The organism is Streptomyces sp. NPDC031466, assembly GCF_055581265.1.
The window spans coordinates 1-57671 of record NZ_JBVIJT010000004.1 but is presented as its reverse complement, the minus strand read 5'-3'; the positions used below and the strand labels follow the sequence as shown (position 1 = coordinate 57671).

At 69.5% G+C, this 57671-nt stretch carries 51 protein-coding genes and 4 pseudogenes (1 of these 55 running past the window's edge); 31 read left to right on the top strand and 24 right to left on the bottom strand.

What is annotated here, in order from left to right; all coding sequences use genetic code 11:
• Both ACZ5GP_RS09190 and ACZ5GP_RS09185 read right to left on the bottom strand, forming a co-directional pair.
• Positions 1-906, bottom strand: the 5' portion of a protein-coding gene (locus ACZ5GP_RS09190) for a ricin-type beta-trefoil lectin domain protein (protein WP_468750216.1). It extends 201 nt beyond the left edge of the window; 906 of the gene's 1107 nt are visible here — the first part of the coding sequence; it begins with the start codon at positions 904-906; its stop codon lies beyond the left edge, outside the window.
• A gap of 107 nt (positions 907-1013) precedes the next feature.
• On the bottom strand, positions 1014-3227 hold the full coding sequence (locus ACZ5GP_RS09185; protein WP_468750215.1) for a 1,4-beta-glucanase: 2214 nt from the start codon (positions 3225-3227) through the stop codon (positions 1014-1016).
• Between the two features lie 280 nt (positions 3228-3507).
• Between ACZ5GP_RS09185 and ACZ5GP_RS09180 the strand changes: the two are divergent.
• Positions 3508-3837, top strand: a pseudogene (locus ACZ5GP_RS09180) (helix-turn-helix transcriptional regulator); the annotation flags it as partial.
• 648 nt (positions 3838-4485) lie between these two features.
• Entirely contained in the window at positions 4486-5373 is an 888-nt protein-coding gene (locus tag ACZ5GP_RS09175; protein WP_468750214.1) for an extracellular catalytic domain type 1 short-chain-length polyhydroxyalkanoate depolymerase, read from the top strand.
• A gap of 555 nt (positions 5374-5928) precedes the next feature.
• On the opposite strand, the gene ACZ5GP_RS09170 is transcribed toward ACZ5GP_RS09175, so the two are convergent.
• Together ACZ5GP_RS09170 and ACZ5GP_RS09165 are read right to left on the bottom strand one after the other, a co-directional pair.
• Positions 5929-6582 carry a maltokinase N-terminal cap-like domain-containing protein gene (locus ACZ5GP_RS09170; protein WP_468750213.1) on the bottom strand — a complete coding sequence of 218 codons (654 nt, stop codon included), beginning with the start codon at positions 6580-6582 and terminating at the stop codon, positions 5929-5931.
• A 69-nt stretch (positions 6583-6651) separates the two neighbouring features.
• The gene (locus ACZ5GP_RS09165; protein ID WP_468750212.1) at positions 6652-7464 is read right to left on the bottom strand and encodes an SAM-dependent methyltransferase; all 813 of its coding nucleotides are present in this window, start codon (positions 7462-7464) and stop codon (positions 6652-6654) included.
• Positions 7465-7665: 201 nt separating this feature from the next.
• On the opposite strand from ACZ5GP_RS09165, the gene ACZ5GP_RS09160 reads away from it, so the two are divergent.
• A complete protein-coding gene (locus ACZ5GP_RS09160) occupies positions 7666-10290 on the top strand; it encodes a DUF6185 family protein (protein ID WP_468750211.1) in 2625 nt (874 codons plus the stop codon).
• Between the two features lie 21 nt (positions 10291-10311).
• On the opposite strand, the pseudogene ACZ5GP_RS09155 reads toward ACZ5GP_RS09160, so the two are convergent.
• From ACZ5GP_RS09155 to ACZ5GP_RS09130, 6 genes and pseudogenes are all read right to left on the bottom strand, one after another.
• Positions 10312-10422 (bottom strand): annotated as a pseudogene (locus ACZ5GP_RS09155) (ribonuclease); the annotation flags it as partial.
• 147 nt (positions 10423-10569) lie between these two features.
• Positions 10570-10938: a hypothetical protein gene (locus tag ACZ5GP_RS09150; protein WP_468750210.1), complete on the bottom strand. Its 369-nt coding sequence runs from the start codon at positions 10936-10938 to the stop codon at positions 10570-10572.
• A gap of 367 nt (positions 10939-11305) precedes the next feature.
• On the bottom strand, positions 11306-11458 hold the full coding sequence (locus ACZ5GP_RS09145) for a hypothetical protein (RefSeq protein ID WP_468750209.1): 153 nt from the start codon (positions 11456-11458) through the stop codon (positions 11306-11308).
• Positions 11455-12057 carry a hypothetical protein gene (locus tag ACZ5GP_RS09140; protein ID WP_468750208.1) on the bottom strand — a complete coding sequence of 201 codons (603 nt, stop codon included), beginning with the start codon at positions 12055-12057 and terminating at the stop codon, positions 11455-11457. The genes ACZ5GP_RS09145 and ACZ5GP_RS09140 overlap by 4 nt, the downstream gene beginning before the upstream one ends.
• 53 nt (positions 12058-12110) lie before the next feature.
• Complete coding sequence (locus ACZ5GP_RS09135; RefSeq protein WP_468750207.1) at positions 12111-12680, bottom strand: ATP-grasp domain-containing protein; 570 nt, start codon at positions 12678-12680, stop codon at positions 12111-12113.
• 24 nt (positions 12681-12704) lie between these two features.
• A complete protein-coding gene (locus tag ACZ5GP_RS09130) occupies positions 12705-13124 on the bottom strand; it encodes a hypothetical protein (RefSeq protein ID WP_468750206.1) in 420 nt (139 codons plus the stop codon).
• A gap of 115 nt (positions 13125-13239) precedes the next feature.
• Here ACZ5GP_RS09130 and ACZ5GP_RS09125 point away from each other — a divergent pair, with 115 nt between their 5' ends.
• From ACZ5GP_RS09125 to ACZ5GP_RS09115, 3 genes are all read left to right on the top strand, one after another.
• Positions 13240-13938: a nucleotidyltransferase domain-containing protein gene (locus ACZ5GP_RS09125; RefSeq protein ID WP_468750205.1), complete on the top strand. Its 699-nt coding sequence runs from the start codon at positions 13240-13242 to the stop codon at positions 13936-13938.
• A gap of 14 nt (positions 13939-13952) precedes the next feature.
• Positions 13953-14186 (top strand): hypothetical protein, encoded by a 234-nt coding sequence (locus tag ACZ5GP_RS09120; protein ID WP_468750204.1) that lies wholly within the window; start codon positions 13953-13955, stop codon positions 14184-14186.
• 203 nt (positions 14187-14389) lie between these two features.
• Complete coding sequence (locus tag ACZ5GP_RS09115; RefSeq protein ID WP_468750203.1) at positions 14390-15073, top strand: GNAT family N-acetyltransferase; 684 nt, start codon at positions 14390-14392, stop codon at positions 15071-15073.
• Between the two features lie 318 nt (positions 15074-15391).
• Here the strand turns inward: ACZ5GP_RS09115 and ACZ5GP_RS09110 are convergent, their stop codons facing one another.
• Positions 15392-16522 (bottom strand): alanine racemase, encoded by a 1131-nt coding sequence (locus ACZ5GP_RS09110; RefSeq protein WP_468750714.1) that lies wholly within the window; start codon positions 16520-16522, stop codon positions 15392-15394.
• 269 nt (positions 16523-16791) lie between these two features.
• Positions 16792-17115, bottom strand: coding sequence for a helix-turn-helix domain-containing protein (locus tag ACZ5GP_RS09105; RefSeq protein ID WP_468750202.1), 324 nt, complete (start codon positions 17113-17115; stop codon positions 16792-16794).
• A 511-nt stretch (positions 17116-17626) separates the two neighbouring features.
• On the opposite strand from ACZ5GP_RS09105, the gene ACZ5GP_RS09100 reads away from it, so the two are divergent.
• The 4 genes from ACZ5GP_RS09100 to ACZ5GP_RS09085 all read left to right on the top strand — a co-directional run bounded on the left by ACZ5GP_RS09100 (position 17627) and on the right by ACZ5GP_RS09085 (position 20854).
• Positions 17627-17968, top strand: coding sequence for a hypothetical protein (locus tag ACZ5GP_RS09100; RefSeq protein ID WP_468750201.1), 342 nt, complete (start codon positions 17627-17629; stop codon positions 17966-17968).
• Positions 17969-18556: 588 nt separating this feature from the next.
• Entirely contained in the window at positions 18557-18898 is a 342-nt protein-coding gene (locus tag ACZ5GP_RS09095; protein WP_468750200.1) for a PadR family transcriptional regulator, read from the top strand.
• Positions 18895-19851 carry a hypothetical protein gene (locus tag ACZ5GP_RS09090; protein WP_468750199.1) on the top strand — a complete coding sequence of 319 codons (957 nt, stop codon included), beginning with the start codon at positions 18895-18897 and terminating at the stop codon, positions 19849-19851. Before ACZ5GP_RS09095 ends, ACZ5GP_RS09090 begins: the two co-directional genes overlap by 4 nt.
• A 91-nt stretch (positions 19852-19942) precedes the next feature.
• Complete coding sequence (locus ACZ5GP_RS09085; protein ID WP_468750198.1) at positions 19943-20854, top strand: phosphatase PAP2 family protein; 912 nt, start codon at positions 19943-19945, stop codon at positions 20852-20854.
• Here the strand turns inward: ACZ5GP_RS09085 and ACZ5GP_RS09080 are convergent.
• Together ACZ5GP_RS09080 and ACZ5GP_RS09075 are read right to left on the bottom strand one after the other, a co-directional pair.
• Positions 20739-21179: a hypothetical protein gene (locus ACZ5GP_RS09080; protein WP_468750713.1), complete on the bottom strand. Its 441-nt coding sequence runs from the start codon at positions 21177-21179 to the stop codon at positions 20739-20741. The two genes, ACZ5GP_RS09085 and ACZ5GP_RS09080, sit on opposite strands and share 116 nt — an antisense overlap.
• Before the next feature lie 21 nt (positions 21180-21200).
• Positions 21201-21449 (bottom strand): hypothetical protein, encoded by a 249-nt coding sequence (locus tag ACZ5GP_RS09075; RefSeq protein ID WP_468750738.1) that lies wholly within the window; start codon positions 21447-21449, stop codon positions 21201-21203.
• A 249-nt stretch (positions 21450-21698) separates the two neighbouring features.
• On the opposite strand from ACZ5GP_RS09075, the pseudogene ACZ5GP_RS09070 reads away from it, so the two are divergent.
• The 5 genes and pseudogenes from ACZ5GP_RS09070 to ACZ5GP_RS09050 all read left to right on the top strand — a co-directional run.
• Positions 21699-22389, top strand: a pseudogene (locus tag ACZ5GP_RS09070) (IS5 family transposase); the annotation flags it as partial.
• A gap of 193 nt (positions 22390-22582) precedes the next feature.
• The gene (locus ACZ5GP_RS09065; RefSeq protein WP_468750197.1) at positions 22583-23335 is read left to right on the top strand and encodes a DUF6585 family protein; all 753 of its coding nucleotides are present in this window, start codon (positions 22583-22585) and stop codon (positions 23333-23335) included.
• A 357-nt stretch (positions 23336-23692) separates the two neighbouring features.
• Positions 23693-23950 (top strand): hypothetical protein, encoded by a 258-nt coding sequence (locus ACZ5GP_RS09060; RefSeq protein WP_468750196.1) that lies wholly within the window; start codon positions 23693-23695, stop codon positions 23948-23950.
• An 8-nt stretch (positions 23951-23958) separates the two neighbouring features.
• Positions 23959-24327 carry a PIN domain-containing protein gene (locus ACZ5GP_RS09055; protein WP_468750195.1) on the top strand — a complete coding sequence of 123 codons (369 nt, stop codon included), beginning with the start codon at positions 23959-23961 and terminating at the stop codon, positions 24325-24327.
• 994 nt (positions 24328-25321) lie between these two features.
• Positions 25322-26803, top strand: coding sequence for an aminotransferase class V-fold PLP-dependent enzyme (locus ACZ5GP_RS09050; RefSeq protein WP_468750712.1), 1482 nt, complete (start codon positions 25322-25324; stop codon positions 26801-26803).
• Positions 26804-26905: 102 nt separating this feature from the next.
• Here the strand turns inward: ACZ5GP_RS09050 and ACZ5GP_RS09045 are convergent, their stop codons facing one another.
• Together ACZ5GP_RS09045 and ACZ5GP_RS09040 are read right to left on the bottom strand one after the other, a co-directional pair.
• A complete protein-coding gene (locus ACZ5GP_RS09045; RefSeq protein WP_468750194.1) occupies positions 26906-27904 on the bottom strand; it encodes a helix-turn-helix transcriptional regulator in 999 nt (332 codons plus the stop codon).
• Between the two features lie 661 nt (positions 27905-28565).
• Entirely contained in the window at positions 28566-29900 is a 1335-nt protein-coding gene (locus tag ACZ5GP_RS09040; protein WP_468750193.1) for an MFS transporter, read from the bottom strand.
• A gap of 1219 nt (positions 29901-31119) precedes the next feature.
• Here ACZ5GP_RS09040 and ACZ5GP_RS09035 point away from each other — a divergent pair.
• From ACZ5GP_RS09035 to ACZ5GP_RS08975, 13 genes are all read left to right on the top strand, one after another.
• On the top strand, positions 31120-31329 hold the full coding sequence (locus tag ACZ5GP_RS09035; RefSeq protein ID WP_468750192.1) for a hypothetical protein: 210 nt from the start codon (positions 31120-31122) through the stop codon (positions 31327-31329).
• Positions 31330-31697: 368 nt separating this feature from the next.
• Positions 31698-32423 (top strand): TauD/TfdA family dioxygenase, encoded by a 726-nt coding sequence (locus tag ACZ5GP_RS09030; RefSeq protein WP_468750191.1) that lies wholly within the window; start codon positions 31698-31700, stop codon positions 32421-32423.
• Positions 32424-32510: 87 nt separating this feature from the next.
• Positions 32511-33548, top strand: coding sequence for an AurF N-oxygenase family protein (locus tag ACZ5GP_RS09025; RefSeq protein ID WP_358696120.1), 1038 nt, complete (start codon positions 32511-32513; stop codon positions 33546-33548).
• A gap of 62 nt (positions 33549-33610) precedes the next feature.
• Positions 33611-34921, top strand: coding sequence for a KamA family radical SAM protein (locus ACZ5GP_RS09020; protein ID WP_468750190.1), 1311 nt, complete (start codon positions 33611-33613; stop codon positions 34919-34921).
• Complete coding sequence (locus ACZ5GP_RS09015; RefSeq protein WP_468750189.1) at positions 34918-36420, top strand: GNAT family N-acetyltransferase; 1503 nt, start codon at positions 34918-34920, stop codon at positions 36418-36420. Before ACZ5GP_RS09020 ends, ACZ5GP_RS09015 begins: the two co-directional genes overlap by 4 nt.
• Entirely contained in the window at positions 36417-37520 is a 1104-nt protein-coding gene (locus tag ACZ5GP_RS09010) for an Ldh family oxidoreductase (RefSeq protein WP_468750188.1), read from the top strand. Before ACZ5GP_RS09015 ends, ACZ5GP_RS09010 begins: the two co-directional genes overlap by 4 nt.
• A complete protein-coding gene (locus ACZ5GP_RS09005; protein WP_468750187.1) occupies positions 37517-38779 on the top strand; it encodes an ATP-grasp domain-containing protein in 1263 nt (420 codons plus the stop codon). The genes ACZ5GP_RS09010 and ACZ5GP_RS09005 overlap by 4 nt, the downstream gene beginning before the upstream one ends.
• On the top strand, positions 38776-40053 hold the full coding sequence (locus tag ACZ5GP_RS09000) for a GNAT family N-acetyltransferase (protein ID WP_468750186.1): 1278 nt from the start codon (positions 38776-38778) through the stop codon (positions 40051-40053). Before ACZ5GP_RS09005 ends, ACZ5GP_RS09000 begins: the two co-directional genes overlap by 4 nt.
• Entirely contained in the window at positions 40050-40970 is a 921-nt protein-coding gene (locus ACZ5GP_RS08995; RefSeq protein ID WP_358697577.1) for a branched-chain amino acid transaminase, read from the top strand. Before ACZ5GP_RS09000 ends, ACZ5GP_RS08995 begins: the two co-directional genes overlap by 4 nt.
• 38 nt (positions 40971-41008) lie before the next feature.
• Complete coding sequence (locus ACZ5GP_RS08990; RefSeq protein ID WP_468750185.1) at positions 41009-42265, top strand: ATP-grasp domain-containing protein; 1257 nt, start codon at positions 41009-41011, stop codon at positions 42263-42265.
• Complete coding sequence (locus ACZ5GP_RS08985; protein WP_358914165.1) at positions 42262-43374, top strand: alpha-hydroxy acid oxidase; 1113 nt, start codon at positions 42262-42264, stop codon at positions 43372-43374. The genes ACZ5GP_RS08990 and ACZ5GP_RS08985 overlap by 4 nt, the downstream gene beginning before the upstream one ends.
• A 142-nt stretch (positions 43375-43516) precedes the next feature.
• Positions 43517-44257 carry a class I SAM-dependent DNA methyltransferase gene (locus ACZ5GP_RS08980; RefSeq protein ID WP_468750184.1) on the top strand — a complete coding sequence of 247 codons (741 nt, stop codon included), beginning with the start codon at positions 43517-43519 and terminating at the stop codon, positions 44255-44257.
• 323 nt (positions 44258-44580) lie between these two features.
• On the top strand, positions 44581-46230 hold the full coding sequence (locus ACZ5GP_RS08975; RefSeq protein WP_468750183.1) for a glycoside hydrolase family 5 protein: 1650 nt from the start codon (positions 44581-44583) through the stop codon (positions 46228-46230).
• A gap of 515 nt (positions 46231-46745) precedes the next feature.
• Here ACZ5GP_RS08975 and ACZ5GP_RS08970 read toward each other — a convergent pair.
• From ACZ5GP_RS08970 to ACZ5GP_RS08955, 4 genes are all read right to left on the bottom strand, one after another.
• Entirely contained in the window at positions 46746-47258 is a 513-nt protein-coding gene (locus ACZ5GP_RS08970) for a hypothetical protein (protein ID WP_468750182.1), read from the bottom strand.
• 89 nt (positions 47259-47347) lie between these two features.
• Positions 47348-48016, bottom strand: a complete 669-nt coding sequence (locus ACZ5GP_RS08965; RefSeq protein ID WP_468750181.1) for a hypothetical protein — start codon at positions 48014-48016, stop codon at positions 47348-47350.
• A complete protein-coding gene (locus tag ACZ5GP_RS08960; protein WP_468750180.1) occupies positions 48013-49014 on the bottom strand; it encodes an ATP-binding protein in 1002 nt (333 codons plus the stop codon). Before ACZ5GP_RS08960 ends, ACZ5GP_RS08965 begins: the two co-directional genes overlap by 4 nt.
• Positions 49015-49034: 20 nt before the next feature.
• Entirely contained in the window at positions 49035-50297 is a 1263-nt protein-coding gene (locus ACZ5GP_RS08955) for a Mu transposase C-terminal domain-containing protein (protein WP_468750179.1), read from the bottom strand.
• A gap of 377 nt (positions 50298-50674) precedes the next feature.
• On the opposite strand from ACZ5GP_RS08955, the gene ACZ5GP_RS08950 reads away from it, so the two are divergent.
• Positions 50675-51376, top strand: coding sequence for a class I SAM-dependent methyltransferase (locus ACZ5GP_RS08950; protein WP_468750178.1), 702 nt, complete (start codon positions 50675-50677; stop codon positions 51374-51376).
• Positions 51377-52025: 649 nt separating this feature from the next.
• On the opposite strand, the gene ACZ5GP_RS08945 is transcribed toward ACZ5GP_RS08950, so the two are convergent.
• Positions 52026-52694, bottom strand: coding sequence for a hypothetical protein (locus ACZ5GP_RS08945; RefSeq protein ID WP_468750177.1), 669 nt, complete (start codon positions 52692-52694; stop codon positions 52026-52028).
• A gap of 307 nt (positions 52695-53001) precedes the next feature.
• On the opposite strand from ACZ5GP_RS08945, the gene ACZ5GP_RS08940 reads away from it, so the two are divergent.
• Both ACZ5GP_RS08940 and ACZ5GP_RS08935 read left to right on the top strand, forming a co-directional pair.
• Positions 53002-53262: a hypothetical protein gene (locus ACZ5GP_RS08940; RefSeq protein WP_468750176.1), complete on the top strand. Its 261-nt coding sequence runs from the start codon at positions 53002-53004 to the stop codon at positions 53260-53262.
• Between the two features lie 156 nt (positions 53263-53418).
• Positions 53419-53607, top strand: coding sequence for a hypothetical protein (locus ACZ5GP_RS08935; RefSeq protein ID WP_468750175.1), 189 nt, complete (start codon positions 53419-53421; stop codon positions 53605-53607).
• A gap of 144 nt (positions 53608-53751) precedes the next feature.
• On the opposite strand, the gene ACZ5GP_RS08930 is transcribed toward ACZ5GP_RS08935, so the two are convergent.
• The 3 genes and pseudogenes from ACZ5GP_RS08930 to ACZ5GP_RS08920 all read right to left on the bottom strand — a co-directional run bounded on the left by ACZ5GP_RS08930 (position 53752) and on the right by ACZ5GP_RS08920 (position 57411).
• Positions 53752-54873, bottom strand: a complete 1122-nt coding sequence (locus tag ACZ5GP_RS08930; protein ID WP_468750174.1) for a hypothetical protein — start codon at positions 54871-54873, stop codon at positions 53752-53754.
• A gap of 466 nt (positions 54874-55339) precedes the next feature.
• Positions 55340-56094 (bottom strand): annotated as a pseudogene (locus ACZ5GP_RS08925) (transposase family protein).
• Positions 56095-56652: 558 nt separating this feature from the next.
• Complete coding sequence (locus tag ACZ5GP_RS08920) at positions 56653-57411, bottom strand: MerR family transcriptional regulator (RefSeq protein ID WP_468750173.1); 759 nt, start codon at positions 57409-57411, stop codon at positions 56653-56655.
• Positions 57412-57671 lie beyond the last annotated feature (260 nt).

Sequence of the window (57671 nt, the reverse complement as noted above, 5' to 3'; positions counted from 1 at the left end):
GGCGGTGGCACCGCCCGCGGCGTCGAGGCACTTGCCCAGGGAGCGCAGGGTGCCGTCGGTGTAGGCCGACCAGTACTGGTGGGCCCCCTCCCCGCAGCTCCACGTCTGGACGGCGGTTCCGTCGGCGCTCTGGGCGCCGTTGACGTCCAGGCACTTGCCTGCCACGCCGGACAGCACGCGGGCGGGCGCGGGGGCGGGATTCTTCAGCCACCCGGCGCTGTCCGCGGACCGTACGCCACGGTGGAAGGCGTCGGCCATCTTCTGGTAGCCGGAGTCGTTGGGATGCAGCGGGTCCGCCAGGTCGGCCGTGGTCAGACCGCTCATGTCGACGAACGCGACGCGTTTGCCCGCGGCCTGCGCGTCGCTGACGATGCGGCGGGTGGCCTGGTTGTACGTACCCCGGAACCGCTCCTCCGAGCTGCTGGTGGACACGACCAGGGAGGCGACGAGGACGGTGGCGTCGGGGACGTCGGCGGTGATCCGGCCGACCAGCGACCTCAGCCGGTCGATGGCGCTGTCGACTTCAGAGGCCCCCTGGAGGTCGTTGGTACCGATGTGCAGTGTCACGACGTTGGGCCGGTAGCGGGTCAGCGAGGCGTCGGCGAGCGCGGCGATCTGGTCGATGCGGTACCCGGGGTGGCCCTCGTTGTCCGGATCGGACATCGAACCGCTCCGCACCGTGCCCACGAAGTCCAGCGGATGGCCGTCCGACGCGAGCCGGTCCCGCAACAGCGCGCGGTAGCCGTTCCCGGTACTGCTTCCCGCACCCCAAGTGATCGAGTCGCCCAACGGCATGATCCGCAAGGGCGTGGTGGAGGCGGCGGAGGCCGGGGCGACGCCCGTTGCCGTCACCCCGAACGTGACAGCGACAAGCGCGATCAGGGAGAGAAACCAGGACCTTTTCATGCAGTCTCCTCAGTTGTGTGAGCAAGTGCTCCAGCAACGGGGCCGGCCACCGTCCGGCCGCACTCCCGTGCACGGGGACGAGGTACGAGCCTCGCCCGGATCGGGCGTCAGGCAGGCTCCCCGTACTGCGCTCCGCGTCCGTTGGTGGAGACGTAGACCCGCCCGTACACCCGCGGGTCACCGCTGATGGCGGCTCCGGTCCAACCCCATTGGTGCTGGTCGTCGTTGATCCGCGTCCAGGTCTTCGCCCCGTCGTCGGAGCGGTGGATGGCGTTGAGGCCCTCCACGGCACCGACCAGGTAGATCGCCGGGTAGGACGCACCCCGCGCGGCCTTGCCGAAACCCAGGGTGTGCGCGGCACGGCAGCTGCCGACCTTGGCGAAGGTCGCGCCCGCGTCGGTCGACCGGTGAAGGCCGTCCCCCTTGAGGCCGAGCCACAGGTCACCGGAGCGGCCCGGAGCAGCCGTCAGCTGGAACTCGCTGTCGCCCGTGCTCAGGCCACCGGCTCGCGCGGTGAAGGTCCGGCCGCTGTCGGTGCTGGCGAACACCGTGCCGGTCATGGTGTCGAAGGCGTAGAAGCGGGCCGGGTCGACGGGATCCGCGACCGGAGCGGCACCCTTCGGGAAGGAAGCGACCTCGGACCAGGTGACGCCGTTGTCCGTCGAGCGGAATCCGGGGTTCGCCGCGCCGAAGGACCACAGCAGCACGCTGCCGTCGGCGTTGGTGGCGATCGGCCCCGGCGCGTCCTTGGCGTGGGCGGGTTGCGCGCCGAAGGGCGCCCAGGTTCTGCCGCCGTCGTTCGAGAAGGCGCCGTTGCCCTCGTTGCCCCAGCCGGCCCGGACCACGTACGACGGCTTGCCCGCCGCCAGCGACAGGCCGGTGCAGGTGGCGAACACCGGGTTCGACGCCATACCGCGCGACGGCGACGCCGTGAGCCGCTCGTGGTACATCACACCAATGTCTCCGGACCCGCTGAGCAGGTGCGCCTCACCTGTGGGCGGCGAGACCAGCTGGCGGATGGACGCCTCCTCCAGACCGCGGATCTGCGGGGCCCAGCGCGTGAGGTCGCGGGTGCCGTAGAGGGTCGCGCCGGTGCCGTAGACGACATGCTGCGAGTCGTACGGGTCGAGGGCGAGGGCCTGGATCCACCAGCCGAACTTGGGCTTGTCCGTGCCCCACTTGAGGTAGGGGGTCTCGGAGACGTCGAGGACGGCCCTGTCCTTCAGGGACGTCCAGGTGCGGCCGCCGTTCGTGGAGCGGAAGACGGTGTCCGTCTCGGCCCAGCGGTTGTTCGTGGAGACGACCACCGTGCCGGGGCGGCGGGCGTCGACGGCGACGCCGCCGTAGCCGAAGGAGTCGACGGACCCGTCCGTCGAGGTTCCGCCCGGCTTCACGGGCGTGACCTCGGTCCACCTGCCGTTGTTGGTGCGCAGCTTGTGCACGCTGCCGTCGGACTGGCCGTTGGGCCCCGGCGCGTTGGCGTACGTCACGTACAGCTCGCGCGTGTGCCTGTCGTACGCGGCACGGATCGGCACCTTGGCCGCGGTGCCGGTGGGCTGCCCGGGGACGGCCTCCCAGGTCGTGCCGTCAGAGGTGCGGTACAAGTGGGGACGGCCGGCGGTGCCGTCGGAGTCGCCCCAGCCGGCGTAGACCGTACGGCCCACGGCGACGAGGAACGTGACGCCCTGACCGGTGGCACTGGGCGAGGCCGGGAAGCTTGCGGCCTGCCAACTGGAGCCCCGGTCCGCAGACTTGAGCAGGCCGTCGTGCCGGGTGCCCAGCCACAGCGTGTCGCTGTCCCGTGGATCGACGAGCAGCCGCTCTCCCGTACCGCGTCCGTCCTCGTTGCCGCCCAGCTTGACGGTGAGGTCGGTGCGCTTCCAGGTGGCACCACGGTCCTCGGAGCGCAGTACGGCCCCGTTGCCGGCCCACGACTGCGTGTACGCGCCGAGGGCGAGGTACAGCCGGTCCGGGTGGGCGGGGTCGACGGCCAGGGCCTCGACGCCGAGCAGGTTCCAGTCGTCCCAGCCGAGATGATCGGTGAGCGGGACCCAGCGGTCGGTCCGGTCGTCCCAGCGGTAGGCGCCACCGATGTCCGTACGCGCGTAGGCGAGGCCTCGGCGGGAAGGGTGGAAGAGAACACCGGTGACGAACCCGGTCCCGCCCTGGACGACGTTGCGCCAGCGGTAGACGGGGCCCGCGGCCTCGGCACCGCTCCCGGCTGCCTCCGCACGTCCTTGCAGGTTCGGCAGGGCAGCGACCGAGGTCGTGGCAGCGGTCCCGGCGAGTACGGTTCGTCTGCTGAGGTGGAATGCGCGCATGACTCTCCTCTTTCTACGCGGACAAAGGGGAAGGCGACGCACCCGGGAGGGGCGCGGGGCGTTAGCGCGCTGCGGCTCCGCCACGTGTACCCGACCAGCCACAACGCAGCCACGGACAGGCGGGTGCCTCGGTGTTCTTCCGCACCAGCGGGATGAGCGCGTCCGGTCACTAGCTCGGTACACGTATTCGAAGCGCTTCGACTTGGCTGCAAGGCTAAGTGAACGCCCAGGGGCGTTCAAGGGTCGGTACAGAGATTCCTCGGGTACGAGATCTGCTTCGTACCTTGCCGCACGGGCCACTTGGACCGGGGTATCGCGGGCCACGCCGGCGAAGCGGTTCACCGACCTGGTCGGCGAGCCGCCACTGGCCCACCTCGCCCGCTGGCGCATGACGCTCGCGGCGGACCTGCTGACCGAGCGCGAGACGATGACTGTCGCGGAGGTCGCCCGCGCCGTGGGCTACTCCGACGCGTTCGTGTTCAGCGCGGCGTTCACACAGTTCCGCGGCATCAGCCTCAGCGCATATCGGTGCACCGCAACGGCCCTACCCCAACCGCGCGCCGCGCGGCAGATGGAGGTCATCACCAGGGCTGCACGGAAGAGGACTTGAGTCCTGGCCCGCTGGGCACCGGTTGCCTGGTCGACCGTGGCGAGGCTCCGGAGGCTGGGCTGCGTACGACTGGCCCCAGGGGCCCGGAGCAACGAGATCAAGCGGCTGTGCGGGGACTGCTGCACCGCGCGGATCGCCCGCCGGACAAAGGGGCCCCTGCTTCGAGCGGGAGCGCATGAACGCGGTACGGCACCCGCTCGGCCGCGGGCAGAGACGAGGAACACACGCGACAATCCCTCGGTCAGTCGCAGCGTTCAATCGCCTCGCATGGGTGGCATGTGGATCTGATTCCTCCGACGCACTTGTGCGGATGAGGATTTGATTGGTCGCCCTGCTTGTCGAACGAGAAGGTATGTCGCTAACCTCGCGGCTAGTTCAAGCGCTTCGACACATCAATGCAGAAGAGCCGCCGCAGTAGGGCCGATGCTCTCCGCCGGATCGCCGCGACAAGGCGCAGGCCACGCGAGCAGGATCCGACCACACCGAGAAGGCATCGGCCGACAGCGCCGCCAGTGAACAAGTCCGCACGGTGGAGGAAGCATGAGCAGACAAAGGCGCCACTTCGCGGTCGCGGCCGCCCGCCCGGCGCGGGCGACACACGTCGGCAGGACTGGAGGGTGGTTGAGGAAGGCAGCCACAGCGGTCGCTGTGGCCCTCAGCGTCATGGCGGGCGGCCTGACGTTCGCATCACCGGCGTCCGCGGCGACGCTGACCCGGGTCGACGACTTCGGCCACAACCCGACGAACCTCCAGATGTACGAGTACGTGCCGGCCAAACTGCCCCGTCATCCGGCCGTGCTCGTGGTCGCGCACTGGTGCACCGGATCCGGCCCTGACATGTACAACAACACCGAATTCGCGTCACTGGCTGACCAGTACGGATTCATCGTGGTCTACCCCTCGATCACGGGTGACATCAAGTGCTGGGACGTCGCGTCGGACGCCGCGCTGAAGCACGATGGCTCCAGCGATCCGGCCGGCGTGATGTCCATGGTGCGGTGGGAGATCGCGAAACGCGGTGCCAACCAGCATCGGGTCTACATGACGGGCATCTCCTCTGGCGCGATGCTGACCAACGTCATGCTCGCCAACTACCCGGACGTGTTCAAAGCCGGGTCGGCGTTCATGGGCGTGCCGCACCACTGCTTCTACACCGGCACCTTCCGCGGCTGGAACAGTGACTGCTCCACAGGCAACATCACCAAGACCCCGCAGGAGTGGGGCGACCTGGTCCGCGGCGCCTACCCTGGCTACACGGGGCGACGGCCGCGTATCCAACTGTGGCACGGCACCCAGGACGAGGCCCTCGACCACCACAACCTCGGCGAAGAGATCAAACAGTGGACCAACGTCCGCGGTGTCAGCCAAACCCCGGTCTTCACCGACCAGCCCCAGTCGAGCTGGACAAGGACCCGCTACGGTAACGCCAGCACGCAACCACCGGTCGAGGCCAACAGCTTCCAGGGGTACGGCCACGAGTTGCCCCAACCCGGCATGGCACTGCTGGCCCTGAAGTTCATGGGCCTGGCACCCTAGGTCGATGGGTGCTTGTCACCAGGCGTGGGCTCAAGCCATGCGCTGGACATGGCCGGAACTGAACGTCTGGAACTGACGGCGGTGCCAAACCAACAGGGGCGGCTCAACAAGGATGGAAGAATGGCGCTGTCCCCGGAATCCGGACTGCGCCTCCACAACATCAGCGCGCGCACAACTAACTACGGTGGCAGCGGTTCGCGGTGATGTCGATGTCGCGGCAGAACTCGACCATGGTGAACCCGTGGATTTCCCGGGTGTGCGCGCTCCCGTGTCCTCACAGCCGGGGCTGAGCCGAATACCGGGTGAGTGGCTCCATTGCTCCCTCCTGCACGCGGTCGGTGTCTCCGCCGCCGATATCGACGTCGACGCGCTCGTGAGGAGCGTGCGCGCACACATGCAGCAAGTGCACCGGCTGGACCTCGGAGGCGGTGACGACAGGCGACGGCCGCCACTCGCTGGCCTTCGATGTCAACGGGGGCTGGTCCGGGGACAGCGACGCGGTGACAGAGGCTGAGTTCTGCGACTAAGGCGTGCTTTCTAAGCGGCTGACACGCCTCAGGCGCTCAGGACGGCGAACAGTCCTCGCTCGCGGGAACCGTCCGGGGTCTGCCAGACCCCGGCGACGTGGCCGATCGCCTCGGACGGCGCGACGGCCGCGTCGTCCTGGGCGGGGCGCAGGACGCGCTGGAGACGGAAGGTCATGCCCTGCGGCGCGGGCAGCTCCGTGCCCTCCTGGTCGTCGGTGGCGGAGGTGGTGAAGTCCGGGGTGAGCGAGGAGCCGTCACCGGCGTAGGAGCGGGTGACCTCGCGGTCGAGGACGTCACTGATGGTCTGGTCCTGGGCCTGGACCCGGCCCTCGACGAGCGCGAGCAACTGGGCGGCGAGGACGGGGTCGTGGCCGCCGTCGTAGGCCCAGCGCGGCCCCAGTACGCCGTGCTCCATGGTGCCGACGAGCGCGTGCTCCGCCCCGTCGAGCGGGGCGCCGCGATAGGTCAGCGGCACCAGATAGGTGGTCGGTCGGGCGCCGGAGGTGTCGGTGACCACGATGAACTCGATCCCGACCGCCCCCTCCGGATCATCCAGCCGAAAGCCGCCGGCCTTGGCCAGTACCGGCTCACCCGCCCCGAGGTACCACGGCCGCGAAGGCAGCCAGGAGGTGAGCAGCTCCAGCTTGGTCGGCTTGAGCTCGGTCCGGTGAATGACGGCCATGCCGTTGATTTCCTTCCGTTGAACGGGCGCGCCTACGCGCCCGGGATGGCGAGGGGCGAGGGGGGGGCGCTACGGCTTGCGGGCCACCGCGCCGTAGGCGTCCACGGCCGTCGCGTCCTCCGTCTCCGGGCGCCAGCGCGTGACCTGCGCGACGCCCGGCTCCAGCAGTTCGAGGCCGTCGAAGAAGGCGCCGATCTCCTCGACACCGCGTACGTAGTAGGGGATTGCGCCGCTCATGTTGTACTCGTTCGACGCCGCGATCATGCCCTCGCTCGTGGTGGTGGAATCGCTTATCACCAGGTAACTGCCGCACGCCATGCCCGACATGAGCTGGGAGACCAGGTCGCGGGCCTGCGCGTGGTCGGCGACATGGCCGAGCGTGTTCAGGATGATCAGGGCGACCGGCCGCGAGAGGTCCAGCGTCTTCGCGGCCTCCCGCAGGATCGCCTCGGGGTCGTAGAGGTCCGCGTCGATGTACGCCGTCTCACCCTCGGGCGTGCTGGTCAGCAGGGCGCGGGCGTGGGCGAGGACCAGGGGGTCGTTGTCGACGTAGACGATGCGCGCGTCCGGGGCGGCGTGCTGGGCGACCTCGTGCGTGTTGTTCGCCGTGGGCAGGCCCGTGCCGATGTCGAGGAACTGCCGCACCCCCTGCTCCGTGGCCAGGTGACGCACCACGCGGCCGAGGAAGTGGCGGCTGGTGCGGGCCACGTCGACGAGTCCGGGGAAGATCTCCTTGATGTGGTCGCCGAGTTCGCGGTCCTTCTCGTAGTGGTCCTTGCCGCCGACGAAGTAGTTCCAGAAGCGTGCGGAGTGCGGCTTGCTGGTGTCGATGCGCGCGCGGACGTGGGCGGCGGAGCCGAGTTGGGGGTCGTTCACTGACACGGGAGCCTCCTGGGACCTACATCAGGTAGTTCGACGATCAAGCGCCAATCTAGACGCTCCCGTGACCGGGGGAGTCGGCTGCCCCGCGATGGTTCACCAGAACCCAACTACCGGCCCCGGATCACCGCTCAACCACCTCGCGGAAGCGTGCATGTTCCGGGAGACTGAGAGGGGCGGCAACTCGGGGGCAAGGGGCGGTAGTTGAGGTCACGTGCGGTGTTGTTGCTGGTCGTGTTCTGCGCGGTGCTCTGGCCCGCCCGGGCAGGGGCCGAGGAGAAGCCCGGGGGAGGACGCGAGAAGCCGGTGGACCGGTGGTGTGCCACCGCGGGCCTGGACAAGGCGAAGGCGAGCGCCGCCATCCGCCTCTCGCACGGCGGCACCGTCCACACCAAGGTGAGCGCGCGGCTGACCGTCCACGTTCCGTACTCCTGGCGGTACACCAAGCTCCTGCTGCTCGGCGAGGACACGAGCGGCTACCGCCGGGCCATGGGCTGCCTCGCCCGCCCCTTCTCGACGCAACACCGCTGGTGGGGCGAGTGGCGGCCGAAGGGAAGCCCGCGGGTGACCGCGGAGAAGGGCGGCCTGCGGGTGATGCTCGACACCTTCTCCTGGATCGACGAGGACAACGGCTGGTTCGCGCTCGGCCCCTGGAAGATCGAGCAGGGCACGGCCCACTGGCGGCTCCTCTTCGAACCGGCCCCCGGACTCCACCGCGTGAACTGGACGGAGATCCTGGTCGACCCGGGAGCCGCCCGAGCCGAGTCCGCCCGGCCGGAGCCCACCACGAGGGAAGGCGCCACCGCGTTGGTGTGGCGCCCCGAGGGCGAGGAGGCGCCGCCGCCCGTCACCGTGCGGCTCGCACCGGGCTGGCAGCGCTCGTTCGCGGCGCAGGACGACCGCTTCCTGTTCGCCAATCTCCACCACGGCGGCAATCTGGCCTGGACATTCGTGATGTCGGGACTGATGCTGTACGCGGCCGCACGGCTACGGCTACGGCTACGGCGGCGTGCCGGGGCGAGCTCCCTCGAAACCCGCTCCGCGCGGATGCTCAGTGACTGGGCGTGGGTCTCGGCCGGCACCGTCATCGTGTTCGACGGCGACACCATCGCGCTCCGCTGGCTGAAGGCCCTCGGTGACGACGAGCTGTGGACGGCGAGAGAGCCCCGCCTCATCTTCGCCGCCTCGGTCTGTACGGCCGCCCTGCTGCTGGCCTTCGGACGGCCGCCCCGGCCCGTCATTCGCGCGGCCCTCGCGCTCACCGTGCCCGTGCTGGGCGTGGCCTTCCAGCCGGACCTGTTCGGCCTGCCCGACGACCTCGACATCAGCGGCGGAACGTCGCACTTCGCCTTCTGCTCGCTGTGTGTCGCGGGCGGTTGTGCCCAGGCCCTCACCTTCCTCGCGTTCACCGCCGCCGCCTGGCGTCTGGCCCGCGAGGGCGAGCTGATCCCGCCGAGCAGGAAGACGCCGGGGGCGCCGCGCGAGCTGCTGCTGCGGTACGCGGGCCCGGTGATCGTCGCCCTCACCCTGGTGGTCGGCGCGTGCTACTTCCTGGCTGTCGAACGCAACTGGCAGCGAGCCGCCTGGCTGAGCCGGCACACCGAAGCCCTGTACGGCCTCCAGCACCGCGGTGAACTGCGCTGGCACGTCACGTGGTTCATCGTGAACAGCCAGAACTGGTGGCTGCCGGTGTGGATCCTCACCGGACTCGCCCTCTTCGCCGCGCTGCGTGCCGTCGGCACACGGTCTTCCCTCGTCACCCCGTCCTCCGGCGCCGCCCGGACCAACGACTCATCCGCCGAAGAGCCCGAGGACCGACTCCTCCTCCTGCTCTTCTTCCCTGTCGTGGTCGGCATGAGCCTCGGCTACCTCGACAACAACGCAGTACTGATCGCCCTATGGATCTTCTTCAACATGGCGGCGCTGCGGCTGGCCATCGCCGTCGGTGCGCGCAGGGCCGTGCTCCGTCGCGCCCTGGAGCCCTCGGAGGAACGGCTCGGCGTCACCATCACCGCCGCGCGGCGCGCCGACATCCTCGGCCGGGCCCGCCGCTACCGCGAGATCCACGCGAAAATGCGCCGCCTCGACCAGGGCCAGTCGGACGACGACATACTCCAACGCCGCCTGCTCGAACAGGAGGTGCGCGGCCTGCACGCTTGGACCGACAGCACGGGCGCCACCGGCCGGCTGCCCGCCCAGGTCTCGGTTGTCGACGTGGCACTCGCCCTCGGCCCGTGCGACACCTGGTGGGACAACGGCCGCAGGGCCGCCGCCCTCGCCTGCTTCTTCGGAATCCCGGCGAGCGCGGTGGTCGTCTGGTCGGGATGGATCCGCGGCGACCACTGGCGCACCAACCTGTACTACGGCTTCGGCCTGCCCGACACCGTCGAGGGCTTCCTCCTCTGGCAGACCTGCTGGGCGGGCGCGGGCCTCGTGCTCGGCGCACTGTGGCGCTGCCTGCCGGGACGGCGCGGCCCGGTGAAGGCGCTGGCCGTCGCCGCGGCCTTCGCCCTGCCTGCCCTGCCCGAGGCGTGGGGCAACTTCGCCCTGGACCAGGGAAACGGGGACCTGGTCCTGATCGTGGTGACGATGCTGCCCGTGCTCACCCTCACCGGAATCGCCCTCGACCTGGAGATCTTCCAGGGTGAACGCCGCTTCTGGCAGAGCCGGTTCGGGCTTCTCTTGTCGATCTACCAGATGCGGTACTTCTCGCTCCAGCTCGCCTATCTGGTCGCCCAGGCGGTGGCACTGGTCACGCTCTGGCAGTTCTTCGCCGACACCGGCGGGGGACCACCTCCCAAGGAGTTCGAGGGCGGTGGCGGGCGGTGACGGGCAGCGAGAGAGAGCAGGTCACCAGACCTCTTCCACCCACTCCGGGTGGTCGATGAACGGGTTCCTGTTGTGCTGGAACTGGTCGAGTATGCGCTGGCTGCGGTTCTTTTCGAAGGTGTCCGGCAGGTCGGTGTGACATGAGGACCATCGACTGCCCCCACGGTGGCTACCACAGGAGCGTCTGCCGAGACCGCGCTCCGTTCTTCGCCGAGGGCGCCACAGCCGGGGCACCCCAGGAGACCCAGGCGAAGGCGACGTCGGGGCGCTCGGCGCTCGTCAACGCCTCGTGGAACGGCGCAAGTTCGGGCTGAATGTCCCCGTTGGCGGCGCCGCGAGGATTTCGCTGAGCTCCCGGACCGGGACGCGGTTCTTAGGGCCGACGCGCCGGATTCCTTGGGCTCGCCGTGCCGAGTGAAGATCGGATTCACGGACCTTGTTGGCCAGTTCGACGGAGTGCGGGCCCAGTGTGGACATCAGGCAGAAGGCGGCCGCGAGCATCGGCTGCATGATCTCGTCCGCGACCGGTTGGGTCTTGTTCTCGTCTCGGCCGCTGGGCATCTCGACGACGGCGCAAGCGGTGGCGCCGCCCCAGGGACGCAGCTCGGCGGGGACGCGATCGGCGGTGCACAGGTCGCGGTAGTTCACCAGGTCGACGACGACCTGGGCGGCTGATCTCCTGGTCCCGTGGCTCTGCTCACCGACGGCGGCCCCGTGCTCGTCGAGAACGTAGCGGCGGTGAGCCAGGTATGTCTCGCAGTCCCGGGTGGTGATCGCCTGCAGGCTGATGGTCTCTCTTTCCCTTAGCCCAGTTGAAGAAGCGGACGAGTTCGTCGAGACGAGCGCGGCAACTGGTGACGTGGAGAGGGTTGCGGAAGGCGCGGGGCAAAGGGGCGACCGACTGGTGGCGGGGTGTGAGCATCGCCAGGAGAAGTCCCTTGGCCACCAGTCGCCAACGCGAGTCCGTGATCAGAGTGAAGTCGAAGCGCCTCACCGAGGGGCTCACCTGGGTCGGCTAGCCGATGACGTGGGTGAAGTCCCAGATGTCGTCCTCGAACGCGGGGTGAGCGGCATTCTCCGGCAGGGCCAGACCGGCTCCGTCGCAGACGTCGGCGCCCGCAAAGACGGCAGAGCGTCCACCTAAGACCGGAGCGAGAGCGGTGTTCATGTGGTCGTCTCCTCAGGTCGCAGGGGAAGTTCGTCGTCCCGATCGACGACGTGGGCGGCGGCCGCGGTGACCACGGCCGGATCGAAGCGGTCCAGGACCTGCTGGATGCGGGCGGCGTAAGGGCCGAAGGCCGCCTTGAAGTGGGCGGCGGGCATCTGCTGCCACTGCCGGGAGAAGAACGCCTTCATCCGCAGCAGATTGACCGCATGCCGTGGCGCGAACACCGCCAGGGGGCACAACAGGCAAACCCAGGGCCGGGCCGAACAGGGCTTGCCCTTGGGGCCGTGCAGTCCGGACATCTGATCGCCGCAGGCAGCGGTGAACACATCCCGCTGCCCGCCGACGAGTTCAGCGATCACCTCATCATCCTGGGCAAGGTCCGCCACCAGCTGCGGATAGCCCTCGGCCAGGGCGGCGGCCTCTTCCTCGGTGATCACCGTCGGCGGATGCGACCTGTGCAGCAGGTCGTGCTGGGCGTCTTCGATCACGGCCTCGACCGCACGTTGCTGGGCAGGTGTCGCGGCCGTCAGATAGTGGTCGCCCTCAACGGCGGGAGTGCGGTGTTCGGGTCGATGGCGGCCCGGCCGCTGCCGGTCCATGCGCTCTTGTCCCGGCCCGAAGAGCGACGTCAGCCGTCCGGCGCACGGGCTGGTCACGAACCGCACGGTCGCGTATCCGCGGGCGGTGGTGCGAATTGGGCCGGGCGGCCGATGGCGACGTCGAGCAAGTCCACCCGGACGTCGATACCCAGGGCGTGCTGGATCAGGACCCCGAGCTGTCCGGCGGCGAGGCGGGCGCCGATCTCGATGACCGTGCGCCGCCCGTCCGCAGCGACGATGACCTCGGTGTGCGAGGCCCCGTGCCGGATACCCACCGCGCCGATCGCCGCGCCAACTTCCCGGTACACGGCGGCCTCGATGGCTGGGGGCAAGTCGACGGGGAGGCCGTGCCCGGTCTCGACCCGGCGTGCGCCGCCGGTCACCTGCTTGCGCGTGACGGCGAGGTGCGTCGTGGTGCCGTCCTGGGTGAGAGACTCGACGCTGTGCTCCGTCCCGGCGGCGTACGCCTGGACCAGGACGCCCGGGTCGCCGCCGCTTCCGTACATGCCGACCACCGCGCGGGCGGCATCGGCGGCCACTGCCGCACAGGCCGGGCCGCTCACCACCGTGACGCCAGCGGAGCCCGCACCGGACAGCGGCTTGATGACGCACGGGAAGCCCACCCGCGGGACCGCCAGCGCGGCCCGCTACCCGGCCGAGTCCCGGACGAGGACTGTGTACGGCGTGCGCACCCCGGCCGCGGTGAACGCCTCGGCCATGGCGGCCTTGTCCCTCGCCGCCCGTACCCGGACCGGATCGTTGCCGGGCACCGCCAGCTCGGTGCAGAGGTGCGCGGCGAATTCGGTCAGGTACTCGTTGACGGTCAGCACCGCACCGACGCCGCAGCGGCGGGCGTACGCGGCGAACTCCTCGACAGCCCGGCCGGGCCGGGCAAAGTCGGTGACGACCCGCCCGGCCAGCAGGCCCTTCAGCTCCGGCCCGTGGTCCGCGTACGCCGCGGCGGTGGTCGCGGCGTGGACCTGGTCCCCGCGGGCAACGGCCGCCGTGGCGAAGAGACCCGCCTCGGGGCCGGCCGCGTCGAGCAGCAGCACGCCCGGGAGGCTCACGATAGGTAGTCCTCGAAGCCGCCGGCGCGGCGGGTATCCAGCGTGAAGCAGATCACCGGCCTTTCCGGTAAAGACACTTATCTTACGGGGCCGATGTCGGCACTACGCTGCGATCATGGATGACCCCGTGCTCACCGCCCGCGAACTGGTGCGAGACCGATTTCCCGCTGCCCGGGCGGCCTTCCTCGCCGGCAGCGTGCTGACCGACCGCCGGACGCCCACGTCTGATCTGGACATCGTGGTCCTCTTGGACGGACCGCCCGCCCCCATTCGGGAGAACCTGGTATATCGCGGCTGGCCGGTGGAACTGTTCGTGCAAACAGAGGCCGTCTGGCATAGTTTCGCCGATCAGGAGACCGCGAACCGGCGTTCGCCGCTGCTGGCCATGTGTGCTGACGGCATGCTCCTGGTGGACACGGATGGGCTGGGCACTTCGCTCCAGGACGAGGCGCGAAGGCGTTGGGCTGCGGGCCCGCCCCTGCTCTCGGACCGTGAGCGCGACTACCAGCGGTACGTCCTGACGGACTTGCTCGATGACCTGTGTGGCTGCGCGGACCCTGCGGAGCGGGTGTACTTGGTCTCGCACATGTTGCAGTGTGCCTCGGAGCTGGTCCTGCTGGTCAGCGGGCACTGGCTCGGCGCCGGCAAGTGGTTGTCGCGGCGGCTGGCTGCGGCCGACCCCGGGGTCCACCGCGCGTTGTCGGAAGCTGCCGCGCAGGCGATCGCTGGGGACGCGAAGGTCTTCGCCGAGGTCGTGGCAGAGGTGCTGGACAAGTCTGGCGGCCCCCTGTGGGACGGGTATGCCATCCGGTGAGTCGGTGGGGCGCGATGCCGGAGGAGTACCTGGAGGACCGCACGACCGACCCGGCAACGTGGCTGCGCACACCCAAGAACCTGAACCGGCTCGCCGCCTTCACCCGCACCGCCGACACCCGCCGCGCCATGGAGGACGGAAAAGCTCCCACCGCCCATCCGGCCAGTCCGGTCGACCAGCACCGCCAGGAGCACCAGCAGCAGCGCCAGCAACCCGACCCCGGCCAAGGCCAGGGCCTCCGGCCGTGAAGCGCCGTGCGGGCCGCACGGCGGAACGCACGACGCAGTCAACGCACCAGGCGCCGGGCCGCGACCGGTCGCTCACCTGGCTGCGTAGGTCAGAACGGGTTCAGACTGACCGGCAAATGGAGGGCGGCGTCGCCTGGCAGCGGCGGACGACGGGGGATGGTTATTCGCCCGTCCACCGGTTGCGGTCATGCTCTAATCGCCGGATGACGAAGATCGAATCAGAGCTGATACGACGTTGGCTGAACGGCTGGACCGCGGCTCGCTCTCTGCCCGAAGCCGAGCCGGTCGAGTCCGCCGGGGACGGCCTGCGGTCCAAGTGCGACCAACCCGGCCGCGAGGTCGAAGTGTTCGCGCTGCGTGCGGACGAGGAGCCGGAGTCCTTGGCACGGCTGGCGGCAGCCGTCGGAGCCGCGAAGCAGACCACCTGGCTCACGGTACCTACGCTGCGCCCAGGCACCGTCGAAGCCGTCGTCGGCGCCGCCGGACTGGAGTTGCTCCACCGGTCCGAGTGGTTCATGACGACCGATCTGACCGAGCACCCGCAGCACGCGCCCGCCGCGCCGTACGAACACGAGGTCCGCACGGAGGGGCCAGTCACGGTCGTCTCCCTCCATGACTCCTCCGGAAAGGTGGCGGCGCGCGGCACCATCGCTGTGGTCGGTGCCGATGCGATCGCCGATCGCATCGAGACGGACGCGGCGCACCGCCGACGCGGCCTGGGCCGCGCCATGATGAGCGCTCTGGCGGAGGTCGCCGTGGCCCAGGGCGCCCGTACCGGTCTTCTCATCGCCAGTGAGGAAGGCCAGCGCCTCTACTCCTCCCTCGGCTGGCGCCACGAAGCCGACGTCCTGATCGCCCGGGGGCCGGTGGTTCCCTCCAACCGGTAGGAAGGACGACCCGCAGCCGCCGACGATGCACCCGGCCGACCTCGTCCAGTACCTCGGCCTGTACGCGGCGTGGGTGATCACGCCGCGCGGCTCCACGGCGACGACCGGCCTGGAGCTGATGACCGCGCTGCGCCCGCCGACCCGCCCGGAGAAGAACCCGGCGACCGGCGCGTTCGAGCGGGCCTTCAACGACGACGCGATCACCGCCCGGTACGACGTCGTGCCGTGCGAGGTCTCCGACGAACACCCGATCCTGAAGGACGCGGGGTTCGCCCGGCACCACATCCGTACTCGGACTGAGATGCTGATGAAGAAGCCCTACGACTGGTGCCGGCCGCTGACCGATGAGGAGTGCGCCAACCCGTACCTGGTCGTCGTCGACATCAACATGTCGTTCGCCGCCGCCGCGAACGGGCTCAACGGGCCGACCCACCTGAAGAACAACCCGACGTTCGACCCATCGCTGCCCGGCTCGTGGCTGGTCGACCTCTCCCACGTCGACCTGTCCCTCTGCCAGCGGCCGATCAGCCCGCCATCTCGGACAACCAGCAGCTCATCGGCGAGATTCACCGGCGTGCAGATGTGGTTGGGGACGACGGCAACCACCGACCCAAGGCGCGGTCCCCGCACCCCTTCCGGAAGCCGGACAACGGCGTGGTGCTCCCACAACCCAGTGATGCTTCCCTGCGGAAACTGGGGAAGGTAGCCGTGGCCCGTGGCCCGTGGCCCGTGGCCCGTGACCCAAACCGACCGGTCGGAGCCGAGAACCTTGCTACCGACATCCAGTACAAAACGGTCCGGGGTGGGCACGCTGATTACCGTCGCCGCGGCGACCGACGCCAGATCCCCCACCCCGCAGGTGCCGATGGCCAGCTTGGTGACGTCGTTGAAGACATAGGCACCGGGCCGCAACTCGTTGACCGCGCCCGGCTGCCACTGCCCTGTCGTCGGAGTCGACCCGCCGCTGACCACACGGATGTCGAGCCCAAGGTCCCTCAGCACCTGCGCGGCCTCTCCCAGCGTGCGTTCCTCGTCCCGTGCGGCGCGTTCGCGTACCTGCGCGTCGTGCCCATATCCGTGTCCCGGGAACGTGAAGAGGCCGACGGCATCCAGTCCGGCGTCGGCAGCCGCCTTCCTGACCTCATCAGCAGCGTGAGGCTGCACCCCGGTCCGATGGCTCCCGCTGTCGACCTCGACGAGCACCTCGATCAGCCGGGCACTGCAGTGCCCGGCATTTCCCAGCCGCTGCGCACCTTCGACCGACTCGATGCCGACTCTCAGGGCAACGTCCTCCGCCAACCGGCGCAGCCGCTGCGCCTTGCCGGCATCAAGCCAGACGGGATAAGCGATGAACAGGTCATCCACGCCGGCCCGGGCGAATGCCTCGGCCTCGCTGATCGTGGCCACCGACAGCCCGCGCGCTCCGGCCCGAAGCTGATGGTCGGCGATCTGCCCGCACTTGTGGGCTTTGGCATGCGGCCGCAGGGCGAACTCCGGTCCAGCGCCTGTATCTGGGACTTCTCATCGACACAGAGCACCAGGGCCCGCTCCGGCGGGTCGAGGTAGAGACCGAGCACATCGTGAACCTTGTCGACGAAGAACGGGTCGGTGGACAGCTTGAACGTATCGGCCCGGTGCGGCTTGAGGCCGAAGGCCCGCCAGATCTTCGAGACGGTGGTCTGCGACAGCCCGGCCCTGGCCGCCATCGACCGCGTTGATTAGTGCGTGGCGTCCTTCGGCTTCGTTTCCAGCGTGGCCCGGACCACTTCGGCGACCTGCTCGTCGGTCACCGTTCTCACCCGCCCGGGCCGGGGTGCGTCCTCCAGCCCGTCCAGCCGGTGGGTGACGAACCGCGCCCGCCACTTGGAGACCGTCTCCGTGGTGACGCCGACCTGCCGGGCGACCGCACTGGCAGCACGCGGCAGGTCGTCATCGCCAACTTCCGCACAGGCCAGCACGATCCGCGACCGCAGCGCGAGGGCCTGCGGCGTCGAGGCGCCCCGCTCCCACCGCCCCAACACATCCCACTCGTACTCCGACAACACCAATTCCGCCAGCTTCGGCCCCGGACGCCCTCGTGACCCAATCAATGACGCACCACGAACTCAGGTCACTAGGGCGCGGACGGAAGACAAAGAGCAAGCTGAGTTGCGGATCGGCAGCATGTCGAGAACTCGGCGGCCTTCTCCTGATGGGCGTCGTGTGATGTGCATTGGGTGTGCGTCATAGGTTTTCACTGGTGTTGGGCTGGGGTGATGCCGGTGCCGGGGTGTCGTTTTGCCGGTGAAGGCTGGTGTCGTTCGGTGGGTGGGGGGCTTGTCGCTCCTGTGGGTGGGTGTGGCGAAACGCCGGGTGGGGCCGTGTCGTGTCTGGCTACGCGCGGTCTTAAGGAGGCCGTGCGATTTCAGTACGACCTGTACCGCGAGGGCCATCTGCTCTACTCCTCCCCGATCCTGGCCGTGAGGGAGTCCCGGACAAGTGGCGCACCTCTGGCGGTAGTTGGGTCACCGTAGGACCGCCACGGCCGCTGGTGCCGCCTGAGACAATGCGGTCATGTCCACGGACCTGACTTGGGAGATCCAGCGGCTGAGCGGCAGAGTCTGGCTGACCACGGAAGCCTCGACCATCACGGTCAGCGATTATGAGTACCCGGAAGATGTCGGCCGCCGAGTGCTCATTGAGCATCTGCGGGACCTGCCTGATGAGGACAACGACGAGCGCCGGACCTTGGTATGGCGAGGGCGCCACGCCTTCGGCGACTCGTGGATGGTGAGCGAGCGAGACGTGCTTCCCGACTGGCCGATCGCGGAGTTCTCGCCGTACGCCATTCGCCGCTGTCCGGGCCCACGCCCTTGGACGTCGTCGTTCAAGGTCTCCTGGAGCCCGTGGTGTTGAGTCCTGCATACCGGTCCTGACGTAGGAGGCCGGCGGGAGGGTGGGGGCCGCCCGGTCCGAGGAGTGCCTCATGCCGAAGAAGCAGTCGGCCGCCGCGAAGAGGGCACGCGCTGCCGCGCGCAGTCTGGGCATGAGCACTCGGATTGAGGACCGGTTCTGTCTGTTTGTGCCTCGAAGTGGTCCTGCTGTTGCAGGCTGGCCCGTCTGCGGCCACCGGGCGGTTTGCTGTCCGTCGTCCGAGCCGGTTGCGCGGATCGCCTCTCAGGTCTGCCTTGAGTAATCAGCTCTGACGCGGACCGGGGCCGCGTGACTCGCTGGCCGGGTGCGATGAGGAAGGCCGTGGTCCAGCAGCCACCTTCACACGAGAGGCGAAATTTTGCAGGCCAGCCCGCCCCGTAACCGTCCGAGCCCGTCGTCGGAGACACAACGAGCCAACCCATCCAACAGTGACATGTTCCGCCGGACGCGCCCGAAGAGACCGCCGTCGCGTCCCCCAGCCGAGGAGGGTGACGCTCGCCGCAGGCGTGGACGCCGCCGTGTCACCCAAATCTGGCAGATATATTTCGCGGCGCGATATATGCTCGACGCATGACCAGACACAAGCCGCCCTTGACGGAACCGCAGTACTTCATCCTCGCTGCGCTCATGGATGGCCCGTTGCACGGTTACGGCATCATCAAGGCCGCCGAGCAGGCCACCGACGGGCGGCTCCGGATCGCTGTCGGCACTCTCTACGGCGCGCTGGAGCGGTTGGAGCGGGCCGGGCTGGTGGCCCCCGGCGACGAGGAGATCGTGGATGGGCGGGCGCGGCGCTACTACCGCCTCACCGAGCACGGCACCGAGGCGCTCGGCAGGGAGGCGCTGCGGATGCAGCAGGCGGCGGCCCTCGTTATCGGACACTCGCGGGATGCCGGAGCGGCCCCGGCATGAACCGTCTGCTGCTTGCGGCCTACCCCGAGTCCTACCGTTCCCGGCACGGAGAGGAGGTGCTGGCCTGCCTGGCCGAGGCGTATCCCGGCCGCTCCTGGCCCCCGCTGCGGGAAAGTGTTGCTTTGGTGTGCGCCGGGGTGCAGGCCCGCGCCCGTGCCACCGTTGATGACACCGCTCGGCCGTGGTGGCTGGACGGCATCCACATGGCCGCCCTCGTTCTCGCCGCGCTGGCGCTGGTTCCGTATTTGCAGGATGTATGGCACTGGGCACTGCACATCGACCCCGGACAGCACGCCATCGCCTTCCGCTTCTCCGGCTGGTACCCGTGGGCGGAAGGTCCCACGCGGAAACGGCTGCTGCCATACGGGTTGCTCCCGCTGTTCTGCCTGATCGCTCTGCTGCGGGGCAGAGCGTGGCTCGCGCTGCCGGCCGCGGCAGCCATGATCTGGGCCGGCGCCACGTCCCACGGCCGCATTCTCTTCGGCGACGAGGGCAAGGCGGGCCTGGGCTACTACGGTCTCGGCACCCCGATAACGGCCCGTGACCTGGTGCTCTCGGGGGCACTGTGCGCCGCGTGCGCCGTGCTTGCGTTCTGCCGTCCCAGCCGTCTGCGACGCCGCTCGTACCGCTGGCTGGCCCCCCTCATGCTCGCCCTCTTCGTTGCCGGGAGCCTGCACATCATCTCCGTCAGTCCGACCTTCCAGCGCGGCCTGTTCGCCCTCGAAGTCACCGCGCTGATCGCGGCATGGGTGGCGACGGACGCCACCGGCGACCACCGGTGGCTGATCCCCGTCGCAGCGGTCGCGATCGTCCGCACGCAGGCGATCGTCGTCCGGCCGGACGCCTTCATGCAGTCCTTCCCGGACCTGTTCGTCCTCATCCTGCTGACCGCGCCCCTCCCCGCCCTGGCGTTTACTGCCCAGCGTCGGCAGGGACTGGCACGCACCGAATAGGAGCGGAGCTCCGGTGGGCCGACCGAACCCGGCAGCCCCCGAAGTGCCGCAAGACACGCGTAACCGACCCCCCAACGGAAGAAACAGAGAGATGACCCAGCACGATTCTCCGTCCCTGCCCGCAATCCGTCCGGGGGTCTCAAAGCAGGCCCCCGACGACACTGGCCCGTCGCGTACGACGCGGCCGTGGATGCCGGCTCTGCTGTACTCCCTGGGGTTCCTGACGGTCTATCTTCTCGCCGTCTGCACCCCGTGGGGGCAACGAACTGAGAACGCCTTGTTCGGTCTCGGTATACAGGGTGGCGAAGAAGCATGGATCTACCCCCTGTCAGGATCGGCCTACGGCTCGACGCCCATCCCTCCGATGGAATTGAGCGCCAAGCCCACCGTGATGGCGGGCCTGGCCGTCATCGTGGTCCTCACCCTGGTACGGCGGTGCTGGCGGCCGGGGTGCGCCGCGCTGGGGGTCGTCATTCTCACGGTCGGAGGCAAGGAGGTGTTCAAATCGACCATGCCCCGCCCGGATCTGGTAGGCGCGCCCGAGAATCTCCTTGATCAGGGTTTTCCCAGCGGGCACACGGTCATCCCCGCCGCGCTGACCCTCGCCGTCGTCCTCGTGGTTTCCCCCCGCATCCGCCCCTACGTCGCCACGGCCGGTGTGCTGTGGCTCGCCTGCATCGCCGCCGCCACCGCCACCATGGGTGGTCACCGGCCCAGCGAAGTGCTGGGAGCCACACTGCTGGCCTGTGCCTGTTACGGCCTCGCAACCTGGCTGCTGCCGCCGGCCGCCGCTCCAGGCGCCACGCGGAAGCCTCGTGCGCTGCCCGTCATCACCCTGACGCTGGCTCTGGCCGTCGCCCTCGTTTCCGGCGCACGGAACGACACTCTCACAAGGTCACTGGTCTCCGCGACGACAGCCTTCGTATGTGCGGTCCTGGTCTGGTACACCGCAGTCGGGCGGTCCGTACAGACCGCACGCCCCACCTGCCCCGCTTTGGACTGACCGCCCGGCAGGCCACGGGCGGAAGCCGGCGCATCCCGGCAAGCGACGGTCCGACCCCACCGACCGGCCGCAGAAACAAGCCGTCGACGCCCGAGCGGGGATGCGCTCCCAGCCCCTGGACCCAGCCGTCAGCGCTGAGTCCGTCGTCTGCGACGGTGAGCGTCACGTGCCCAAGCCGCCCCCACGGGGTGACGATCCTCCCGCCGGGCCGGGTCTGCTTCACCCAGGCCCACGGCACCCGCTCCACCGCGTAAGTTGCGATCACGCAATCGTCCGGAGCGCCGGTGGGCCAGCCTGCGGATCCGTCACCCGTGTGTACCGCCACATCGAGCACCGGACAGACGAATCACTCGCACATACGGCCTGACGCGGGCGAGGCGAGCATTGCTTTGAGGATGCGTTGCAGCTCAACGCGGTCCTGGGGGGTGGCCCTCGCCAACCTGCGGTCATATTCCGCCGCGAGAGCTGCAAGTGCTCGATCGCGTGCTTGCGTGCCCTCAGCGGTCAGTACGAGCCGATGACGCCGCAAGTCCGCCTCGTCGATCTCGCGGCGGACGAAGCCCTTGGCGACGAGGTTGCGAACGTAGACCGTCACGCTCGCCTTGGGAAGCAGCAGCGCAGTCGCGATCTCAGCCGGGTACGGCGATGCCTCCGTCGACCCCGCACGCGCGGGGATGGCCCGTGGCGGACGCTCGTCGACCTCCGCAACGTCCCGTCGACCCCGCACGCGCGGGGATGATCCTCCGGGCCGGTCTGAGCCGCTAGGTCGTGTCCGCAAAGTAGTGGGCTCGTTGGTCTGTTCGTGGTGCGTCGTCATGAGCTGTCAGATGAGTCGTGGGCGGTGATGGAGCCGTTGCTGGCACCGCCGCGGATGGGCAGGCCAGTGCGGGACCGCCGTCAGGTGGTCAACGGGATCTTGTGGAAGCTGTCGACCGGGGCGGCCTGGCGGGACCTGCCCGAGCGGTACGGGCCGTGGAAGACGGCCTACGAGCGCTTCCGCCGCTGGTCTACCGACGGAACCTGGGACCGGCTCCTGGCCCACGTCCAGCAGCACAGCGACGTCGTCGGTGCTGTCGACTGGACGCTCGTGTGCGTGGACTCCACGACCGTGCGGGCCCACCAGCACGCGGCCGGGGCCCGAAAAGGGGGCCGTGGCCGGGCGAGGCGATCGGCCGGTCCCGCGGCGGGCTTACCACGAAGATCCACCTGGCCTGTGACGGACAGGGCCGGCCCCTCGCCTTCACGATCACCGCCGGAAACGTCAACGACTGCACCCAGTTCGAGCCGGTCATGGCCCGTATCCGCATCCAGCGGTGCGGGCCCGGCCGGCCCAGGAGCCGGCCGGAGCGCGTCGTTGCCGACAGGGCTACTCGTCCGTGAGGATCCGCTCCTACCTGCGCAGACGCGGCATCAAGGCGGCGATCCCCGAGCGGATCGACCAGATCAACGGCCGCCTCCGCCGAGGCGAGAACCTCTGCCGGCTCGTGGATCTTGGTGCGCAGTTTCCTCCACGGGACCAGCTACGACGGCGAAACCCTCACCGTGGCGAACGTTCGCATATCCGGTGTGCCGGGACGTGGCGCTCTTCCCGTGCGGGCTCCTCTCCCCAATACTGGCCGTCCGCTGTCTGGCCTTGGGGGGCTTGTGTCTGATCGTGGTTCCACTCCTGTTCCACCCACCATGCGCAGAGTCGCGCGGGACTTCGAACTCGGGGCGCGCCAGGGGCTGGTGTGGACCGAGCCCAAGAGCTTCCCGTGGGTCGTGGTGCTGCTGCCGACACTGGTCGGATTGCCGGTGCTCTGGCTGGGGATTTCGGCCGCGATGGAGGGCCAGCGGAGCCAGGGCGCCTGGTACGACGGGCTGCCGCTGCTCATCTTGGGAACCGCCATAGTCGCCGCAGCCGGGTATTTCCTCTTCCTCGCACTCACGAGACGGCAGGCGCAGGTCTGGGTGGGCCACTACCAGCACGGCATCGTCCGGGAGGTCACCGGGCAGGCGCCGGAGGCATACTCGTGGGACGAGATCGACGGCATCCGGCGGCGCAGCACCAAAGTGACGAACGGGATCATCAGCGCCACCACACACGAACTCTGGGTGCGTCCCCGTGAGGGCGCCGAGATCACGGTGACCGACGCGTACAAGGGGGTCGCACGGTTCATCGGCGAGCTGGACAAGGAATTCACGCGCGTACGGCTACCGCAGGACAGGGACCGGTTGAAGAGGGGCGAGCGGGTCGAGTTCTTCGGGGCCCACCTCGATCCCGCCGGTGTCGGGTACCTCGACCACCGGCTCGGCTGGCACGAGGTCGACCGGGTCACGGTGGAACAAGGCTGGCTGGAGATCCATCGGCACGGCGACGGAAAGCCGTGGGCCAGGCTCCCCATCGAGATGGTCCAGAATCTTTCGATCTTCCTGGCCCTCGCCGCAATGATGCGTGAGCAGGCGGTTGGAAAAGGACCACGACCAAACGATCCGTCCTGATCCGGCGAAGGCCGACGCTCTGGCAACGGCAATGCCCTCGTGGCTGTCACGACCCAGCCACGAGAGAATGCCACGTTCGTGAGACTGGCTTTCTCTCGCCATCCAAGGTGAGACCGCGGAAGAACCACTGGTCAACGAACATAACCTGTGCCCCGAGCGGCGAGACCCCTACACGACCAGCCGAGGAAGGCTCGCCGCCGCACCCATGCCCGGCCGCCCCTGCGGACGTGCCGTGCCCAATGGGCGAAACTCCCGGCCCAACCCATAGGGTGCGTACGGGTACGGGTACGGGTACGGGTACGGGTACGGGTACGGGTACATACCCGTACTCTGGCGAGGTTGAAAGGGAGCTTGATGATGTCTGATGCCAATGTCCGCATCCCCGAGGAAGCCCGCGACCGGCTCGCGGCCCTGGCAGCGGCGGAGGGCATGTCGTTGCGCGCCTACCTGGCCCGGCTCGCTGAGACCCTCCTTACTCCGGACGAGCGTGCCGCGCGGGCCGAGCAGGCCCGGACCGCGCTGAAGGAGTGGAACGGCTACGCGCCCACCCGCGCCGAGGAGCAGAACCTCGACAGCGAGCTGGACCGCCGCCTGGCCCAGGCCGCCGCCCGTTGAGCGACGCCATGCACATCGTCCTGGACGACACCGCGATGGCCGCAGCCGGCCAGGGCAACGAGCTCGTCTCCCGCCTTATCCACCGCGCCCACGCCCAGGCCGGCTGGTCCCTGTACGCCCCCGCGTGCGCGCTCGTGGAAGCCGACCGTGCCCGGCCGGGCACTGCGGAACACCTGGCCGCACTGCCGGGCATCACCGTGCTCGAAATGGACCTCCCGGCAGCCCTGGCCGTGGCCCGGCACGCCACCTGGGCGGCGGCACACTGCCAGTACGCGGCCCAACCGACCCCGGACCGCCCCGACGGAGCAGTCATCGCCACCACTGAGCCTGCCCGGTGGATCGGTCAGCCGGTCCGTGTCCTCGACCTGACCCCCTGAGCCCCCAGGCCGGATTACCCGTCGGCCCTGGAGGCGGGCTCGGCGGGTCTGGACGAGGCGGTGCCAGTGGGTACGGACAGCGTCAGCCCTGTCGAGCCAGCGCACGGAGGTGGTCCCGTCCGGGCCGTGCACGTTCCGCACCCGCCACCCGCGACACCACCACGGCGATGTCCTCGGCGGCCGCCGAGGCCCCGGCCCACAGCGGGTCGTTCCGGCTGGGCTGGTGAAGACGCGGGAGAGCGCGTCGGCCGGCTATCGCCGTGCTCTCGCCGCCCCTTCCTGGACGTCACCACTTCGGCCTGAACTCTCGGACGCGTCGATGTTCCATCCCCGCGACGACGAGTGAGTCCGCTCGCACAGCCGCAGGGGACGCGGGGCGGGGGTTACGTCCCGGCGGCGCGAGAGCCCTTCGCCGCGGCGGACTGCGCGCGGGCAGGGAATCCGGTCTGCGCGGTCCGACTGCCCGGGTGCTTCGCGCCGGCGGACTGCACCCGCGAGGCCGCCCCCGGCGTCATGGACGCCCGACGGAGAAGCACTCACCCAACGGCTTGTAGAAAAGCGCACGCCTTCGGCAGGGGCCTCCGCCCCGGCTCTGCCAACTGGGCACCCAAGTCCCGTCATCTGTTTGCTGGTTCACGCCGACGCGCGGGCAACAGGCCGGGCAGCAGTCGACACGGCCCAAGGGCCGGCGGATGCCCACGTCATGGCGGGTCGTGGGCCGTCGACTTCGTGAGCCAATGGGTGGGCGTTGGTCAGGCGGTGGGTGGTGAACACGGCGGTGCGGCCCACGGGCAGTTCCCGCAGCCGGAAGAACAGCTGGTGTTCGACGCGGGCGCCGAGCGCCGAGGTGGTTCGTCCAGGATCAGTACCGGGGCGTCCCTGTGGAGGCGCGGGCGAGTGCGATGCGCTGCCACTGGGCTCCGGAGAGGGGATCCGACGGCTATGACTTCCGGGAGATCCAGTGCCGGGGGATCCGGGACGTCACTGACCCGGAATCGAACCTGCACACCGACATCGACCCGGCCTACTGGGCCTCGGCAGCCTTGGCAGCCTTGACGCCGAGCGCGACTGGGGCTTCGCCGGTGACCACCTCCGCGCCAGGCACCTGATGCCCCAGCAGGAGGAGTTCGGCGACTACGTGGTGGGCGCCGGCAGCGTGCACACGGCCAGAGACGCCGCGCCCATCGCGTTCGAGCACGCCGGTCTCGACTGGCGGGACCACGTGGTGGTCGACCCCGGGCCCGTCCGCCCCGCCGGGAGGGAGACCCTCGGCGCGGACTCCGGCAACGCCCGCAGGGAGCTGGGGGGAGGCCGGCGCGACGCAGGTCGCCGCGGACATCGGCCCCAGGGAGGGCAGGATGCACCCATGGGACTGCACACCGCATACGGGCTCAGCCGGATCATCAACGCACGGGGGCCCTACACGCCCCTCGGTGTCTCACGCAGTGGGGACGGTGTCGGCGCCGCGGTCGCCGCGGCGCTGTCGGAGTTCTTCGTGATGGACGAACTGCAAGAAGCGGCCGACCGGGCCCTCGCTCGGTTCACCGGGGCGGAGGCGGGGACCGTCGTGCACTGCACGGCCTCGGCGATCACCCTCGCGGTCGCCGCCGCGATGACGGGGGAGTCCCCGGAGCACGTCGAGGCGCTGCCGGACACGACCGGTATGCCCGGCGCAGTCGTCCTTCCGACGGGACACGCGGTCAACTACGGACACCCCATCGTGCAGGCCGTCCGGCTGGCGGGCGCGGTCCCGGTTCCCGTGGGGACGGAGGCCGGGTTCACGCTGGAGGATCTGGAGACGGGCCTCGCGCGACAGGACGTCGCGTGCCTGCTGCTGGTGTCGTCCCGTCTCGTGCGCGGGGCCGGTGCCGAGCTGGCCGACGCCGTGGCGGTCGCTCATCGTCGCGGGGTTCCCGTCGTCGTCGATGGTGCCGCGCAGGACTTCAGGGTCGGTGAACTGCTCGCCACCGGAGCGGACTTGGTGGCCATCAGTGGCCAGAAGTACCTGGGTTCCCCGACCGCGGGTCTGGTGGTGGGCCGGGCCGGTCCGGTGGCGGCGGTGCGGGCGCAGGAACGGGGCATCGGCCGCGCGATGAAGGCGAGCAAGGAGGCGGTGGTCGGCGTCCTCGCCGCGCTCGAGGCGCGTCAGGGGCTGGACATGGCGGTGTGGCGGCAGCAGCAGGCGGACAAGGTGGCGGACTTCGTCGAGCGGGCGGGCGCCGTCCGGGGCATCACCGCGTCGTCCGTCCCCGACCCGACCGGCCTGCCCTTCGCTCGCGCCCGGCTGGTGGTGGATCCCGCCGTGTCGGCCCTGGACTCGGCCGCTCTGGACGAAGCACTGCGAGCGGGGTCACCGTCGATCTGGGCCCTGCCCGGCCGGCGGGATGCGGAGGAGCTGCTGTTCGAACTCGTACCCCTCACGCCGGACGAGATCGACGCCATCCTTGCCCGCTTGGCCGAACTTCTTGTGCGGTGAAGGCTGTTGACGAGGGCTAGAGGAGGGGCGGTGACTCGGGTCGAGGTCGTCCCTCGGCCGATGTCCGGCACCCGAGCGGTGGCGCGCCCGCCGCCGGGCCCGTCAGGTGCGGTGCGCGGGAAGCCAGCCGTTCTGGACCGCGTGGACGCCCGCCTCGAAGCGGCTGCGTGCCTGGAGTGCGTCCATGAGTTCGGCCGCGAAGCGGCGGGCGGTGCGAGTGGAGACGCCGAGGCGCTTGGCGACCGCATCGTCCTTCAGCCCCTGGGCGAGCAGCCGAAGGGCCTCGCGGTGCTGCGGGGTGAGGCCGTCGGTGTCCCGTTCCACCATCGGCACCAAGGGCTTCGCGGCCTGCCAGGTGCTGTCGAACAGCTCGCACAGGGCCGTGATGACGCCCTTCCCCGTGAGGACCACGGCGCCGAAGCTCGCGTCCGTGGGGTCCAGGGGGAGGACGGCCTCGGTCCGGTCCGCGATGATCATGCGGATCGGCAGGCTGGGAGCGGTGCGGACGTGGCCGCCGCGCTCGTGGAGCCACTGGACGTGCCGGAGCGTGGGCTGGTGGTTGCGGATGCTGTCGAGGTAGATGGTCCGTACGGTGACACCGCGGTCCAGCAGGGTCGCGTTCGGCTTACGGCTGGCCTCCAGATCGCTCTCCGCATGGGCGCCGCCCGGAGCCAGGGTCATGATCTCGTGGCGGACGTCGGAGGCGAGTCGGGCGAGCCGGTCGCGTATCTCCTCCGCGCCGGTCAGCTCCTCGGCGTGGAAGCCGGCCGAGGGTCTGTGCAGGGAGGCGCACTCCGCGACGAGTTGCGCGGCCGCGACCCTCGCGGTCTCCAGACGCTCCTGGTGGGCGGCGAGTTCGGCCTGCTGGCGGGCGAGCAGCAGCTTCATGGCCTGCTCCGGGCCCAGTACCCGGAAGGCGCTGTCGGCCTTGGCGGACGGTCGGACGAGTGCGAGGGAATGGAGCCGGTCGAGGCAGTTGCGCAGCCGGTCCTCCGGCAGTGCGAGTCGCTGGGACAGTGCGGATATCCCGTCGTCACGATGGTCCAGCATGGCGCGGTAGACGCGTTCGGTGTCCGTGTCGAGTCCGAGTGCGGCCAGCATGAGGTGTGTCTCCCGATCGGTGAACGTGTCCGGCAAGGCGTGGGGGAGGAAGGCGCGGTGGTCTCCGCGACGGTCGGGGCAACCGGGCCATCAGCCTCTGGGTGGTCCTCCGGACACGGTGTGACGACTTCTGGTGTGTGCATGCTGCATGGAATGAACTTCCGATGCGTGAGTGATCTTGTCAAGGTCGTCTTTCGGCCCACGAACCATTCGTACGGGTCTGCCGAACCCGGCCGCCACTGTGCAGGACCGGCCCGGTGCAGGCGGCTCCCGCCGTCCGGCCGACAGGTCGTCCGGGACGTATTGGTTCTGTCCGACGCCGTGGAGGGCCGGGCTGACCATGACGGATGCCGAACCGTCGGCGGCCCGCGACGACTTCGCGGGCCGCGGGCGCACGGACTCCGGCCCCCTCTTGCCCGTGATGTCGTGCCAGGTGCGGGGCCGGTAATCAGGCCTGCCCGCGAAGGCGCATTCTTTACGACGGTTTGGCCTTCGGCAGGCGCCGCGCGCTCGGGTGGGGTGGTGCCGAGCCCTCGGCCGGTAGGGCAGGGGGCGAACGGGGCGTCACGGGCGGCGGGGAGCAGGTGCTTCGGGGTGACGGTCTCGGGGACCGCCGCCCCGGGGGCGCCTGTCGCGGGGGAGTGTGAGGTGACGCCGTCGGTCAGGGCGCCTTGGTGGCCCCGTCGGCCTCCGGTACGGGTGTGGCGGACGTCCCGGGCGCGGCGGGCCCCTGCTCCGTGCCGGACGGAGGGTGTGACCCGGCCCGCAGACCCAGTGCCCAGGCGGCCGCGGTCGTCAGGACGCTGAGGAGACCGGCTGCCAGGAACACCGGGCGGGGATCACCTTGATTGAGCGTGGTGAGCGCACCGCCCGCGAGGGCTCCGACCGGGCTCGCCGCCAGCGCGGCCACCTTGGCCGTGGCGGTGACCCGGCCCAACAGGGCGCGTGGCACCAGGCGTTGGCGCAGCGTGCGGATGAGTACCACCGCTGTCACCGTGGAACCCCCGAGCAGCAGATTCAGCACCAGCAGCGGGACCAGGGAGGTCGCCACTCCCAGGGACGCCAGGGTGGTCCCCAGGCAGGCCGCGCTGAGTGCGATGAGGGTCTCGTGCCGCATCCTGCGGCCGAGCCGGAGGGCCACCGCGGTGCCGAGCACCCCGCCCACGCCGCCTGCCGCGACGACGGCACTCGCCTCGGAGGCGCCGAGGTGGAGGGTGTCGCGCAGGTAGAAGACCAGGAGGTAGCCGACGGCGAGGAAGAGATTGGCGCTCGCCTGCAAGCAGGTCACCACGAGCACGACACGCAGGGACCGCAGACAGCGGAAGCCCTCGACCAGGTCGCCCCGCACCCCGCGTAGGGCTTCGCGCAGCGGCGGGGAGGGGGTCCGGCCCGCCCGGTCCCTGCCGCGCAGCACGTGCAGGACGGAAACGAAGGACACCGCGAAGGTGCAGGCGTTGACCAGGAGGGCGACCTGGAGGCCCCAGAGTGCCGACAGTACGCCGACCAGCCCCGGGCCGACGATCTGCGCGCTCTGATTCGCGGCCTCCAGGAGCGAGTTCGTACGGACCAGGCGTTCCTCCTCGACCAGGTCCCGCACCGCCACGGTCAGCGCGGTCTCGAAGAACACGCCGGCCCCCGCCGCGACGAACGCGAGGGCGAGGATCACCGGGACGGCGAGCTGCGAGGTGGCCGCGAGTACGGCGAGGGAGAGGAAGACCCCGAACCGCACGACGTCCATGGTCAGCATGACGCTGCGGGGGTTCAGCCGGTCCACCAGCGCACCGGCGGGCAGGCCGACCAGCAGGTAGCCGACGGTGCGCGGGATGGCGGCCAGCACCGCCGCGTACGGGGATCCGCTGACCTCGAGGACGAGCAGGGGAATCGCGAGGATCGCGAGGCCGTCGCCGATCAGCGAGACGCTCTGTCCGCCGAGGAAGACGCGGAACGCCAGGGGCGATGGGCGGACGGGCGCCGCCGAGGTCAAGGCATTCGTCATAAAGGCTACGTCTCCGCCGGTCGTTCAGCTCTCTTCGGGCTGCGAAAATTACGAGTCGAGTCAAGGAAATCGGTACAGGGTGAGGGCATCGACTCACCCTCAATTTCCGGTTCTCCATGGAATTCGTGGCGTCGCACGCTCAGAACACGATGCGATCGGGGAACGGCCCCCATCAACCCTTTCGGCCTGGACGCTATCGGCCACTGCATTCATCGGCCAGCCATGGAGCGGGGCAGAACGGGCATATTTGGGCAGGTGGGTGAAACTTGAAGGAATGAACTCTCGGCGCCCGCTGCGGAACAGAGCCTGTCGAGGGCGGACGGGCCCGGGCGGAACCAATCCGACGGCGGCCCGGGAAAAGGGCATCGCGGCTTTGCGGGTGGTGTATCAATAGTGCGTCGGATGACGGACGGCCTGGGTGTCGTCGCGGCCGGCCCGCCCCGGTCCCGGAAGCGGAAATGGCCAGCGTGGGTGCTCGGCCGCGGCCGCCTGTAGAGGGCGCCCGGTGGGGCCGCGGGCGGTGTCAACTGCCGGTGAACTGGGCCGCCCTGTGAGGAACACGCGCCTCACCTGCGCTGACGTCGCGGTCCGCGCCGGTACGGACCTGGCCGCCCGCCGTCGGGTGAACGCGAGGGCTGCTGCCCGGGCCTGCGGGCGACCGGCGGGTGCGCGGGGCCGTTCGCGGCCGGGACCGCCGTCGGCCGAGCACAGGAACAAGCATGATGGGGAAGGGGGAGCCATGTATCTCGTGCATGTCCGTCTGGACGGGCCCGCTGATGTGCCGTTGCCGAGGGGGACGAGGGCTGCCGTGACCTCCTGCGCCGAGCCGGGAGACGGCCTGGAGCACGTCAGCGTGGACCCGGACGGGCCCGGCGGGCCCGTGGTCGGCCTCTTCCTGACCGCGCCGAGCCTGGCCGTCGCGGAACTGAGGGCCGCGGCCCTGTGCTCGCGATCACTCGCCGCGCATTTCCCCTTGGCGCCCTTCCGGATGGCGTCCTGCGGGGTGGTGCTGATTCCGGAGTTCTGGGACCGCATGGCGTCCCCGTCACCCGTGGACGGGATAGGACACAACATGTTTCGTCCACCGGATCCCCCTTCCGAAGAGGACGGCGAGTTGCCAGAGTAGGGGCACCGGCGAGGCGGGGAGAGCCACAAGCACTCCGAGCGGATGCCGGAAGTTCGCGAAAAAGCAGAACGCAATTCACCGAAAGGTCGTTCCGTGAGACTCACCCCGACTTTCAGGACCGTCGCAGCCGGCTGCATCGCGCTCGGCGCCCTCCTCATGGCTCAGGCGGTCTCCCCGGACAGTGCTCAGGCCTTCGCCCAGGTACGTTCCGAAAACACGTCCGCCGCCATCGTGCCGGTGGGCGACCTGTCCCAGCTCACCCCGGACGTGATGCACAGCGCCGATGTGACCTGGGGCAGTTGAGCCCTGGCGCTCCCTCCACCCCCGCCCCGCGGGCCGGGTGAGCACGGCGCCCCTTGTCGTACGCGACCACGCCCCGGCCCGCTACCGCGACACCCCGCATGAGCGAGAGGCGCGCACGGACGCCGGTCCACGCCGATCACGGTGACGTACCGCCGCGTCCCCGGCCGCAGAGGCCTTCCCCCGGCCGGCGCCGAGCCGCCCGGCACCCGCGGCGCCTCGCGACGTGTTCGCCGGGCACGCCCCCTCGGCCGTGCGCCGCACATCCATTCTCCAGTGGAGCCCGCCCCCGGCGCGGCGGGGGCTTCGCGCGCCGCCGCGCCCGGCCCGTGCCTCCCCATCCCAGGAACTGACATGGAGCAGCACAGACCATGACGACTGCCATCACCCCGCGCACCCAGGAACTCCTCGACCAGGGCTACACCCTGCTCGACGGCATCACCACCGACGAACAGGCCGCCGCGGCCCTACAGGACCTCGGCGCCCTCATACCGCAGTACGACGGGCAGTTGCGCTATCAGGTGAAGGCCGCTCCCGGCTTCGAGGACCGGCGCTACTCCAAGAGCACCAACACCATCCTCGTGCACACCGAGGCACCCGGCTGGAACCCGCCGCCCCGCTACCTCGCTCTCCACTGCCGGGTCCAGGCCCGGTGCGGCAGCGGACAGACCGAACTCGCCGACGCGTACGCCTTCATCGCCTCCCTCAGCGAGGAGGAGCGCCGGACGGTACACGGCGAAGCCATCGACTGGGTGGGCCACAACACCGGTGGCACCGGCACCGCCGGAGTGCGCCGCCCCGTGGTGGAGAGCACTCCCGAGGGCCGTGACATCGTCCGGTTCAGCTACAACCTGCTGACGGCCGGCCACTACGACCCCCCGGTCGACGCCGACGTACCCGCCGACGAGCTGCCGTTGGGCTCCCTGGGACGCGAACTGGCCGTGCGGGCCGAGGCGTTCTTCCGGGACCACAAGGTGTCCGTCCTCATTCCGGAGGACTCGATCCTCGTCTGGGACAACCAGCGGATGCTGCACGCCCGCTCCTCCTACAGCGACACGCGACGCCACCTGACGCGCTACTGGCTCCAGGAGTCCTGAGCCCGGCCGTGGGCCACCGGCGCCGCCGGAAGGCGGCGCCCCGACCCCCCGCGGTGCCGGTCGGCACCGCTCCCCGTGAGGAATGTGATGAACAGCGACACCCCGATCCTTGAAGGCGGCCCCGACGACGCGGTCGGGCGGGAGACCCCGGGCCCCCCGCTCCCCGAGGGCATCCCGACCTTCGACCCGAACGACCCGGTGGAGAACGCGGTGATCCGCCGACTCGTCGGCAACTGGCACCGCCGTGCCACCGTCAAGCGGGAGGAGCCCGACCTCGACGAACTCTTCGACCTGTCACGCGCGGACTACCCCGAGCGGATCCTGCCCTTCCGTGACCACCCCACCTTCCGCGGTCTGGACCCGCAGAAGCGGGCCGAACTGCTGAGCTGGGCATGGATCGCGTACAACCGGCACACCGTCATGGCCGAGCAGAAGGTGGCCAACCCCGCGTTCGCGCTGGTCATGGAGGGGGAGTACCCGGGCCTCACCGGGGAGGCGCTCAACCTGTCGCTGGCCCAGGCGATGGTCGATGAGCAGTACCACACGCTCATGCACCTCAACGCGAGCGCGGTGACCCGCAGGCAGCGGGGGCACGCCATGCCGGACAACGCGCTGCCGCTCTCCCACACCGCGCGCGTCCACCAGGAACTGCGGGACCGGGCGGGAGAGCGCTGGGAGAAGTCCCTGACCACGCTGGCCTTCGCGACGGTCTCGGAGATCTCCATCAACGCGTACCTCGACCTGCTCGCCGAGGACACGACGATCCAGCCGATCAACAGCACGACCGCGAAGCTGCACAACCGCGACGAGTACTGTCACGCATCCATCTCTCACGTGCTCGCCGAGATGGTCTACCACCACCTCGATGCCCGCCAGCGCAGGTACTTCCTGGACATGCTGATGCAGGGTCTCGACGCTTTCGTGGCCAACGACTACTCGACCTGGCACCGGATCGTCGACCTCGCCGGCATCGACGGCGGGCACGAGATGCTCGCGGACTGCCAGGCGGACGCGGGCCGTGCGCGGCTGGTCCGCGACTACACCGGACTGCACAAGCTGGTGGAGCAGATGGGCGTGGCCGACCAGGTGGACTTCGACTGGTCCCGCTCCCACATCGCCCACTGACGCTGCCCTGGCACGCGACCGGTGGCGGGCACCCCGCCACCGAGGACCCATGAGGATTCCGTGTGAAGACCTACTCCCACGAACGCCTGGCGGCGCTCGCCCGCGACCGCGGGATGTCCGAGGAGTACCTGCGCGACCTGCGGGTCGTCTCCTCCGTCCTGCCCTTCAAGGTGAACGAGTACGTCGCCGACCAGCTCATCGACTGGTCGGCGGCGCCCGACGACCCGATCTTCCGGCTCACCTTCCCGCACCGCGACATGCTCCCGCCGGACGTCTTCGAGAACATCGCGGCCCTCCACGACAGCGAGGCGCCGCGCGACGTCCTGCGCAAGGCCGCCGCCGACGCCCAGGAACTGCTCAACCCCCACCCCGGCGACCAGCTCGAGGCCAACGTGCCGACACTGGACGGACGCAGGCTCGACGGGCTCCAGCACAAGTACGACGAGACCCTGCTTGTCTTCCCCTCACAGGGCCAGACCTGCCACGCGTACTGCGGATACTGCTTCCGCTGGGCCCAGTTCGTCGGCGTGGCCGAACTCCGGCAGGCGCTGCGCTCGCCCGAGGACCTCACCGGCTACCTGGCGAACCACCGCGAGGTCACCGACGTCCTCTTCACCGGCGGCGACCCCATGATCATGAAGACCGCGGTGCTGAAGCGCTGGATCGAGCCGCTGCTCGACCCGGCCATGGAGAGCGTGCGCACGCTGCGCTTCGGGACCAAGGCGCTCTCCTACTGGCCGGCCCGCTTCACCGGTGACGCCGACGCGGACGATCTGCTGCGGCTGCTCGAACGCTGTGTCGCGGCCGGCCGGCACGTCGCGGTGATGGCGCACTTCTCCCACCCGAGGGAGCTGGAGACCCCGGTGGTGCGGGAGGCCATCGCCCGTCTGCGGTCGACCGGTGCGGTGATCCGCGCCCAGGCACCGCTGATCGCTCACGTCAACGACCGCGCGGACGCCTGGTCGCGGATGTGGCAGCAGCTCGTGGAGCTGGGCGTGGTGCCGTACTACATGTTCGTCGAGCGGGACACCGGCGCCCGCAGCTACTTCGGTGTGCCGCTCGCCGAGGCGCTGGACATCTACAACAACGCCATCCGCGGCGTCTCCGGGCTGGCCCGCTCCGCCCGGGGCCCGGTGATGTCGGCCTCGCCGGGGAAGGTTCTGCTGGACTCGGTGACCACCGTCGCCGGGGAGCGGGTCTTCTCGCTGCGGCTGCTCCAGGCCCGTGACGCCCGGCTCGTGGGGCGGCAGTTCTTCGCACGGTACGACCCGAAGGCGGAGTGGTTCGACGACCTCCGCCCCGCGCTGGGCTCCTGGTTCCCCGGGCAACCCGACCCCGAAGCCTCCCGGCCCGCACGGGTGGGTGGCCGGTGAGGGTCACCGCGCACGAGGCCAGCCTGACCCAACGTCACCTGTGGCGCTCCGCGCGGGAGGCCATACCGATCACCCGCACGCTCATCGTCGAGGCGGAGCAGGACGGCGTGTCCGGCTACGGCGAAGCGTCCCGCTTCATGACGGACCACTACAACTCCGGCCTGGAGCGGATGCACGCCGACCTGCGGCGAACGGCGCCCCTGCTGGCCACACTCGACGTCTGCGGGCCGGACGGCGACGCCGACACGATCTGGCGGCGGCTGGCCGCCGAGCTGCCCGACTCCCCGTTCGTGCTCGCGGCACTCGACTCGTCCCTCCACGACCTGCGGGCCCGCCTGCTCGGCGTCCCGCTGTGGAAGTCCCTGGGCCTGGACCGGCCGCGGAACCTGCGCTCCAGTTACAGCATCGGCCTCGACACCCCCGAGGCGATGGCCGGGAAACTGCGCGAGCGGCCGGGCTGGTGCGCGTACAAGGTCAAGCTCGCGGATCCCGGCGACCTCAGCATCCTGCGCGAACTGCGCCGCCAGACCGACGCACCCTTCCTCATCGACGGCAACTGCGGCTGGGACCCGGACCGCCTCGTCCCCGCCCTGCCCCATCTGCACGACCTGGGGGTGCGGCTGATCGAACAGCCCTACCCCCGCGCGGCCTGGGACGACGCCCGCAGCCTCAAGGAGATCAGCCCGGTCCCCGTCATCGCCGACGAGAGCATCACCTCCCCGGCCGACCTGGACGCCTGCGCGGACGCCTTCCACGGCATCAACGTCAAGCCGATGAAGGCGGGCGGCCTCACCCCCGCCCTGGCCATGCTGCGGGCCGCACGGGAACGCGGCCTGATCACCATGCTCGGCTGCATGCCCGAGTCCGCCGCGGGCGTCTCCGCCACCGCCCACCTCGGCGGTCTGGTCGACCACCTCGACGTCGACGTGGTCGACCTGCTCGCGGTGGACACCGGACACGGGCTCAGCCTCGACGCCACCGGCCACGTCGCGCTGCCCGACCGCGCGGGCTCCGGATACCTCCCGGACGCCACGGCCCACGGCTGGTACGTGCACCACGTCCCGGCCGGGCGTGCGCACCTCGTACGCCGTCAGGTGCCGGGCTCCGCACCGGCCACACTGAGCGCCGGCCACCCGCAGGACGAACACCCCGCTACCCGGCACCTCGCGGCGCTGTTCCAGGGCCGCGAGGTGGGCGCCGTCTCCCTGTACGCCGAGGACCCACCGGCCGGCCACGACCTGCCGGACCCGCGCCCCGGCCGCGCCCGACGCCTGTACGGCATGGCCACCCTCGACGAGGCCCGCGGCACGGGTGCGGGCGGTGCGCTCCTACGCACCGCCCTGACCGTCGCTGCCCTGGACGGCGCCGAAACGGTCTGGGGCCACGTCCCCGACGCGGCCCTCGGCTTCTACCGCAAGCACCGTTTCGACGTCCTCGGCCGGCCCCTCGACCTGCCGGGGGCCGGCCCCCATCACTTCGTGCACAGGAGCACCCGTTGACCACCGAAGCCCCGGCCGGGACACCCCGAGCCGAGCCCGCGCCGCCCGCCACGGGCCGCACCATCCACCCCCGACAGGCACGAGACCTCGCCCGCGAGGCACTCATCGCGGCGGACCTGCCCCCGGAGCGGGCCGACCAGGTGGCCGACTCACTGGTCACCACCTCGCTGCGCGGCATCGACACGCACGGCCTGCGCCTGCTCCCGCAGTACCTCACCGAGCTGTCCACCGGAGTGGCCCGCGCGGCGGCGGAACCGACCGTCGTGCGGGACAGGGGCGCCGGACTGCTCCTGGACGCCGACGGCTCGCTCGGCGTCCTCGCCGGACTGACGGCCGCACGGCTCGCGGGGGAGCGGGCCGCCCGGTACGGGGTGGCCGCCGTCGGCGTGCGCAACTCCAACCACTTCGGGGCCGCGTCGGTCTACACGCGCACCCTGGCCCGAACGGGCCTGGTGGGCATCGCCGTCACCTCGGCCGCCTCCCGGGTGGCACCGTACGGGGGCGTCGAGCCGCTGTTCGGCACCAACCCCATCAGCGTCGCCGCGGGCGGCGGCGACGAGGAATTCGCCCTGGACATGGCCACCAGCCAGGTCTGCTTCGGCGAGGTGAAGCAGCGCAGGGCCGAAGGCCGCGGCCTGGACGACGGCTGGGCCACCGACAGCGCGGGGCGGCCCACCACGCACCCCGAGGAGGCGTACGCGCTCTCGCCGCTGGGCGGATACAAGGGGCAGGGCCTGGCCATGGCCGTCACCCTGCTCGGCGCCGTACTCACCGGCACCGCACCCGACTGGCGACTCTCCCAGGTCGGTGAGGGCGGCGTCGGAGCGAGCCGCGGCATCGGACATCTCGTACTCGCCCTCGACCCGGCCGCGTTCACCGGCGCGGACAGCTTCGCCACCGGGCTGACGGATCTGCTGACCACGGTGCGCACCGCGACCGCCGCGACGGACCGGCCCGTGCTGGCTCCCGGTGACCCGCAACGCGCCCACGAGCGGCACCGGGAGACCCACGGCATCCCCCTGGACGCGGGCACCGCCTCCGCCCTGGACAAGCTCGCCGCGGGGCTCGGCCTCCCCGGGACCGAGGAGGCGTCCGCGTGATCCTCGTCCTGATCAGCCCCCGCCAGGCAGGGCTCCCGTTCGCCCGGTGGCTGCCGGAGGAGGCGGGCAGGCTCGTCGCGGTCACCGCCGACGGCGCCCCCGTCGGCGAGGGTTTCACGGAGGTCGTCACCGTCCCCGACTACACCGACGACGACGCCGTGCTCACCGCCGCCCGTGAGGCCGCCCGCAGACACCGTCCCCGTGCCGTACTGGCACTGGCCGAGGCCGACGTCGAGCGCGCCGCCCTGCTCCGCCGCGAGCTGGCCCTGCCCGGCCTCGACAGCACCGCGGCCGCCGCGTACCGCGACAAGGTCCTGATGAAGCAGTACGCGAGCGCCGCGGGCCTGCCCGTCCCCGCCTTCGCGCCCGTCGCGACCGTGGGCGACATCACGGACTTCATGGCCGCCCACCCCGGCCGGGCCGTGGTCAAGCCGAGGAGCGGCTCCGGATCGACGGGCGTGCACGTGCTCGACGCACCCGGCCAGGCGGACGCACTCGCCGAGCAGGTGGCGGGCGGCTCGTACGAGGTCGAGGAGTTCATCGACGGCACCCTGCACCACGTGGACGTCTTCCGGGCCGAGGGTGAGCCCATCGCGGCCGTCGCCTCCCGGTACACCGGCGCCGGGTGCCTGACCCACTGGGAGGACGCCCCGCTCGGCTCGCGCAACCTCGACCCCGCCGATCCGCTCCACGAGCGCCTGGTCCAAGAGACGTGGCGGCTGATCGACGCGCTGCCCTCGCCGGACACCCTCTGCGCGCACGCGGAGTTCTTCGTCACCGACAGCGGCCGGATCGTGCTGTGCGAAGTGGCCGCCCGGATCGGCGGCGGACCGATCCCCGCCATGCTCCGCCACATCCTCGGCACCGACCCACGAGAGCTGTGGGCCCGCGTCGAGTGCGGGCTGCCCGTCGCGCTTGACGCCGTACGGAACCACGCGCGCACCGCCCCCCGCGCCGCCTTCTGCGGCATCCCGCCGAAGCACGGCCGGGTCCTACGGCTGCCCGAACCGCCGCCCGGCACGACGGACTTCGTCCTCAACACCCGGATCGGCGACGACTGGAGCGGGGAGCGCTACCGGCTGCGCAAGTCCGGCGACTTCCTCGCCACCTGGGTGATCACCGACCCCGACCCCGCCGTCCTGGACAGCAGACTCGACGCCACCGCACAACTGGTCGGCGCGGGGTTCGGCTGGGACGACACCGACCCGCCCGCGCCGGTCCCCGTCACCTCGGGCCGCACCGAAGGAGGGGCGCGATGACCACGACGGCGGCCACCGCGCACCACGGTTCGTTCACGGCCCGGCTGCTCCCGCCCGGCCACCACCCGGCAGACCACGACGGCACCGGGCAGGGCGGCCCCGACCTGATCTGGGACGACGCCCGCTGGCTGCGCTTCACCGCGCGGACCGACCTCCACGAGACGCACTGCCTGGAAGTGCTCGAAGAGGACCGGCCGGTGGCCCTGGCCACGCTGCTCGTCACCCGCAAGCCCGGCGGGCTGCTCTTCTACGACGCCCCGAGGCTGGCAGGCACCGCCTCACCCATGGCCGAGCCCGAACTCCTCGACGAAGCCGAGCGCGAACAGTGGGACCGCCTCACGGCATCCCTGCCCGAGGGCCGCACCGACCACTACCCCTCCCTGGCCCTCGCCACCTTCGGCAACCATCACGGCGTGGCCCACACCCACGGGCGCTCCCCGGAGCAGCGCCGGTCGGTCATGGCAGTGCTCCCCGCCCTCCTTCAGCAGATCTCGGACCAACTCGGCTGCCGCAGCACGGCGTTGCTCTACGTGGGTGAGCCCGAGGCGGAGGGGGTGGACGCCGCCGCCACCCGGGCCGGCTACCACGCGACGCTCCTCGGCGCCGACGCCGTGCACGAGTTGAGCGCCGACGACTGGGAGCAGTACGTGGCCGGGCTCAGCAGCCGCCGCCGAAGAGGACTGCGCAAAGAGGTCACCGCCTACGAGAACAGCGGCTTCCGCACCGTGGCCACCACCGGCCCGGAAGCCCTCGACGACACGGTGACCGCCCTCCAGGTGGCCCACCGGGCGAAGTACGGACTGCCCGGCGGACACGAGCGCGTCCGCCGCGACTTCGACGCCCTGCGCGAGGAGATCGGCGAGTCGTGCGTCGTCCTCGGCGCGGCCCACGAGGACCGCGTGCTCGGTTTCGCGCTGTACCTCAGGGCGGGCGACGCCCTCTTCCTGCGCACCGTGGGCTTCGCCCCCGAGGCCTCCGGCTGCTACCTCGCCCTCACCTACCACGAGACCACCCGCTGGGCGCTGGAGAACGGCATCCGCCGCATCCACTACGGACTCGCCACCTACGAGGCCAAATTCCAGCGCGGCTGCGCGCTGCGCCCCCGCTGGGGCTGGTTCGCCTTCCACGGGCCGGACGCCGAAGTCTTCCACGAGGTGCTGGACCTCCAGTCCCGCAGCGTCGAACGCCGGCTGGAGCGTGTCGGCAGCCCGGCCACCCCGGTCCCCTCCCGTACCCTCCCGCCCTCATCCACCGTTTACGGAGCCGCACGATGAAGCTCACGCCCACCAGCGACATCTGGATGGACGGCAAGTTCGTCCCCTGGGACCAGGCACAGGTACACGTCCTCACCCCCAGCCTGCACTACGGATGGGGCGTCTACGAAGGCATCCGCGCCTACCCGACGGAGCGGGGCCCGGCCGTCTTCCGGTTGCGCGAACACCTCCAGCGGTTGCACGACTCGGCGCGCGTCTACCTCATGGACCCCGGCCACAGCGTCGACGAACTCACCGAGGCGTGCCTCGAACTGCTGCGCCGCACCGGCCTGGAGAGCGGTTACCTGCGCCCCCTCGTCTACCTCGAATACGGCACCATGGGCGTCGCTCCGCGCCTGGACAGCGCCAGGGTCGCCATCGCGGCCTGGCCCTGGGGCTCGTACCTGGGGGAGAAGGCCGAGCAGGAGGGCTGCCGGCTGATGGTCAGCAGCTGGCAGCGCAACGGCGTGCACGCGGTGCCGCCACTGGCTAAGGCCACCGGCGCGTACGTCAACTCCGCGCTCGCCAAGGTCGCCGCGATCCGTGCGGGCTACGACGACGCCCTCATGCTCACCCCCGGCGGCCACGTGGCCGAGGCGTCCGCCGCCAACGTCTTCGCGGTGCGCGACGGAGTGATCACCACCCCGCCGGTCAGCGACAACATCCTGCCCGGCATCACCAGGGACACCGTCATCACCCTCGCCCGCGACCTCGGCCACGAGGTGAGGGAGCAGAGCCTGACCCGCAGCGAGCTGTACGTCGCCGACGAAGCGTTCCTCACCGGTACCGCCGCCGAGATCGTCCCCGTCGCCTCGGTCGACGACCGCCCCGTCACCGAAGCGGGCAGCGGACCGGTCACGCGGCGACTGCGCCAGGCGTTCCAGGACGTGGTCCACGGCCGGACGGCCGATCCCCACGGCTGGCTCACCCATCTCTGACCACCGCCGTACGCCTACTCCCAGCGAGGTCGACCTTCATGTCCGAGCACGTCCTGGTCATCGGCAGCGGCCGAGACCTGCCCACCCGGCTGCGCCGCGCCCGGGCCGGCACCCGCACCACCGTCATCTGCCGGCTGGACTACCTCTCCAAACTCCGTGAGACGACGGAACACACCCGAGTCATCGGAGTGAGCCCCGATGCGCCGGACGACGAATGGATCGCGTTCGCCGAGGCCGTCCACGCCCGGCACCCGTTCACCCGGATCGTGGCCTTCGGCGAGCGGGACCAGGACAAATGCGCACTCGTCGGCCGAGCGCTGGGCCTCGCCGCGCACTCCCCGCGGACCACTGCTCTGGTCTACGACAAACACGCCATGCGGGCCCGGCTGCGTGAAGCCGGCATCGACACCACGGCCTGCGCACAGGTCTTCGACGTGGAGGAACTGCGGGCGTTCCTCGCCGCGCACGACACCCCCTGCATCGTGAAACCGGGCAACGGCTCCTTCAGCAAGGGCATCACCCTGGCCCGTGACGCCGAGGAGGCCGCCGACGCCTTCGCACGGGCCGGCGGCGGAGACGGGGACGCCGACGGCACACCGGTCCTGGTGGAACAGTTCCACGAGGGCCCGCAGTTCAGCGTCGAGGCGTTCTCCGAGGACGGCGACCACCAGATCGTCGCGATCACCCGCAAGTACTCCGACCCGCTGAACTTCGTCGAACTGGGCCACGTCAGCCCCGCACCGCTGACCCCCGCCCAGGAGAAGCAGGTCCACGACTACGTGGAACGGATCCTCGACGCCCTCGGCATCAGGTCCGGCGCCACCCACACCGAAGTCGTCCTCGGCGAGAGCGGACCGCAGCTGATCGAGACGCACGTCCGCATGGGCGGCGACGAGATCCCGGCCCTCGCCCACGACGTGACCGGCGTCGACATCGCCGACTGCCTCATCCGCCACACCCTCGGCGAGACGGTCCTGCCCGGCATCCGCGCCACCCTCGCCGCACCGCGCACCCCCCGCAGTTCGGCGATCTGGTTCGCCGCGCTGCCCGCCCCCGGAGTGCTCGCCGAGATCACGGGGGTGGACGAGGCCCGGGCGATGCCCGGGGTGACCGAAGTGGAGCTGCTGGTCCCGCCGGACGCCGCCGTCGGCACCCTGGAATCCTCCGCGTCGCGGGTCGCCCACGCCCGCGCGATCGCGCCGAGCGCCGACGAGGCGCTGGCCGCCGCCCGAGAGGCGATCAACCGCCTCACCTTCCACCTGCGCGTGCACGCCGCCGACCAGGGGGCACTGTGACGACCTCGCCGCCGCGCCCCGCCACCCCGCCGCATTCCCGGCGCATCATCCTGGCCGACTTCCACGACGCGGCCCGCGACGTGCTGCCCGCCCCTGCCTACGACTACCTGCAGGGCGGCGCGGCGGACGAGCGGACCGTGCGCTGGAACGCCGAGGCGTACGAGCGGCTGGCTCTGCTGCCCCGGGTTCTCACCGGCACCGCGGGCGTGGACACCCGCCGCACCCTCTACGGCACGGAACTCCCCGCCCCTGTCCTGCTCGCGCCGACCGCTTCGCACGGCCTGTTCCACCCCGACGCGGAAGCGGCGACCGTGCGGGGCGCCGCCGCCACGGGAACCCTCACCACGGTGAGCACCTTCTCCACGCTGACGCTGGAGGAGATCGGCGCCGCCGCCACCGGACCGTGGTGGTTCCAGCTCTACGTGCAGAGGGACCGGGCCCTCACCGAGGACCTGGTGCTCCGGGCCCGTGCGGCCGGCGCCACCGCCTGCGTCGTCACCGTCGACACCCCGGTGACCGGTCTTCGGGAGAGGGACCTGCGCAACGGATTCGCCCTCCCCTCGCACGGCATGCCCGCCAATCTGGCCGGCCGCGCCGCGGAACTGGGACCGAACGCGGCCGACTCCGCGCACCGCGGCATCCACGACCCGCGGATCGACCCCGCCGTCGGCTGGTCCGACCTCGAATGGCTGCGCTCGGTCTCCGGGCTGCCGGTCCTGGCCAAGGGGATCGTGCGCCCCGACGACGCCCGCCGGGCCGCGGAGACCGGAATCGGCGTCTGGATGTCCAACCACGGGGGCCGCAACCTGGACACCGCGATCGCGCCGCTCGTCACCCTGCCCGCCGTCGCCGAGGCCGTGGCAGGCCGGGTTCCGGTCCTCATCGACGGTGGCATCCGCCGGGGCACCGACGTGGTGAAGGCGCTGGCGCTCGGCGCGGACGCCGTGGCGATCGGACGTCCCTACGTCTGGGGCCTGGCCGTGGGTGGCGCCGAGGGGGTCACCGCAGCCCTGAGCGCCCTGCACCGGGAGACCGAACTGGCACTCGCCCTGCTCGGCGCCCCCGACCTGGCTGCCCTGACCCCGGACCTCGTACGCCCGTCCTGGTGATCCGGGCGGTGCGGCCCGAACCATGTCGCCGTTCGGTCGGAGCCCTGGCAAGGCGACGACAGGTCGGAGGCGGTGCACGCTGCGCCGCAGAGAACCTGAATGCGTCGACAGTGTCTCTTGCCACCCGGCAAAGTGGTCGTCCGTGACGAGCAGTGAACTGTGGACCCGTGCGACCGCCGACCGCTACGACGCCGAGGAGGCCGAAGCATCCTCGGCTGCCGTTCTCGAACCGACCCTCGCCTTCCTCGCCGAGCTTGCCGGAGACGGCCGGGCACTGGAGTTCGCCATCGGAACCGGACGCGTGGGCGTCCCGCTCCGGGAACGCGGCGTGCCGGTCGTGGGCATCGAACTGTCCGAGCACATGGCGGCGGTGCTGCGGCGCAAGATCGACGAGGACACCCTTCCGGTGGTCATCGGGGACATGGCCACCACTGTCGTTCCGGGCGGGTTCACCCTGGTCTATCTCGTCTACAACACCATCACGAACCTGCTGACGCAGGACGAGCAGGTCGAGTGCTTCCACAATGCCGCACGGCATCTGGAGCCCGGCGGCCGATTCGTCATCGAGCTGGGTGTGCCGCCGCTGCGGTTCCTGCCGCCCGGCCAGGTCGCGGTGCCGTTCGATGTCTCCGATCAGCATCTCGGCTTCGACACCTTCGACCTGGTCGAGCAGGTTCTCGTCTCGCACCACTTCACCCGCGACGGCGACGACAGCCACTACCGCCGCGGCAGCTCTCGGCACCGGTACGCCTGGCCGGCGGAGCTCGACCTGATGGCACGGATCGCCGGGCTCGAGCTGGAACGTCGCGTCGCGGACTGGGACAGGGCGCCGTTCGCCCAGGACTCCGCGAAGCACATCTCCGTGTGGCGCAAGCCCACCTGAGATCGACCACCGGGCTGTCAATGTGAGCCGTGCCTGTCTTGCGACTTCCACCGGGAGTTCAGGCGTCGCCCGTGCGCACCCGAGGGTGAGGAAGGTTTCGTGGATGCCGTCGCGCATCTCCCACCGGACCGCCCCGACGGGCGATCAGCGGCTTTCCAGACCTGGACGACGCGGCGTCCCAGCCGCTCGACAGCGGGGTGCTGCGGCTGTACGACACCGGCGTCGCCGGTTCACTGGTCTGTGCGAGCGGTTCCTGATACGTACGGTGTGTGCCGAACGGACATACGTACGTACCGCGCGTCCCCGAGTGCCGGAGGTCCGTCATGGGCAAGCCCTTCACACGGCAGCACCTCGGCCCGGTGGCCCTGATCGTCCTGATCACCGCCGCCCTGCTCGGCGCGGGCCTGGCTCCGGCCGCTTCGGGGGAAGTGGAGAGTGGACGCACCCGCACCGATTCCGGCGCCGTCACGGGGGCCACTCCCAGCAGCGGGTCCGCAACCGCCCCCACTGCCACCGGCATACCCCGCCTCACCGACGCTCGCGGACGCACACTCACCCTGCGCGGCTGGAACGTCGAGGACAAGATCCACCACGGCCCGGACGCCCTCAGCGCGATCACCGAGCGGCACTTCGCCGACCTGCGGGCCCACGGCTTCAACTTCGCCCGCCTGCTGGTCTTCTGGGACGATCTGGAGCCGCGGCGTGGGCGCTACAGCGAGTCGTACCTGCGCAAGATCCGGCGCATCCTCGACTGGGCGCACGAGCACGGCGTCCACGTCGTCATCGACGCCCACCAGGACGTGTTCGGGCCCGCGTTCGGCCACCGCGGGATCCCGGCGTGGGCGACACGGACCGACGGGCTGCCGTTCACCCCGCATCCCGACGACTGGTTCGCCGAGTACTTCGAGCCCGCCGTCCAACGCGCCTTCACCCATCTCTACGAGGACGCGGGCCTGCGGCGCGCGCAGGCCCGCATGTGGCGCCTGCTGGCGGACCGCTTCGGCGGGCATCCCGCGGTGTTCGGCTACGACCTGATCAACGAGCCGATGGGGGAGTTGCGTGCGGGCGAGGACCTGGCGAGTGCCGCTCACCGCATCGAGGCGACGCAGCTCACCCCGATGTACCGCCGCCTCGCCGCCGCCATCCGCACCCGGGACCGCTCGAACCGCCTGTTCATCGAGCCGACCCCGATCGTCGGCGAAGGCGTGCCCACCGGCCTGGGCCGCGTCCCCGACGAACACGTCGTCTACGCCCCGCACTTCTACGACACCGCGATGGAGGCAGGCGCCGACTACGACCCGGCGGCAGGCTGGATCACGGCGTACGAGAACGCCGTCACCGCATATCCGCGCGAGCACTCGGTCCCCGTCGTGGTGGGCGAGTGGGGCCCGCTGAACAGCGACCTGCCGAACATGCGCCGCTTCCACGACGACGCGCTCGCCTCCTTCACCCGATACTCCTCGGGCTGGGCGGCCTACGTCTGGTGCTACGGCGGCGGCTACTGCGCCCTCGACCGCGACGGCCGCCTCCGTACGAACAAGGAGCGCACCGCCACTCCGTACGCCTCGGCGGTCGCGGGCACCGTGCGCGCCGACACCCACGACGCGGCCCGCGCGACGTACCGCCTCGCCTACCGGTCGAATCGCCGCCCCGGCACCACCGTACTGTCCCTGCCGCCGAGCACCACCGGCTGGCGTATCGAGGTCACGGGCCGCACGGCACACCCCAGCGCCCGAAGCGTGCCGCCCGGGGAGGCACGAGAGGTGCGCGTGCGGGCGTTCGATGGAACGGAGGTGGAGGTGACGGTACGGCCAACCTTTGGCTCGGGTGATCACCCGTGTGAGGATCGTGCTGTGTGTGCCGGCACAGAGGCGCGCGTGACGGCGCAAGGTCGAGCGGGGGTCCTGGAATGTTCACGGGGAGAACAGCGCGGCTGGTGGTCAGCAACGACGGCGAAGAGCTGTTGGAGCTGACCGTCGAGCCTTGGGCGGACATCCACCGGCTCTTGCCGAAGGAGACCTGCGTCGTTGTCACCCACTCGCCGCTGAGGTGGAAGCAGTGGCCGTTGGCCCACACCGTGACCGAATCGGGGTGGTGTTGGACCTCGAACGGTTCATCGCCATACGACGTCCCACTCCAGGTGCCGTCTCCCACGGAACAGGTCATGTCTGACAAGGATCCCGGGTGGGCTCGGTCGAGGAGGTGGAACCGCGTGGGTGTCCATTCCGGCATTCCGTGGGAAGTGTCCGGGTGCCGCGGCGTGGTCGGAGCCTCGCCCACCACCCGCCCCTGGCAAGAAGTCGAGCATCATCCGCCGACGGGCCAAGAACGACCGCCTCAACCATGCTGGCTACCTCTAGTGTCCCGTCGCGTTTGATCTTGCCTCTGGCCGGGGTTGTGATCAGGGGTGATGCAAGGACGGGTGAGACGGGCCTCCGGTGGAATCTCAGATGAGGTTGTCCCGCAACGGCACTTCTGCGGGAATGTCTCACTTGATGTTGTCGGTCAGTTGTCTTTCACGGCTGTGCGGCGGCGGAAGGCGGCTTGACGACATCGGTGCGTGCGAGCAGTAGAGGGCATCACGGCGTCGGTCGTCACCAGGAGTCCAGGTGACGCCGCAGGCGGGGCACTCCTTCTTCTCCATGCGGGAGGACACTTCACGGAGCGTGCGGACGTGTTGCTGCCGCCTCCAGTTGCGTGACCTGCATGCGGTTGAGCAGAACAGCATCTTCGGGTTCGCCGCCTTGAGCTGGTTGCCGCAGCTGGCGCAATGCCCCGGAGCGTCGGAGTCGGGGGCAAGGAGGGCATTGAGTCGACTGGTGAGCTGGTCCAGCGTCTCGGGGTTGTGGGTCCGGGGTTCGTTCGGCATCGGGAACGGGTGGTTGGTGAGAGTGCGGTAGTAGTGCTCTTCCTCGATCCAGCGGACGAGCGGGTCGGCAGCGCCGGCCCCTTCGTAGCGGTAGCCGGGGGCGGCCCGTGCACGGACTTCGCTGATGAACAAGCGGAAGTCCCGATCATGACCGGTGAAGGGCAGGCTGCGGAGCTTCGGCGAGGCCAGGAGGCCAGTCAGAGCGACGATGTCGGGATAGCCTAGCCGCTGGCGATGAACCGGGGGTCCTCGCGATAGGTTCCTCCGCCCGGAGGGATGAGGAACCTCAGCCTGTGGTCGAGCCGTTTGTTGAAACGGCGACGGTCCCACCAGCGCCAACACCAGTCGGCTGCCTCCCGCATGGCGAGGACCACGGTCTCACAGCCGTGCTCGCGGACCATGAGGTGATGGTCGCGCTGTGCCTGGATGATTTCGGGCAACAGGCGGAGGTCGAACTGAGCGTGGTAGGTATCGGTCCAGCGGCCGTGGCGAAGGCAGAGTCGGGTGCTCTTGGGGACCCAGTGCCGAACTTCCGTGAAGACTCCCTTGGTTGCCAGGCAGAGCGTGCAGGCCGCCTGGACCTGCCAGCCCTCATCAAGGAGTTGGAGGGACGCAGGCAGCCCTCCTATGAGTTCTGGAGCCCGGAGATCGGGCAGGGCTTTCAGGAGCCGGTCGCGGGGGTGGCCGGACAGGCCGCTGATGGCGTCGAGCAACGGCAACGGGGCCGGGTGGATCCGATGCCGGTCGTTGATGTGCTCGTGGAGTTCGAGGTGGCAGATCCGGTTCGCCGCCGCGAGCCGGGCAACGTAGGAATCCCAGGTCTCGCGATGGAGCGGGGTGATGGTGTGTGGGAGCCACCGGAGCCGGGGCGGCGGCAGGTACCCGATCATGCGGCGTCTCCGACCTCGCCGCCCTCGTCATCGTTTGCGCGGGGGCAGTCGGACTGGGTGCTGTGGTCAACCGGGATGGACTCCAGCAGGCGCCGGGTGATGCGTTCACTGCCGTCGGCGATCGCACTGATGGCGGCCGCGCGGATGAGATGGGACAGGCTGCTGATGCTTCCGCCGGTGCGATTGTGCAGATACTTCGCCAGTCGGACCAGGCTGCCGGGCTCGTGACGGTGCAGCCGCAGCGACTCCTCCATCAGCGCGATTATCGAGCGCCATTCGCCCCGGTAGGGGAAGTTCGCGGTGTACTTCATCACGCAGCGGGCCGCGATCTGCTTGCCGCGGACGCCGGTGAACAGGCCCTCGCGCTCGACGTTGATCCCGGCGTAGACGAACGTGGCGGGAATGTGCTCCGCGAAGTACTTCAGATGGTCGGAGAGATCCTTGCCCGTGGACGTGGCCATATTGATGTTGTGGATCTCGTCGACCAGGACCAGGTCGCAGTGAGCGTCGGTGAGGATCTCGCAGACCGCGTCCGCGATATCCATCTCGTTGTGCCGTGCTTTCAGCGGCAGGCCCAGGAAGTGCGCGAAGCGGGTGGCGAGTTTGCGCGGGGAACCGTTGGGCGGGGCAGAGACGTAGACGACCGGGATGCGGTCGTGGTCGGGGAAACGCTGGCGCACTCGCAGCTCGTGGGCCCGGCCGAGCTGTTTGATGGCGGTGGACTTGCCCGTAGCCCAGGGCCCGGAGACGATCAGCCCTCGGCGTGCGCTGATCTCCCGCCGGTTGACCAGGGTCAGCAGCCTGCCCTGGTTCAGGACCTCCCGGACGGTGGGGGTCACCACGATGATCAGCTCGGAGTGATAGTTGACCCGGCCTTCGTCGTACTCGCCCTGGGCCCGCGGATCGAGGTCCTTGCGGACGTCCTCAGGCAGCAGGTCGAAGGTGATCGGATCCTCCTCGACGAAGCGTCGCCAGCCCTCCAGCGTAGTCGTGGGCATCCGCCGGTCCGCGGGCATGTTCACCACCATTTCCGTGCCTCCTTGCGTGCGTCGAAGACTTTCAGCGGAACGACCTCAGCGACCGTGTCGTCCTCCTCGCCCTCTCCGTCGTCCTCGACCGGAGACGACGGCTCGACTGGTGGAGGCGACGGAGGTTCGGGCCGTGGCCAGGCGGGCTGGCTGGTGGCCTGGGTCCGGGCGGCGACCTTTGGCCCACGACGCCGGCTGCGGCGGCCTCGGGCCGGTTTGGCCCGGACCGCCTCTTCCTCCGGGCCGCTGGTCGCCCGGTCGAGCAGGTTGCCAACCGCAACAGCGATGGCGTCCTCAGTGACCTGCTCGCCCTGTTCACGCAGGTCTCGGGCGGTGTGCCCCCAGGCCAGTTCACCGAAGGGGGTGGCAGCGGTGGACAGCAGCCGCCAAGGGACCGTGATCCACTGTCCGGTGCGGTGGTTGCGGAGCCAGACGAGCCGGATGTCGTAGGGGTCGTGACGGACCTCCCAGCGGTTCTTCCGCTGGACGATCCCGGACTTCTCACGCCGCAGGTCGTCGAGTTCGGCGCAGTTGTAAATCCGGTGATTGATCTTGATGCCGTAGCAGTTGATGGCCTGCCAGCGGGCCGGCAGCAGTTCCAGGTAGTCCTCCGAGGTCAGTGCGAGCGGGAGGAATCCGGCCGACTCCACGAGCGCGGCGTACTTTTCGTTCGGGGAGAACGTCCGCCCCGGAGCGAGCGGGTCACGGAGAGAGTCATGGGCCCTGTTCTGCCACTTGGCGCTGATCCATTGCTCCAACAGCTCCTGAAGCTGGTGCAGCGAGAACAGCGGCGCGTCCTCGACCTTGCGGCCTCGGTATTCCGTCGAACGTCCGGTGTAGCCGGAGAGGAACTGGGCGAACAGTGAGGCTGCCGAGCCCAGTGTTCTTTCGATGTGAGGCTTGTGAGTTGGAGTGCGAGGTGGGGCGTGGACCACCTCGGTGCCGAACGCGTTGCAAGCGGCATGGAAGTTCTTTGACAGGAAGGCTTTGCCGCCGTCCACCACCACCGTTTCCGGGATGATCAACGGGACCGCGGCAGCGTGCCGCAGCCTCTCATCCACCGACAGCAGCCGCTCGTAGGGCAGGGCTGAGTGCTCCATCCGCAGAGCCTCCGGCCAGCCCGGCCGCATCGGCGCCGGGGTCACCGACCGGGCCAGCAGCAACGCGGCGTCCACCGACTTCGTGGTCGGCCGCAGCACCGCGGCCGTGATGGACCGTGTTGCGACGTTGACCATGCCGACGAGTTCGGCCACAGTGACAGTTCAGCGAACGGCGACAGCGTGTAACCCCTGCCCCATATCCCCTCTGAGCTTGACTCTGTCGGGGATGTCCCGTCTCGCCGGACGTTCTCGCTGTCTCAGATGACCTTGTTTGATTCGCTGCTGGTCTCGGGTGACGTTATCGCTGCCACGTCGAGGCGACAGCAGCACCAACGCGCACTGCGTGATGCGTCCTTCCGCATGGAGAAGAGGGAGTGCGCAGTCTGTGGGGTCAACTGGACGACCGGCACCGATCGACGTCATGACGCTCGCTACTGCTCAGGGCGCTGTCGCCAAACCGCCTTCCGCCGACGCACAGCCGTCGAAGACGACTGACCGACAACAGCAGGCAGGCACTACTGTCCTCAGCTATGACCGAGCCGACCTACCTGCACGCTACTCGGGTGGCCTACGACACTGTCGCCGTCGACTACGCCAAGCTTGTGCCCCCCGCGTTCGAGGACGACCTATACGGCCGTGCGATGATCAGCACGTTTGCCGAACTCACGCGGGCCTTCGACGCCGGGCCCGTCGCTGATCTCGGCTGCGGGCCCGGCCACGTGACGGCACACCTTCAGTCCCTCGGGGTGACCGCGTTCGGCATCGACCTGTCGCCCGAGACGGTTGCGGTTGCCCGACGCAGGCATCCGGACCTGCAATTTGACGAAGGGTCGATGACCGACCTGGACCTAGCGGATGACAGTCTTGGCGGGATCATCGCCTGGTACTCAATCGTCCACACCCCTCCGGAGCTGCTGCCAGTTGTGTTCGCAGAGTTCCACCGCGTGCTGGCTCCGGGTGGCCATCTACTGATTGCCTTCAAGGCCGGTGACGGGCTCCGGCGCCTGGAGAATGCATACGGGCACGAGCTCTCCCTCGACGTCTACTGGGTATCTCCCGACCGCATCGCCGAGCTGCTGAGCCAGACCGGGCTTGTGGTGGACGCCCGGCTGATCCGCGAGCCCAACGAGCAGGAGAAGCCCCGGCAAGGCCAGCAGGCATACCTCGTGGCTCGAAAGTCAGGGAAGTCGGTCGGAGATCTGGAAACGCGGGCAGTCGACAACATCTCCTGAGACGAACCCGCCGATCTGATCCCCGGCGACAACATCAAGTGAGACCGGCCGCCGGGCCGGTCTCACCACTGATTGCATCCGCCCAGGTCAGGAGCTACCCATCGGCAATGCTCAATTGAGACGGGACAACAGCCCCTCGCGGTGGTGAGGCGCTGACCGGCATACTCCCTCGGCTCCGCTCCGCCCCGGCCCGCAACCAGCTGCGGCGTACAGACGTCACGAAGGGCAGAAGCCCCTTACAAGGCCCTGGGGGCTCTTCCTGCCGTCCACGACGAACAGGAACTCAGGCAGCCGCTCAAGGGCGTCACATGGCTCAGGAGTCGCCTCCCGTCGGGCTTCTCCGTACGGGGGTGGAGGCTCGTGATGTTCCGGCGGCTGTAGAGCAAGGAGGGCCCGGCAAGTGCCTGGCCCTACCTGTGTGTCGGTCACCAAAAGGACGGCCGGCACCGGGCGTGAGAACGTACAACTGCGGCAATAGGGCCTCCTGGATCTCGGTTGGCTTCGCAACCCCGAGCTACCAAGAGGCCCTGCCTTCATGCCCGCGACCAGCTGCGGTCACCCGATGGAGGCTCCCGTTCGATACACACCCCTCAAGACCGGAACGACGACAGCTACTGTGACGATCGTCCAAGATCTTCGATGGAGTCCGTTAGGACGTTGAGACGTGGAAGCTCATGACATCGATGCTGTTGATCGCTCGCCACTGGTCCTGGCTGTAACCGTCCCAGTTCTTGGCTTTGCGGTCGGCCGGGAACTCGGCGGCTTGGTCACGGCCTACCAGCACGAGCATGTAGATCTGCCCGATCCCCTTGACGCCCGGGTAGCCGACCGGCCGGGTGTTGTCTTCCCAGCAGCCGACGGATGTGGGTGTTACGGGTGTGGCGGGGTAGTACCGGTTATTTCCTGGGTTCCCGAACGTGTCTTTGGTGTTGGCGTCAGGTCGCCTGATTAGATACAGGACCTGGCCGGCAGGCACATCGAGGTTGAGCTGCCCCTTGACGCTCACTTCCGGATTGCTGTCCGGGCTCACTTGTGAGTAGATCCTGGGTCGGCTTCGATCGGCGAAGAGAACCTGGTTGTAGCGCTGAGACGGTGGCTGGATCCAGTAGTCGCCGAGCCGGTCGAGGTCGCACGGATCGCTTTCTGGTGGCTCGTCAGCACAATTCAGGAGGACGGGAATTACCGCTGCGGCCACGACGGCTAGGCCGCCGAGGACGGCGATGAGGATCCTGGCCCTTCCGCTGTTGCCTTCCTCGCCTTCACCTTGCGGACCAGGTGCCGCGGTGTCATCAGCGGACCCCGTATTGGTGTTTATCACTTTCATCCCCCTCGCCCAGAAGTCCGTATTAGCGGGTTTCTGGAATTTTAGGAAGAGGCGTACAAGCGCGCAGAGGTAGTGCGCCGACTTCCCGATGCGCCCCTCTCGTATTTCGCCTTGAGGATCGCCGCCGCTGGGCTCGCGGATAAGGCGGCCGCGTCGTGGCTCCCAAAACCGCGTGAGGGCCGGCAGTTGACCGAACGGCGAGTCGCCGCTGGCCCTTCCTTGATGCGCGCGCCTGCCTCTAGGCTGATCCGGTGTCCAGAAGTTCCCAGCCAGGCGTCAGCGCCAATACTCAGAGGAGGCCATGGGCATCCCGACGTTGATCGTGTTGGGGGCGGCGGGCGGTCTGCTGCGTGGGGCCGTGGACCTGTACACCCGATTCGTGTCCTGGCAGGCCGTTTGCCTCGCCTGTCTGCAGGCGGCCGAGCAAGCCCCCCGGTTCCGGGCGTACTTCGACCCCTCCACCGACGTCGTCGCGCCCGTCGTGCACACGGTGATGGGTGCCGGTGTCGCAGTCCTGTTCGGCGCCACGGGACAGATCAGCGGTGCGTACGCTGCTGCGTGAACCGGGTCGGCCTGGTGGCGATGCGATTTGGGCACGGGGAAGCTGACCATCGAGCGCGTCTACCTGATCACCAGCCTGAGCGTCTTCGACGCCAACTGCACCGAGCTCGCCACCTGGATCAGAGGCCACTGAGGTATAGAGAACCTCCTGCACCACGTGCGGGACCGCAGGTTCCGCGAGGACGACTCCAAGGTCCGCACCGGCATCCTGCCCGGCGCCATGGCCTCCCTGCGCAACCTCGCCATCAGCGTCTTCCGTCAGGACGGCCAGACCAACACCGCCGCCGCCCTCCGCAACACCGGCCGCGACTACCACCGACCCCTACGAGCCGTCGGCCTCACGTGACGAACCCAGACAGATACTCGATCACGCAATGACCCTGCCACTGTCACCGGGGGGGGGCGAACAGATGGAACTGCGCGTACTGGGCAGCGGGCGAATCGGTGCGCCGCAAGCTCAAGAAGCTGGGAAAGGAAGAACTACGTGCGGTCAGTTCGCTCCAGGAATCGAACTGTCCCATGCGACGTCATTTTCGAATTCCGAGTCGCTGGGAGGTGTCCAGGAGCGGCTAAGGACGAGTCTTATCAACTTTCCGTCCTTTTCGGGATCGATGGCTTGGAAATATTCGAAGGTCTTGGATTGTCCGGGAGCTAGCGTTCCACTGGATGAATCCAGGTGGCTGCTGCCACCGACGTAGTCTCCGACGGATTCATTGTCGCCAGCTTCGACAGAAACGAATTTGTAATAGTCGGAGGAAAAATCTTCCCCAAGCGCGAGAGGTTTGCTGCTGGCGTTCGAAACGGTCACTATCACGGAGATTGCGACCTGACTGGCCCTCATTGAAATCGGCTGTCCACCGAGCGATGTCCCGTAAAATCGCTTGAACGGATCAGCTTTGAGGGTAAGCCCATCACTGTAGGTGTATGATTTCCCTGCATCAAGAATGCAAGGATAGCTGCCGACGCGGATATTACCCGCACTCAAAGACGGCTTTTTCGGAGGTGTGCCACCTGCAGCAATGCACGGATCTGAAGCTTTTGAACCGCTTTTTGGTGTCGCCCGTGGAGAGGCTTTCTCTGCTTGACCGCCGCTAGCAACTGAGGAATTGTCAGAATCGGTGGATTTATGCCCACTGTCGGAAATGAGTTGCACGGCGCCGTAGCCTCCCAGTGAAATGAGCGCAACCGCTAAGACGCCTAGAACAGCCAGGTAGATTCGACTTCCTCGCGTGTTGTTGATCGTCAGTGGTCCGAGTGAAATGTGACTGTTGCGAACCCGGGAGGAACCACCAATTACTACGCTGTGCGAGTAGGGCTGGGGTGAATGGGATGGCTGCGGATCGGCCAGCGCGCGTACAATCTTATTGTGGAAATCACTGTTGGAAACCAACTCATGCGCGAGCAGGGAGCGGAGCGTATTTACTGAGGCCGGATCCGTGGGATTGCTCGTGACATTCGTCAGAGCGGTCTCGCCCTCCTCTGAGTCGCCTAACTGTCGGCGGACTAGGTCGACCACTGCAGTGCCAGCACCCTGCCCGACTGTGCTCGCTGCACCGCTTGCCGCCCCGACGAATATTTCGACTACCGTAGAAATCAGTCCGCCATTTTCCATATTTCCCCCCAGTCGGTGCAATTGCTTGATTTTTGCATGCTTGTCGCCCGGCTGCGTGCGAACCGCTCAATGTAACTGAGTCGAGACAGGGCATATGTCAGAGGCAGTCTCCGGGTTCTAGCCGCACTATCCGCGGCGGTGGGCGGGGATACGCCGCCGTGGGAGGGCCAGGTACGGATAGTCCACAGTGACGCCGCACGGCCGCTCCGCTGGATCAACCCTCAGCTCGACGATGGTTCGCGGAGCACCGGTGTAAAGGAGTCGGCCGACGCCAGGCCCTATGCGAGGTATTCGATGGGTTGGTGCAGCAGCCTAGCCAGGGCCAGGCGGTGCCGTTGGCGGTGAACAGGACGGACGGCATACGTCGGCTTCGCGGAGAAGATCAGCGCCCAGTCTGTTTGCTGCCCCATCGGATCGGTCCGGGCACGGCCGTCACGTTGCTAATCACAGTGAGCCCTTTCCAACCTCATGCTGACGCATGATGAAGGACGACGACGGCCTTTACGACGTCGGTGATTCGGTTGGTGCTGCAGCGGAGTTTCCGCAGGAGGCGCCAGCCCTTGAGAGTCGCCATGGCCTGCTCGCCGAGGCAACGGATCTTGGCGTGGGTGGTGTGTGGCGGCGCTTCCACTGCTTGAGGCGGCGGCCCCGAAACGGGACCCGGACGTGTCCACCGGCTCCTTGGTACGCCTTGTCCGCCCAGCACCTGAGGCCCGCTGCGGCGAGGGCGTCGATGATCCCGTGCTGCCGGGCGGCGGTCAGATCGTGGGTCGAGCCGGGCAGAGCCGGCGAGGACCAGAGCAGCCGTCCGAACGGATCGGTGAGGACTTGGACGTGCATGCCGTGACGTTTGTGTTTCCCGGAGTAGTACGGGTTGTCGGCGGCGATGCGGTCGATGGGCAGCAGGGTGCCGTCGAGGATGATGAACGCCTTGGTTTGGATGGTCTTCATCGCTTCGGCCAGGGTCGGGGCGAGGGCGGACAGGACCTCGATGGCTTCACGTATGTAGCGGTAGGCGGTGGCGATCCTGATGCCGGACCCCGCTGCGAGCTGGGAGTAGGTGTCACCGCACCGCAGGTGGGCCAGGGCGAGCGGGGCTTGGCGTGCCACGGGAAGCCGCCGCCATCGCGTCCCGATGTCCCGTCGCCTGGCTGCCAGTTGTCCGGCCAGGAACCGCAGGGTGCGGGTGGACAAGTCGATCGAGGACAGGTAGACAAGCACGCGAAGCTCCTGGCGGACATGGGTAATCTTGGTCGAGAACCCATCTACCAGGAGCTTCGTCGTTGCGCAGGACGGCCCAACTCGCGGTCAGTGAGGCCAGCTGGAAACAGCTCAGTGCCAGCAGGTGACTACGGGAGGCAGGGACCGTCTGACGATCGCGCGTTCACCCAGTGGTGATTGCCAGGTTCGTACCTATAGGAGTACGTGAACTGCATAGAGAAGGACCGAAGTCGATGCTGGGAAGCTGCCTGTCGAGACGATGCACCGCTGCCTCCACCCACCCCCCGCCCCGGTCGACTTCGGACAGGGAACGCTCGGTTTCGGCTGACGAGATGAGGTGGATGCCTGCCGCAGGTGAGGAACTACGAGCGGATGCCCCGTGTGTACTGCCGGGTGATCCGTCCTGGATCAGGCAGGCTGCCTACCTTGCGGACGTCCTTGGGACGCTCGCGTCCGCAGTACCTCGCTCGGCAACTGATAGGCCGGGCGAGGTGAGCCTGTTGGTGCGACGAACCAACTACTCTCCGGGCTGGTCTCGCGGGACAGCCCGGAGAGTAGTCAGCTGAGCCGGGTTGTGGCATACACCTCGATGGCGTCGCGCTGGTACGCGGCCAGGCCCGGTGCGATCGCCTCGTACGCGGCGCGCCAGGCGCTGTTGTCCACGCAGGAGCGTCCGACGGCGCGGTACTCATCGGTGGAGACGGGCCGCAGCTCGGTCATGGCCTGGTACTGGGCGTCGATCTGGGCCTGCACGGGCGCGGCGTCGGCCGGGTGGCCAGCGGCCATCAGGTCGGCCAGCAGGATCATCTGCGTCGTGCGCTCGCGCTGTCCGGCCTCGATGTCCTGCGGGGTCATCGCGGCGACCGTGCGGGCGACTTCCTCGGCGTGCTCGGGGAAGTCGTGCAGGCTCTCCTGGTACTGGGAGGGCTGGATGCCCCCGAACAGGTTCTCCGGTCGGTCGATGGTCATAGGGTTGCCGTCCTTTCTGGAGCGTTCCAGTTCGGCGATCGTGCGGGAGACGGTGCCTGCCAGGGCGTCGATCCGGTCCCGCTCGGCGAGCAGCCGCCGGTGGTGGCCGCGTAGGGCGTCCACCTCGTCGACCTGCTCGGAGAGGATCCGGCCGACCTCGGGAAGCCCTACGCCCAGTGCCCGCAGTACGAGAATCTGCTGCAGCCGCAGCAGCTGGTGCTCCCCGTAGTAGCGGTGGCCGTTGGTCCCGATCCGGGCGGGCGGCAGCAGGCCGACCTCGTCGTAGTGCCGCAAGGTCCGGGCGGTCACGCCCGACATCCGAGCGACCTCCGCGATAGGCCAGTCCATCGCTGTCTCCCTTACGATCGCGTCGCCGGGCCGGTTTCTCCGGCCCTGTTAAGGACGGTAGAAGCTGCCGCAGCGGCAACCGCAAGCCCGCACCCTCGCGATCTGGATGACGGCCCGCGACTTTCCCCGACGGCCCACCCAGCACACCAGGAACTTTCACAACACGCCCTAAAGCGTGTTGCAGAAGGTTGCGTCCGGGCAGGTCAGGGCCGCTCTGGGGGCGGTCTGATCACGCTGCGAGGGCGAGGTTGTGCATGTGG

Excerpts from the sequence above, each read along its gene's own strand:
- ACZ5GP_RS09185 (WP_468750215.1), bottom strand. The coding sequence starts at position 3,227 with ATGCGCGCATTCCACCTCAGCAGACGAACCGTACTCGCCGGGACCGCT.
- ACZ5GP_RS09170 (WP_468750213.1), bottom strand. The coding sequence starts at position 6,582 with ATGGCCGTCATTCACCGGACCGAGCTCAAGCCGACCAAGCTGGAGCTG.
- ACZ5GP_RS09145 (WP_468750209.1), bottom strand. The coding sequence starts at position 11,458 with ATGAACACCGCTCTCGCTCCGGTCTTAGGTGGACGCTCTGCCGTCTTT.
- ACZ5GP_RS09140 (WP_468750208.1), bottom strand. The coding sequence starts at position 12,057 with ATGGACCGGCAGCGGCCGGGCCGCCATCGACCCGAACACCGCACTCCC.
- ACZ5GP_RS09125 (WP_468750205.1), top strand. The coding sequence starts at position 13,240 with ATGGATGACCCCGTGCTCACCGCCCGCGAACTGGTGCGAGACCGATTT.
- ACZ5GP_RS09120 (WP_468750204.1), top strand. The coding sequence starts at position 13,953 with ATGCCGGAGGAGTACCTGGAGGACCGCACGACCGACCCGGCAACGTGG.
- ACZ5GP_RS09115 (WP_468750203.1), top strand. The coding sequence starts at position 14,390 with ATGACGAAGATCGAATCAGAGCTGATACGACGTTGGCTGAACGGCTGG.
- ACZ5GP_RS09100 (WP_468750201.1), top strand. The coding sequence starts at position 17,627 with ATGTCCACGGACCTGACTTGGGAGATCCAGCGGCTGAGCGGCAGAGTC.
- ACZ5GP_RS09095 (WP_468750200.1), top strand. The coding sequence starts at position 18,557 with ATGACCAGACACAAGCCGCCCTTGACGGAACCGCAGTACTTCATCCTC.
- ACZ5GP_RS09090 (WP_468750199.1), top strand. The coding sequence starts at position 18,895 with ATGAACCGTCTGCTGCTTGCGGCCTACCCCGAGTCCTACCGTTCCCGG.
- ACZ5GP_RS09085 (WP_468750198.1), top strand. The coding sequence starts at position 19,943 with ATGACCCAGCACGATTCTCCGTCCCTGCCCGCAATCCGTCCGGGGGTC.
- ACZ5GP_RS09060 (WP_468750196.1), top strand. The coding sequence starts at position 23,693 with ATGTCTGATGCCAATGTCCGCATCCCCGAGGAAGCCCGCGACCGGCTC.
- ACZ5GP_RS09055 (WP_468750195.1), top strand. The coding sequence starts at position 23,959 with ATGCACATCGTCCTGGACGACACCGCGATGGCCGCAGCCGGCCAGGGC.
- ACZ5GP_RS09045 (WP_468750194.1), bottom strand. The coding sequence starts at position 27,904 with ATGCTGGCCGCACTCGGACTCGACACGGACACCGAACGCGTCTACCGC.
- ACZ5GP_RS09040 (WP_468750193.1), bottom strand. The coding sequence starts at position 29,900 with ATGACGAATGCCTTGACCTCGGCGGCGCCCGTCCGCCCATCGCCCCTG.
- ACZ5GP_RS09030 (WP_468750191.1), top strand. The coding sequence starts at position 31,698 with ATGACGACTGCCATCACCCCGCGCACCCAGGAACTCCTCGACCAGGGC.
- ACZ5GP_RS09025 (WP_358696120.1), top strand. The coding sequence starts at position 32,511 with ATGAACAGCGACACCCCGATCCTTGAAGGCGGCCCCGACGACGCGGTC.
- ACZ5GP_RS09000 (WP_468750186.1), top strand. The coding sequence starts at position 38,776 with ATGACCACGACGGCGGCCACCGCGCACCACGGTTCGTTCACGGCCCGG.
- ACZ5GP_RS08995 (WP_358697577.1), top strand. The coding sequence starts at position 40,050 with ATGAAGCTCACGCCCACCAGCGACATCTGGATGGACGGCAAGTTCGTC.
- ACZ5GP_RS08990 (WP_468750185.1), top strand. The coding sequence starts at position 41,009 with ATGTCCGAGCACGTCCTGGTCATCGGCAGCGGCCGAGACCTGCCCACC.
- ACZ5GP_RS08975 (WP_468750183.1), top strand. The coding sequence starts at position 44,581 with ATGGGCAAGCCCTTCACACGGCAGCACCTCGGCCCGGTGGCCCTGATC.
- ACZ5GP_RS08965 (WP_468750181.1), bottom strand. The coding sequence starts at position 48,016 with ATGATCGGGTACCTGCCGCCGCCCCGGCTCCGGTGGCTCCCACACACC.
- ACZ5GP_RS08960 (WP_468750180.1), bottom strand. The coding sequence starts at position 49,014 with ATGCCCACGACTACGCTGGAGGGCTGGCGACGCTTCGTCGAGGAGGAT.
- ACZ5GP_RS08950 (WP_468750178.1), top strand. The coding sequence starts at position 50,675 with ATGACCGAGCCGACCTACCTGCACGCTACTCGGGTGGCCTACGACACT.
- ACZ5GP_RS08940 (WP_468750176.1), top strand. The coding sequence starts at position 53,002 with ATGGGCATCCCGACGTTGATCGTGTTGGGGGCGGCGGGCGGTCTGCTG.
- ACZ5GP_RS08930 (WP_468750174.1), bottom strand. The coding sequence starts at position 54,873 with ATGGAAAATGGCGGACTGATTTCTACGGTAGTCGAAATATTCGTCGGG.
- ACZ5GP_RS08920 (WP_468750173.1), bottom strand. The coding sequence starts at position 57,411 with ATGGACTGGCCTATCGCGGAGGTCGCTCGGATGTCGGGCGTGACCGCC.